The 50,340-nt window shown below is 70.9% G+C and carries 47 protein-coding genes and 6 pseudogenes; 20 read left to right on the forward strand and 33 right to left on the reverse strand.

Features of this window, described 5'->3' with window-relative positions:
• Positions 1-81: 81 nt before the first annotated feature.
• Positions 82-294: a hypothetical protein gene (locus tag AB0A61_RS24790; RefSeq protein WP_361296255.1), complete on the forward strand. Its 213-nt coding sequence runs from the start codon at positions 82-84 to the stop codon at positions 292-294.
• Positions 295-503: 209 nt separating this feature from the next.
• Here the strand turns inward: AB0A61_RS24790 and AB0A61_RS24795 are convergent, their stop codons facing one another.
• From AB0A61_RS24795 to AB0A61_RS24820, 6 genes are all read right to left on the reverse strand, one after another.
• A complete protein-coding gene (locus AB0A61_RS24795; RefSeq protein ID WP_361296108.1) occupies positions 504-977 on the reverse strand; it encodes a hydrogenase maturation protease in 474 nt (157 codons plus the stop codon).
• Positions 974-2,320, reverse strand: coding sequence for a nickel-dependent hydrogenase large subunit (locus tag AB0A61_RS24800; protein ID WP_361296111.1), 1,347 nt, complete (start codon positions 2,318-2,320; stop codon positions 974-976). The genes AB0A61_RS24795 and AB0A61_RS24800 overlap by 4 nt, the downstream gene beginning before the upstream one ends.
• The gene (locus AB0A61_RS24805; protein WP_361296113.1) at positions 2,317-3,195 is read right to left on the reverse strand and encodes an oxidoreductase; all 879 of its coding nucleotides are present in this window, start codon (positions 3,193-3,195) and stop codon (positions 2,317-2,319) included. The genes AB0A61_RS24800 and AB0A61_RS24805 overlap by 4 nt, the downstream gene beginning before the upstream one ends.
• Before the next feature lies 1 nt (position 3,196).
• A complete protein-coding gene (locus AB0A61_RS24810) occupies positions 3,197-4,015 on the reverse strand; it encodes an FAD/NAD(P)-binding protein (protein ID WP_361296116.1) in 819 nt (272 codons plus the stop codon).
• A complete protein-coding gene (locus tag AB0A61_RS24815) occupies positions 4,012-5,196 on the reverse strand; it encodes a 4Fe-4S dicluster domain-containing protein (RefSeq protein ID WP_361296119.1) in 1,185 nt (394 codons plus the stop codon). The genes AB0A61_RS24810 and AB0A61_RS24815 overlap by 4 nt, the downstream gene beginning before the upstream one ends.
• A 208-nt stretch (positions 5,197-5,404) precedes the next feature.
• A complete protein-coding gene (locus tag AB0A61_RS24820; protein WP_361296122.1) occupies positions 5,405-6,034 on the reverse strand; it encodes an MBL fold metallo-hydrolase in 630 nt (209 codons plus the stop codon).
• A gap of 157 nt (positions 6,035-6,191) precedes the next feature.
• On the opposite strand from AB0A61_RS24820, the gene acsA reads away from it, so the two are divergent.
• The 5 genes from acsA to AB0A61_RS24845 are packed head-to-tail and all read left to right on the forward strand — an operon-like array spanning position 6,192 to position 11,958.
• The gene (gene acsA / locus AB0A61_RS24825) at positions 6,192-8,036 is read left to right on the forward strand and encodes an acetate--CoA ligase (protein WP_361296125.1); all 1,845 of its coding nucleotides are present in this window, start codon (positions 6,192-6,194) and stop codon (positions 8,034-8,036) included.
• Positions 8,033-9,052 carry a pyruvate dehydrogenase (acetyl-transferring) E1 component subunit alpha gene (pdhA, locus tag AB0A61_RS24830; protein ID WP_361296127.1) on the forward strand — a complete coding sequence of 340 codons (1,020 nt, stop codon included), beginning with the start codon at positions 8,033-8,035 and terminating at the stop codon, positions 9,050-9,052. The genes acsA and pdhA overlap by 4 nt, the downstream gene beginning before the upstream one ends.
• Positions 9,049-10,128 carry a pyruvate dehydrogenase complex E1 component subunit beta gene (locus AB0A61_RS24835; protein WP_361296130.1) on the forward strand — a complete coding sequence of 360 codons (1,080 nt, stop codon included), beginning with the start codon at positions 9,049-9,051 and terminating at the stop codon, positions 10,126-10,128. The genes pdhA and AB0A61_RS24835 overlap by 4 nt, the downstream gene beginning before the upstream one ends.
• A 1-nt stretch (position 10,129) precedes the next feature.
• Positions 10,130-11,677, forward strand: a complete 1,548-nt coding sequence (locus tag AB0A61_RS24840) for a dihydrolipoamide acetyltransferase family protein (protein WP_361296133.1) — start codon at positions 10,130-10,132, stop codon at positions 11,675-11,677.
• 38 nt (positions 11,678-11,715) lie between these two features.
• Positions 11,716-11,958: an acyl carrier protein gene (locus AB0A61_RS24845; RefSeq protein WP_361296136.1), complete on the forward strand. Its 243-nt coding sequence runs from the start codon at positions 11,716-11,718 to the stop codon at positions 11,956-11,958.
• A 595-nt stretch (positions 11,959-12,553) separates the two neighbouring features.
• Here AB0A61_RS24845 and AB0A61_RS24850 read toward each other — a convergent pair.
• Complete coding sequence (locus AB0A61_RS24850) at positions 12,554-13,228, reverse strand: CBS domain-containing protein (protein ID WP_361296139.1); 675 nt, start codon at positions 13,226-13,228, stop codon at positions 12,554-12,556.
• Positions 13,229-13,512: 284 nt separating this feature from the next.
• On the opposite strand from AB0A61_RS24850, the pseudogene AB0A61_RS24855 reads away from it, so the two are divergent.
• Positions 13,513-13,854 (forward strand): annotated as a pseudogene (locus tag AB0A61_RS24855) (nitroreductase); the annotation flags it as partial.
• 124 nt (positions 13,855-13,978) lie between these two features.
• Here AB0A61_RS24855 and AB0A61_RS24860 read toward each other — a convergent pair.
• From AB0A61_RS24860 to AB0A61_RS24895, 8 genes and pseudogenes are all read right to left on the reverse strand, one after another.
• Positions 13,979-14,407, reverse strand: a complete 429-nt coding sequence (locus tag AB0A61_RS24860; RefSeq protein ID WP_361296142.1) for a cupredoxin domain-containing protein — start codon at positions 14,405-14,407, stop codon at positions 13,979-13,981.
• A complete protein-coding gene (locus AB0A61_RS24865) occupies positions 14,397-14,546 on the reverse strand; it encodes a hypothetical protein (RefSeq protein ID WP_361296145.1) in 150 nt (49 codons plus the stop codon). The genes AB0A61_RS24860 and AB0A61_RS24865 overlap by 11 nt, the downstream gene beginning before the upstream one ends.
• 2 nt (positions 14,547-14,548) lie before the next feature.
• Positions 14,549-14,869, reverse strand: coding sequence for a hypothetical protein (locus AB0A61_RS24870; protein WP_361296148.1), 321 nt, complete (start codon positions 14,867-14,869; stop codon positions 14,549-14,551).
• Positions 14,869-15,444 (reverse strand): cytochrome b N-terminal domain-containing protein, encoded by a 576-nt coding sequence (locus tag AB0A61_RS24875; protein ID WP_361296151.1) that lies wholly within the window; start codon positions 15,442-15,444, stop codon positions 14,869-14,871. The genes AB0A61_RS24870 and AB0A61_RS24875 overlap by 1 nt, the downstream gene beginning before the upstream one ends.
• Positions 15,445-15,987: 543 nt before the next feature.
• Positions 15,988-16,275, reverse strand: coding sequence for an SHOCT domain-containing protein (locus AB0A61_RS24880; RefSeq protein ID WP_361296154.1), 288 nt, complete (start codon positions 16,273-16,275; stop codon positions 15,988-15,990).
• 602 nt (positions 16,276-16,877) lie between these two features.
• Positions 16,878-17,531, reverse strand: coding sequence for a DUF305 domain-containing protein (locus AB0A61_RS24885; RefSeq protein WP_361296157.1), 654 nt, complete (start codon positions 17,529-17,531; stop codon positions 16,878-16,880).
• A 92-nt stretch (positions 17,532-17,623) separates the two neighbouring features.
• Positions 17,624-18,085 (reverse strand): DUF6153 family protein, encoded by a 462-nt coding sequence (locus AB0A61_RS24890; RefSeq protein ID WP_361296160.1) that lies wholly within the window; start codon positions 18,083-18,085, stop codon positions 17,624-17,626.
• A 67-nt stretch (positions 18,086-18,152) separates the two neighbouring features.
• Positions 18,153-18,458: pseudogene (locus AB0A61_RS24895) on the reverse strand (hypothetical protein); the annotation flags it as partial.
• A gap of 98 nt (positions 18,459-18,556) precedes the next feature.
• Between AB0A61_RS24895 and AB0A61_RS24900 the strand changes: the two are divergent.
• Positions 18,557-18,724: pseudogene (locus tag AB0A61_RS24900) on the forward strand (hypothetical protein); the annotation flags it as partial.
• 378 nt (positions 18,725-19,102) lie between these two features.
• Here the strand turns inward: AB0A61_RS24900 and AB0A61_RS24905 are convergent.
• The 3 genes and pseudogenes from AB0A61_RS24905 to AB0A61_RS24915 form a co-directional block, all read right to left on the reverse strand.
• Positions 19,103-19,762 (reverse strand): pyridoxamine 5'-phosphate oxidase family protein, encoded by a 660-nt coding sequence (locus AB0A61_RS24905; RefSeq protein ID WP_361296163.1) that lies wholly within the window; start codon positions 19,760-19,762, stop codon positions 19,103-19,105.
• A 298-nt stretch (positions 19,763-20,060) separates the two neighbouring features.
• Positions 20,061-20,265 (reverse strand): annotated as a pseudogene (locus tag AB0A61_RS24910) (universal stress protein); the annotation flags it as partial.
• 105 nt (positions 20,266-20,370) lie between these two features.
• Entirely contained in the window at positions 20,371-22,941 is a 2,571-nt protein-coding gene (locus AB0A61_RS24915) for an ATP-dependent Clp protease ATP-binding subunit (protein ID WP_361296166.1), read from the reverse strand.
• Positions 22,942-23,127: 186 nt separating this feature from the next.
• Here AB0A61_RS24915 and AB0A61_RS24920 point away from each other — a divergent pair, with 186 nt between their 5' ends.
• Complete coding sequence (locus AB0A61_RS24920; RefSeq protein WP_361296169.1) at positions 23,128-23,865, forward strand: maleylpyruvate isomerase family mycothiol-dependent enzyme; 738 nt, start codon at positions 23,128-23,130, stop codon at positions 23,863-23,865.
• Positions 23,866-23,922: 57 nt separating this feature from the next.
• Here AB0A61_RS24920 and AB0A61_RS24925 read toward each other — a convergent pair whose 3' ends face one another.
• The 3 genes from AB0A61_RS24925 to AB0A61_RS24935 form a co-directional block, all read right to left on the reverse strand.
• The gene (locus tag AB0A61_RS24925) at positions 23,923-24,588 is read right to left on the reverse strand and encodes a response regulator transcription factor (protein WP_361296172.1); all 666 of its coding nucleotides are present in this window, start codon (positions 24,586-24,588) and stop codon (positions 23,923-23,925) included.
• On the reverse strand, positions 24,585-25,826 hold the full coding sequence (locus AB0A61_RS24930) for a sensor histidine kinase (protein ID WP_361296175.1): 1,242 nt from the start codon (positions 25,824-25,826) through the stop codon (positions 24,585-24,587). Before AB0A61_RS24930 ends, AB0A61_RS24925 begins: the two co-directional genes overlap by 4 nt.
• 126 nt (positions 25,827-25,952) lie before the next feature.
• Positions 25,953-26,642: a TetR/AcrR family transcriptional regulator gene (locus tag AB0A61_RS24935; RefSeq protein ID WP_361296178.1), complete on the reverse strand. Its 690-nt coding sequence runs from the start codon at positions 26,640-26,642 to the stop codon at positions 25,953-25,955.
• A gap of 128 nt (positions 26,643-26,770) precedes the next feature.
• Here AB0A61_RS24935 and AB0A61_RS24940 point away from each other — a divergent pair, with 128 nt between their 5' ends.
• A complete protein-coding gene (locus AB0A61_RS24940; protein WP_361296181.1) occupies positions 26,771-27,235 on the forward strand; it encodes a nitroreductase family deazaflavin-dependent oxidoreductase in 465 nt (154 codons plus the stop codon).
• Here the strand turns inward: AB0A61_RS24940 and AB0A61_RS24945 are convergent.
• Positions 27,225-28,469 (reverse strand): geranylgeranyl reductase family protein, encoded by a 1,245-nt coding sequence (locus AB0A61_RS24945; RefSeq protein ID WP_361296184.1) that lies wholly within the window; start codon positions 28,467-28,469, stop codon positions 27,225-27,227. The genes AB0A61_RS24940 and AB0A61_RS24945 overlap by 11 nt on opposite strands.
• A gap of 213 nt (positions 28,470-28,682) precedes the next feature.
• Between AB0A61_RS24945 and AB0A61_RS24950 the strand changes: the two genes are divergently transcribed.
• Positions 28,683-30,038 carry a dipeptidase gene (locus AB0A61_RS24950; protein ID WP_361296187.1) on the forward strand — a complete coding sequence of 452 codons (1,356 nt, stop codon included), beginning with the start codon at positions 28,683-28,685 and terminating at the stop codon, positions 30,036-30,038.
• Between the two features lie 190 nt (positions 30,039-30,228).
• Here the strand turns inward: AB0A61_RS24950 and AB0A61_RS24955 are convergent, their stop codons facing one another.
• Positions 30,229-31,266 (reverse strand): NUDIX domain-containing protein, encoded by a 1,038-nt coding sequence (locus AB0A61_RS24955; RefSeq protein ID WP_361296190.1) that lies wholly within the window; start codon positions 31,264-31,266, stop codon positions 30,229-30,231.
• Positions 31,263-31,592 (reverse strand): hypothetical protein, encoded by a 330-nt coding sequence (locus AB0A61_RS24960; RefSeq protein WP_361296193.1) that lies wholly within the window; start codon positions 31,590-31,592, stop codon positions 31,263-31,265. Before AB0A61_RS24960 ends, AB0A61_RS24955 begins: the two co-directional genes overlap by 4 nt.
• Positions 31,593-32,582: 990 nt before the next feature.
• On the opposite strand from AB0A61_RS24960, the gene AB0A61_RS24965 reads away from it, so the two are divergent.
• The 3 genes from AB0A61_RS24965 (at position 32,583) to AB0A61_RS24975 (ending at position 37,791) form a co-directional block, all read left to right on the forward strand.
• Positions 32,583-36,572, forward strand: a complete 3,990-nt coding sequence (locus tag AB0A61_RS24965) for an SGNH/GDSL hydrolase family protein (protein WP_361296195.1) — start codon at positions 32,583-32,585, stop codon at positions 36,570-36,572.
• 77 nt (positions 36,573-36,649) lie between these two features.
• A complete protein-coding gene (locus tag AB0A61_RS24970) occupies positions 36,650-36,973 on the forward strand; it encodes a DUF6234 family protein (RefSeq protein WP_361296198.1) in 324 nt (107 codons plus the stop codon).
• 239 nt (positions 36,974-37,212) lie between these two features.
• Positions 37,213-37,791, forward strand: a complete 579-nt coding sequence (locus AB0A61_RS24975) for a hypothetical protein (protein WP_361296201.1) — start codon at positions 37,213-37,215, stop codon at positions 37,789-37,791.
• A 24-nt stretch (positions 37,792-37,815) separates the two neighbouring features.
• On the opposite strand, the gene AB0A61_RS24980 is transcribed toward AB0A61_RS24975, so the two are convergent.
• Entirely contained in the window at positions 37,816-38,655 is an 840-nt protein-coding gene (locus AB0A61_RS24980) for a hypothetical protein (protein WP_361296204.1), read from the reverse strand.
• A 168-nt stretch (positions 38,656-38,823) separates the two neighbouring features.
• Here AB0A61_RS24980 and AB0A61_RS24985 point away from each other — a divergent pair, with 168 nt between their 5' ends.
• The gene (locus AB0A61_RS24985; RefSeq protein ID WP_361296207.1) at positions 38,824-39,591 is read left to right on the forward strand and encodes a hypothetical protein; all 768 of its coding nucleotides are present in this window, start codon (positions 38,824-38,826) and stop codon (positions 39,589-39,591) included.
• Positions 39,592-39,613: 22 nt separating this feature from the next.
• Here the strand turns inward: AB0A61_RS24985 and AB0A61_RS24990 are convergent.
• Positions 39,614-39,727 (reverse strand): annotated as a pseudogene (locus tag AB0A61_RS24990) (carbohydrate ABC transporter permease); the annotation flags it as partial.
• On the opposite strand from AB0A61_RS24990, the pseudogene AB0A61_RS24995 reads away from it, so the two are divergent.
• A pseudogene (locus AB0A61_RS24995) lies at positions 39,725-40,086 on the forward strand (NPCBM/NEW2 domain-containing protein); the annotation flags it as partial. The pseudogenes AB0A61_RS24990 and AB0A61_RS24995 overlap by 3 nt on opposite strands.
• A gap of 165 nt (positions 40,087-40,251) precedes the next feature.
• Here the strand turns inward: AB0A61_RS24995 and AB0A61_RS25000 are convergent.
• Entirely contained in the window at positions 40,252-41,205 is a 954-nt protein-coding gene (locus AB0A61_RS25000; RefSeq protein ID WP_361296210.1) for an ROK family protein, read from the reverse strand.
• Positions 41,206-41,364: 159 nt separating this feature from the next.
• Here AB0A61_RS25000 and AB0A61_RS25005 point away from each other — a divergent pair, with 159 nt between their 5' ends.
• Both AB0A61_RS25005 and AB0A61_RS25010 read left to right on the forward strand, forming a co-directional pair.
• Positions 41,365-42,471: a LacI family DNA-binding transcriptional regulator gene (locus AB0A61_RS25005; protein WP_361296213.1), complete on the forward strand. Its 1,107-nt coding sequence runs from the start codon at positions 41,365-41,367 to the stop codon at positions 42,469-42,471.
• Positions 42,472-42,478: 7 nt separating this feature from the next.
• Positions 42,479-43,258 (forward strand): hypothetical protein, encoded by a 780-nt coding sequence (locus AB0A61_RS25010; protein WP_361296216.1) that lies wholly within the window; start codon positions 42,479-42,481, stop codon positions 43,256-43,258.
• Positions 43,259-43,435: 177 nt separating this feature from the next.
• Here AB0A61_RS25010 and AB0A61_RS25015 read toward each other — a convergent pair whose 3' ends face one another.
• From AB0A61_RS25015 to AB0A61_RS25035, 5 genes are all read right to left on the reverse strand, one after another.
• Complete coding sequence (locus AB0A61_RS25015; protein WP_361296219.1) at positions 43,436-44,740, reverse strand: aldolase/citrate lyase family protein; 1,305 nt, start codon at positions 44,738-44,740, stop codon at positions 43,436-43,438.
• Positions 44,741-44,968: 228 nt separating this feature from the next.
• Positions 44,969-45,931, reverse strand: a complete 963-nt coding sequence (locus AB0A61_RS25020; RefSeq protein WP_361296222.1) for an electron transfer flavoprotein subunit alpha/FixB family protein — start codon at positions 45,929-45,931, stop codon at positions 44,969-44,971.
• A 79-nt stretch (positions 45,932-46,010) separates the two neighbouring features.
• Positions 46,011-46,796 carry an electron transfer flavoprotein subunit beta/FixA family protein gene (locus tag AB0A61_RS25025; RefSeq protein WP_361296225.1) on the reverse strand — a complete coding sequence of 262 codons (786 nt, stop codon included), beginning with the start codon at positions 46,794-46,796 and terminating at the stop codon, positions 46,011-46,013.
• A 262-nt stretch (positions 46,797-47,058) separates the two neighbouring features.
• The gene (locus tag AB0A61_RS25030; RefSeq protein ID WP_361296228.1) at positions 47,059-47,568 is read right to left on the reverse strand and encodes a flavin reductase family protein; all 510 of its coding nucleotides are present in this window, start codon (positions 47,566-47,568) and stop codon (positions 47,059-47,061) included.
• 289 nt (positions 47,569-47,857) lie between these two features.
• The gene (locus AB0A61_RS25035) at positions 47,858-48,247 is read right to left on the reverse strand and encodes a thioredoxin family protein (RefSeq protein WP_361296231.1); all 390 of its coding nucleotides are present in this window, start codon (positions 48,245-48,247) and stop codon (positions 47,858-47,860) included.
• A gap of 74 nt (positions 48,248-48,321) precedes the next feature.
• Between AB0A61_RS25035 and AB0A61_RS25040 the strand changes: the two genes are divergently transcribed.
• Entirely contained in the window at positions 48,322-48,444 is a 123-nt protein-coding gene (locus tag AB0A61_RS25040) for a hypothetical protein (protein WP_361296234.1), read from the forward strand.
• 230 nt (positions 48,445-48,674) lie between these two features.
• Positions 48,675-49,397, forward strand: a complete 723-nt coding sequence (locus tag AB0A61_RS25045; RefSeq protein WP_361296237.1) for a lysophospholipid acyltransferase family protein — start codon at positions 48,675-48,677, stop codon at positions 49,395-49,397.
• 169 nt (positions 49,398-49,566) lie between these two features.
• On the opposite strand, the gene AB0A61_RS25050 is transcribed toward AB0A61_RS25045, so the two are convergent.
• A complete protein-coding gene (locus AB0A61_RS25050; protein WP_361296240.1) occupies positions 49,567-50,268 on the reverse strand; it encodes a phenylalanine--tRNA ligase beta subunit-related protein in 702 nt (233 codons plus the stop codon).
• Positions 50,269-50,340 lie beyond the last annotated feature (72 nt).

The following is a 50,340-nucleotide window of genomic DNA, read 5'->3' on the forward strand; positions in this document are numbered from 1 at the left end:
AGAACAGCCCCAACCCTTTGTGTGTCCCCGTGTTTGTCCGGGGCAGGGTACCGGGGCGACGGTCCCGTGGACGGAGGGGCGATGAGCAAGCGCACCCGAGTCGACCCGCGAGCCGAGCGCGCCTGCTGCGGCGCCAGGCTGCCGCCGCACGAGACCGCCCGGGTCCCGGCCGCGCAGCCGATGGCCGGCTCCGTCCGCCGGGGTGCCCGAGGCGCGGCGGGCGATTGGCTGCTGCTGCCCGGCGGCTCGTGGCGGCGCGTCGAAACGATCCGGGTGCGGAGTCTTTTCGGCTGAGAACTGAGACGAAAGCCGGCCCAGGTCTGTGAGCACGGTGCAGCACTGTGTGGCTCATCCGGCCGAGCCGGAGCCCGAAGTGGCCCTTCTACTCGTGCGTACGTGCCGGGCCCGCCCGGTTACTCCGGACCACGCCCCTGTCACCGGCGCGAAAGGCTTCGTTGCCCCTCGCGTGAGGGCGGCCACCGCGGGTCCTCCCGGAACCGTCGCTAGGGGTTCCTTTCGTATGCCTGCCGTACGGAGGCGGCGGCGCGGTCGATCAACGCGGGGAGCGCCGACCGCACCGCTTCGCTCAGGCCCGCGCCGAGTTCGATGTCGGCCACTTCCACGGCGTGCACCACGAGCCTGCGTGGCAGCTGACCGAGGGCTTCCGCCAGGGCGAGGCACTCCCCCAGGCCGAGCGCGTGCGTGCTCGCTGTACGCGCTGTGCGGCAGGCCGCTTCCGCCGCTGTCAGGGTGTGCAGCTCGCCCGGCCCGCCCGACCGTGCACGGAGGGCTTCCACCACGACCACCGTGTCCGCGCCACGCCACAGGTCGAGCATGCGCGCGGGTTCACCGTCACTGGCCACCAGGACGGTGTCGTCGGGAACACGGCCCCGCAAGGCCTCCACCGCAGCCGGGCCGACCCCGTCGTCACCGCGCAGCGGATTGCCCACACCGATCACCACGACCCGGCCGCTCATGGACGTTCCACGGTGACGTCGAGGAAGTGGGCGGCGCAGGAGATACAGGGATCGTGATTGCGGATGGCCCGTTCGCACAGATGGGTGAGCTCCTCGTCGTCAGCGGCGGGCCCGGCCGTGTCCAGGCGTGCCTGGACCGCCCTGCGCACGTCCTCCTCGATGGCCGTCTGGTTCTGGGCCGTGGGCGGGACGATGCGGGCCTCGGTGAGCGTGCCGTGCTCCGTGAGGACGTAGCGGTGGTACAGCAGCCCGCGGGGCGCCTCGGTGGCCCCGGCGCCGGCTCCCTGGCGCGGCGGGACGTCGACGGCCGGCTGGGGAGATCCTTCGTATCCGTCGATGACGCGCAGGGCTTCCTCGACGGCGTGTACCACTTCCACGGCGCGTACGACGATGCTCCGGAAGGGGTTGTCGCAGATGGCGCCGGTCACCGGGTCGCCCAGCCCGGCGTCCCGCGCCGCCTCGGCGGCCTCGGGGTGAAGCCACCGGCCGTTGATCGCATAGCGGGCCAGCGGGCCGGTCAGGTAGCGGCGGCCGTCGAGGGTGGCCGTCAGGGCGGTGGAGTGCGGTACCTGCCCTTCCTGGACGTGCTGTTCGAAGTCGGACAAGGGGTACTCGCGCAGCGCCGGGCCCTGGTCATGAGCGGCCATGACCGCCGGTGTTCCGGAGTCGATGGCGTAGCGGCCGGGGTCGCGCAGTGCGAACAGGTCGTGGTCCATCACGGCGTCGGGAAAGTCGAACCCGGCCACCCAGCGGACGGTCTCCAGCGCATCCTCGCGGGCCTGCCGCAGCCGTTCCGCCAGCGGACGGAGTTCGTCCGGTGCCGGCGTCCGGTAGAAACCGCCGACCCGGACGTTGACCGGGTGGATGGGGCGGCCGCCGAGCTGTTCGAGGATCGCGTTGCCGGTCTGCTTGATTCTCAGGCCGCGTTCTACGGCGGCTCGCTGGTCGCGGGCAAGTCCCACGACGTCCGCATGCCCGAGGAAGTCCGGGGCGTGCAGCAGGTAGATGTGCAGGGTGTGGCTCTCGATCCACTCGCCGCAGTACAGCAGGCGGCGCAGTTCCGCGAGCGAGCCGTGCACCGTGACACCGCAGGCGTTCTCGATCGCCTGGCAGGCGCTCATCTGGTAGGCGACCGGGCAGATGCCGCAGATACGAGCGGTGATGTCGGGGGGTTCGGTGTGGCCCCGGCCGGTCAGGAATGCCTCGAAGAAGCGTGGCGGTTCGTAGATGCGCAGCCGCGTCTCGGTGACCGTGCCCTCCTGGACCCGCAGGTGGAGGGCGGCTTCGCCCTCCACCCTGGCCAGCGCGTCCAGTCGCAGGACGCGGGTTCCGCGATGGTTCATGCGGGCCTTTCGGGGCGGGTTGTTGTCCGGGCCCGAGCGCTGTCCTGCTCCTCGGCCGCGAGCTCGGGTACGGGGGCATATTCCGGCGACGCGGCGTTGAAGGTGCGGAAGACACGCTGGATGTCCTGCTCGCTCATCCCGTCGTGGCGCAACTGGGCGACCATGGAGCGCAGGTTGGGCCCGCTCGTCGGTCCGAAGCAGCCGTAGCACCCGCGTCCGTAGGCGGGGCAGATGGCGCCGCACCCGGCGTGCGTGACCGGCCCCAGACAGGGGGTGCCGTGGGCCACGGTGATGCAGGTGGTACCGCGCCTCTTGCACTCGAAGCAGACACTGTGGCTGGAGATCTGGGGTTTGCGTCCGGCCAGGTGGGCGGTGATGACTTCGAGGAGCTGGCGCCGGTCGATGGGGCAGCCGCGCAGTTCGAAGTCGACCGGAACATGGGCCGAGATCGGTGTCGAGGTCTCCAGCGTGGCAATGTACTCCGGCTGGGCGTAGACCGCGGCGAGGAACTCGTCGATGTCGGCGAAGTTGCGCAGTGCCTGGATGCCGCCTGCGGTGGCGCAGGCTCCGATGGTCACCAGGTGCCGGGAGATACGACGGATGTGCTGGATCCGCTCGGCGTCCTCCGCGGTGGTGATCGATCCTTCGACCAGGGAGAGGTCGTACGGCCCCCGGCCGTCCGGCCGCGCACGCTCCCCGTCGGCGCCCTCGACCGGGGTCATCTCCACGAAGTGGTCGATGCGTACGCGCTCGGTGAGGCCGAGGAGTTCGTCCTCGCAGTCGAGCAGGGTCAGCTGGCAGCCGTCGCAGGAGGCGAACTTCCACACGGCGAGCGTCGGCCGCGGGTCGGTGGCCGACCCGGGATCGGTGACCATGTCACAACTCCCTTACGAGGAGCAGGTGTGCCACGCGGTCGTAGCCGACGACCGGCCCGTCGCGGCACAGCAGGAGCGGGCCGAGCTGGCAGTGGCCGCAATGGCCGGTGGCACAGTGCATGTTGCGTTCCAACGACACCTGAACGCGCTGTGGGATCAGGCCCCGGGCCAAGAGGGCGCGTGCGGTGTGACGCATCATCACCTCGGGTCCGCACAGGAGCGCGCAGGTCCGTTCGGGCAGCAGGTCGAGGCGGTCAAGGAGCGTGGTGACCACGCCCACCGCACCGTGCCAGCCCGGGCCAGGGCGGTCGACGGTCACCTCCACTCGGGCCGGGCCGCGCCAGCTCTCGATCTCGTCCCGGTAGACCAGGTCGGCCGGGGTACGGGCGCCCACCAGGATCGCGAGCCGACCGTACGCGGCCGGCCGGTCCAGGACTGCGTGCACGACCGGCCGCAATGGAGCGAGCCCGATGCCGCCGGCGATGATCAGCACGTCGTAGCCGGCCGCCGCCTCAAGGTCCCAGCCGGTGCCGTACGGTCCGCTGATCCCGACGCTGTCACCCGGGCGCATCCGGTACAGCGCGGTCGAGACCGCGCCCACCGCGCGCACGGTGTGCACGAGACCCCCGTGGCGGCCGCGCAGGGCGCTGGCAGAGACGGGCACCTCACCGACCCCGAACGCATAGATCATTGCGAACTGTCCCGGCGAGAAGGGCGCGAGCTCTTCTGCGGCCGGTACGAGCTCGATCGACCGGGTGTCGCCGGTCTCGGTCCGGGTGTCGGCGACACGGTACGGCAGCGGGGGTGTCACGGTGCTCATGGTGGCTCCGACGTGGATGTCGGCTCCCCGGACCGTGTCCAGTCGTACAGGGCGGCGGCTTCCTCGGTGATGTCGATGCCGACCGGGCACCACACGATGCAGCGTCCGCAGCCCACGCAGCCGGACGAGCCGAACTGGTCGTACCAGGTCCCGAGCTTGTGGGTCATCCACTGCCGGTAGCGGCTGCGCGAGGAGGCACGGACCGGGCCGCCGTGCAGGTGGGAGAAGTCCAGGTCGAAGCACGAGTCCCACAGCCGCCACCGCTCCGCGTGGTCGCCGGTGAGGTCCGTGACGTCCTCGGTGGTGGTGCAGAAGCACGTGGGGCACACCATGGTGCAGTTGCCGCAGGTCAGGCATCGTCCGGCGACATCGTCCCAGCGGGGCGCGTCGAGCGTTCCGGCCATCAGCTCCCGCAGATCGGCTTCGGGCATGGTCCGTCCCATGCGGTCCGCGGCGGCCGCGACGCCTGCGCGGGCCGTCTCCCGGGTTTCCGGGTCGGCCGGGCGAGCGGGCAGTTCGGCCAGGATCTCCGCGCCTTCCCGGCTGCCGCTGCGGACCCAGAAGCGGTGCCCGTCCTCATCGACCACCTCGGTCATCACCAGGTCGTAGCCGGGACCGGCGGCGGGTCCGGTGCCCATCGAGACACAGAAGCACGTGGCGCCGGGTTCCGTGCACTCGACCACGATCAGCAGTGCTCCGGAGCGGCGCCCCTCGTAGACGGGATCGCGGTACGCCCCACCGGTCAGTACCCGGTCCTGGATGGCGATGGCCCGCAGGTCGCAGGGGCGCACACCCAGGAAGGCGTACCTGGGAGGCGCGTCCCGGTCGGCCCTGAGGGCCAGCTCCCCGTCCACGCGGTCGGCGCTCCACTCCCGCACCCGCGAAGGATGGAGGAACGTCTTCCACGACTGGGGACCCGCCGCGTTCGCGAAAGCCGCGCCGTCCGAACGCTCACGCAACCGGTACCGCCCGGCCTCCAGCTCCACGCCCCATCCGTACGGCAACTCGTCGGCCGACCGCAGCTCCGCCGGCACGATCGCACCGTCCCGCACCGTGGGTCCGACCACGGTGAACCCGCGCCGGATCAGCACCTCCACGAGCGCGGCCATTCCGTCCTTGGCCATGACGAGCCCGTCGGACGCCGGGGCCGGGGAGGCACTCACATCGGCGTCGGCACTCATGACCGACCTCCTTCAGCACTGCAGGCGGCACATGGAGGCCTTGCCGTCCTTTCAGGCCTACGACCGCAGCATTTCCGGCCATGTCGGCGCGGCGATAGAGCCATACGGGTACGTACGCGGGCCTTTTGTCCCGTATATCCCCTACCGAGCGGACGACGGCCCATGGGTTGCAGCCGAGGAGAGCGCCTCGAGGACTGCTCCAGGACGATCAGCACGCCCGGCGGTCTGGGGAGAGGAAGTACGTGTGGCCCTCGCGGCCCCATTCCCCGTACTCGGGGGTCAGACCGGCGTCCATCGCCCGCAGGCCAGGGCGGCCGATGTGCGCGTAGACCAGGCGTCCGATCCGGTACCGGGCTGCTTCCGCGCCGACTTCCCTCACGGGAGCGTGCCCGCCCACTCCACCGCGGAAGCGGATGGGGCGGTCCCAGCCCGAGGCTTCCGCGAACATCAGGTCCGCGTCCGCCGCCCAGGCCGGGAAAGTCCGGAACTCCGGTGCCCACACCGCCACCCCCGACTCTCCCTCGATGCGGTAACCGCAGGTCGGATGCGAGGTGTGCACGACCGGCAGCGCTCGGACGCGCAGCTCGCCGAGGTCCGCGTCCGCCATGCCCGGCGCCAGCCCGCGCTCCGCGGCGAGACGTCGCAGGGCGGAGCGGAGTTCGGCGTGCTCGTCGGTGACGAGCCAGGCGTCCAGCCGGCCCTCGGGCGGCGCCGCCCCGGAGCCGCCGTCGAACGCAACACGACGGCGGCCGCAGACGACCAGCAGGCCGGCCGGTGCGAAACGCGGGGACGCCATGGCGCCCATGCCGAGCAGCGTGAGCCGGAGCCGAGGCGCCATACCGTCACCTCCCGGGAACGTGACCGGGTCATCGTCTCAGTCAAGCGGTAAGCGTGGACCTGAGTCGTCCGGCCGCGTACGGGGGCCGTTCGACCCAGTGCGGAGGGGGCGGGCCGGACGGATGGTCGAAGAAGGCCCGACGGAAGGAGGGGCCGGCATGCGGTGGGAGACCATCCGGAAGGACACCCTGCCTCGGATTGCCCCCAATCTGGGCGACTACGACAAGGAGTGTGCGGGCTTCTCGTGGTCGCAGGCGCGGGCCGGGCTGCAGGGCCTGCCCGGCGGGCGGGGGCTGAACATCGCGCACGAGGCCGTGGACCGGCACGCGGCATCGGCCCATGGGAACGCGGTCGCACTGCGCTGTGTCGGGCGGGACGACTCCGTGACCTGCGTGAGCTACGGGGACCTGGCCCGTGCCACGGCACGGTTCGCCAACGTGCTCCGCACACTCGGGATCGGTCGAGGCGACCGGGTGGTCACGCTGCTGGGGCGGTGCCCCGAGCTGTACACCGTGGTCCTCGGCACACTCAAGAACACCAGTGTCCTGTGCCCGCTGTTCTCCGCCTTCGGACCCGACCCGGTCGCCCAGCGACTGCGTCTGAGCGATGCCCGGGTGCTGGTCACGACGGCGGAGCTGTACCGCAGGAAGGTCGCCGGACAGCGTGACGGGCTGCCCGGTCTGCGTCATGTGCTGATCGTGGGCGAGGGCGCGGACGAGTCGGCGGGCGTGCTTGCCTTCGACGCGCTCATGGCCGAGGCGGACGACACCTTCGCCATCCCGCCCACGGCGCCGGACGACATGGCCCTGCTGCACTTCACCAGCGGCACCACGGGGACCCCCAAGGGCGCGGTCCATGTGCATGAGGCCGCTGTCGCCCACTACATGACCGCGCTGTACGCCCTCGACCTCCACCAGGACGACGTGTTCTGGTGCACCGCGGACCCGGGCTGGGTCACCGGCATGTCCTACGGGATCGTCGCACCACTCATGCACGGTGTGACGGTCGTGGTGGACGAGGGTGACTACGACGCCCGCCGCTGGTACCGGATCCTCGCCGAGCAGCGGGTGAGCGTCTGGTACACGGCACCTACGGCCCTGCGCATGCTGATGCGGACGACACCGAGGACCGGGCCGTACGACCTGCCCCGCTCGTTCGACCTGAGCGCGCTGCGGTTCGTCGCGTCGGTCGGCGAGCCGCTCAATCCGGAGGCCGTGGTGTGGGGACGGGACGTGCTCGGACTGCCGGTGCACGACAACTGGTGGCAGACCGAGACCGGCGCCATCATGATCGCCAACTTCGCCGCCTGCGACATCCGCCCTGGCTCGATGGGGCGTCCGCTGCCCGGTGTGGAGGCGGCGGTGCTGCGGCGCGGCGAGGACGGCCGGGCCGAGGTCGCCGGCGGGCACGTCACCGCGCTGAAGGAGCCCGGCGTGGAGGGCGAACTGGCGCTCCGGCCCGGCTGGCCATCCATGTTCCGCGGCTATCTGCACGACGAGCAACGCACTGCGGCGGCCTTCGCGGACGGCTGGTATCTCACCGGCGACCTGGTACGACGCGACGCGGACGGCTGGTACTGGTTCGTCGGGCGCGCCGACGACGTCATCAAGTCGGCGGGACACCTCATCGGGCCGTTCGAGGTCGAGAGCGCCCTGATGGAGCATCCGGCGGTCGCCGAGGCAGGCGTCATCGGCCGGCCCGATCCCGTGGCCGGGAACATCGTCAAGGCGTTCGTCGCACTGCGGCCGGGCTTCGACGCGACCACCACGATGCGGCAGGAACTGCTGGCCTTCGCCAGGCGCCGGCTCGGCCCTGCCGTGGCGCCCCGCGAGATCGCCTTCGACCAGCACCTGCCGCACACCCGCAGCGGGAAGGTCATGCGCCGCCTGCTGCGGGCACGCGAACTCGGCCTCCCCGAGGGCGACACCTCCACACTGGAGAAGGACACCTCCGCCCCGGAGAAGGACGACTCCTCCCTGGAGAGGACGGAGCAGTCCGCATGAGCAGCACCCGCACACCCCGGCCCGCCACCCGGCCAAACCGTCAAGCTGCCGCGCACCGTCTGGCCCTGCTGGAGTCGATGCTGCGCGTCCGCCGGTTCGAGGAACGCTGCGTGGAGCTGTACAGCGCGGCGCGCATCCGGGGCTTCATGCACCTCTACATCGGCGAGGAGGCCGTGGCCGTCGGCGTCAACGAGGCGCTCACGGACGACGACGCGGTCGTGTCGACGTACCGCGAACACGGGCACGCACTCGCCCGCGGGGTTCCGGCCGAGGCGATCATGGCCGAGATGTTCGGCAAGGTGACCGGCTGCAGCCGCGGCCGTGGCGGCTCGATGCACCTCTTCGACGCCGACCGCCGCTTCTACGGCGGCAACGCGATCGTCGGCGGCGGACTCCCCCTCGCGGCCGGCCTCGCCCTCGCCGACCGTATGACCGGCCGCAACCGCGTCACCTGCTGTTTCTTCGGCGACGGGGCCTTCGCCGAGGGCGAGTTCCACGAGACCGCGAACCTCGCCGCGCTCTGGCAACTGCCCCTGCTGCTGGTCTGCGAGAACAATCTGTACGCCATGGGCACGGCCCTGGCCCGCCACCAGGCCCAGACCGACCTCGCGCTGCGCGCGGCCGGGTACGGCATGGTCTCCTGGGCCGTCGACGGCATGGACGTCTTCGCCGTCGAGGACGCCGCCCGGCGGGCTGCCGAAGGGGTGCGTGCCGGCGGCGGACCGCACTTCCTGGAGATGCGCACGTACCGCTTCCGCGCCCACTCCATGTACGACTCGGACCGCTACCGCGACAAGGCCGAGATCGAGCGCTGGAAGGAACGCGACCCGGTCGAGGGGCTCGCCCGGCGGCTGCGGGAGGCGAAGGAACTGACCGACAAGGCCCGTACGGCCCTGGAGAACCGTCTGGCAGCCGAGATCGACGCGGCCGTGGAGGCGGCGGGGCAGGCTTCGGAGGAGCCCGTCGAGGATCTGCTGAAGTACGTCACCAGCCCGGTGGAGGCGACCCGGCCATGACCACGACCCACCCCCGTACCGCTGAAACCGCCGCGCCCTCCGACCGGAGGACGACCTATCGGGAGGCCATGCGCGAGGCCCTGCGCGAAGCGCTGCGCACCGACCAGCGGGTGTTTTTGATGGGTGAGGACGTGGGCCGGTACGGCGGCTGCTTCGGCGTCAGCCTCGGCCTGCTGGAGGAGTTCGGGCCTGAACGGATCCGCGACGCCCCGCTGTCCGAGTCGGCGTTCGTCGGCGCCGGCATCGGTGCGGCCCTGGCGGGCATGCGGCCGATCGTCGAGATCATGACGGTCAACTTCAGCCTGCTGGCCCTGGACCAGATCCTCAACAACGCGGCGACCCTGCTGCACATGTCGGGCGGCCAGTTGCCGGTACCCATCGTGATCCGGATGACCACGGGTGCGGGTCGGCAACTCGCGGCCCAGCACTCGCACAGCCTGGAGGGCTGGTATGCGCACATCCCCGGCCTGCGGGTCCTGGCCCCGGCAACCCTCACCGATGCCCGGTACATGCTGGCGCCCGCGCTCGCCGATCCCGACCCCGTGCTGATCTTCGAGCACGGCAGCCTGTACAACGTCTCGGGCGAACTGCCCGCCGACGCGGGGTCGGTCGACATCGATCGAGCGGCCGTCCGCCTGCCCGGCACAGACCTCTCCCTGATCACCTACGGCGGCTCGCTGCCCAAGGCACTGGCCGCCGCCGACGACCTCGCGAGCGGCGGCATCAGCGCGGAGGTCGTCGACCTGCGCACCCTGCGCCCGCTCGACGACGCCACCATCGGCGACTCGGTCGCCCGCACGCACCGTGCCGTCGTCGTCGACGAGGGCTGGCGCACCGGCAGTCTCGCCGCGGAGATCTCCGCGCGCCTCGCCGAACAGCACTTCTACGACCTCGACGCCCCCGTCGAGCGGGTGTGCAGCGCCGAAGTGCCCGTGCCGTACGCGCGCAGGCTGGAGGAGGCCGCGCTGCCCCAGGTGGGCGGAATCGTCGCTGCCGCGCAGCGCACCGTCGGCGAGCCCGTGCCGACCGGATCCGACGGGGTGGAACGTCGGCCGGTCACCGGGAGGTCGGGCTGAGATGACGGCGTTCACCATGCCCTCGCTCGGCGCCGACATGGACGAGGGAGTGCTGCAGGAGTGGCTCGTGAGTCCTGGGGACCGGGTGCACAAGGGCGACGTGGTGGCGGTCGTGGAGACGGACAAGGCGGCCATCGAGGTCGAGTGCTTCGAGTCCGGGACGGTGGGACAGCTGCTCGTCGAGCCGGGGGCCCGAGTGCCGGTGGGAGCACCGCTCGCGGTGATCGAGGGGGAGGCTGCGCCCGCCGTGCGGCCGGGCGCCCCCATGGAGCCGGTGACGGCCGGGGCGAAGGCGGTCTCACCCAGGGTCGCCGAGCCGGTTGGGGAGGCTGTCCCGCACAAGACGCCCATGAGCGCGGAGGACGACCGGGGACTGTCTACGCGGCACGAGCGGCCGAAACCTCGGCCGAAGGCAGCCCGCAAGCGCGAACCCGCCCGGGGGGAGCCGGTGCACACCGAATCCCGGGCACAGCCGACCGTGCGGCAGGCACCAGCGCCTCCAAAGCCGTCCGGCGAAGCCACGTCGGTCATCGGCGCCGGACCGCTCGTACGGCACCTCGCCGCGCTGCGAGGTGTCGACTTGACGACACTGCACGGCACCGGACACGGCGGACGGATCACGCGTGCCGACGTCGAGCACGCCTGTCGCCCCGCGCCCAGGGTGCGGGCCACCCCGTACGCACGGCGCCTCGCCCACGACCTCGGTGTCGACCTGACGGCGGTACGGGGCACCGGGGACGGTGGAGCCGTGCGGGCGGCGGACGTGCACACGGCCATGCGCACACGTGCCGGAGGAAACGAACCCGAGCGGCCCGAGCGGCGCCCGCAGAACGGCGAGCAGCGCCCGGACGCGGCGGTACCGATCGACAGCCGCCCCCAGGACCGTACGGACGCCATGCGCCGTGCCATCGCGGACCTCATGAGCCGCTCCAAGCGGGAGATCCCGCATTACTACCTGTCCACCACCATCGACCTCACGGCGACCGAGGACTGGCTCCGCCGGATCAACCGCGGTCGTCCGCCCGCCGACCGCCTCGTGCCCGCGGCCCTGCTCCTGAAAGCCGCCGCCGTGGCGGCACGCGAGGTGCCGGCTCTCAACGGCTACTGGCGGAACGACGCTTTCGCGCCCGCTTCCGAGGTCAATCTGGGCGTCGCGGTGTCGCTCCGGCAGGGCGGACTGCTCGCGCCGGTGATCCACCGCGCCGACGCACTCCCGCCCGACGCCCTCATGACCCGTCTCAGGGACCTGGTCCAGCGCGCCCGCCGGGGAAGGCTGCGTGGGAGCGAGATGGCCGGCGCCACCCTGACCGTCACCAGCCTGGGCGACCAGGGCGTGGAAACGGTGTTCGGGGTCATCCACCCGCCCCAAGTGGCCCTGGTCGGCTTCGGAGCGGTCGTCGAGCGGCCCTGGGCCTCGGGCGGCATGCTCGGCGTACGTCCGGTGGTGACCGCGACCCTGGCCGCCGACCACCGGGCCACGGACGGCGCCGTGGGCGCGCGCTACCTCACGGCGGTCGACCGAATGCTGCAGAAACCCGAGGAGCTGTGAGTCAGATGAAGCCCCTGAACAACGCTGAGGCTCTGTCAGTGATCAAGGAATCGATCACACGGATCATCCCCGACGCCGACTTCACTCTGGTCGAACCGGACGACAAGTTCCGTGACGTGCTCGAACTGGATTCGCTCGATTTCCTCAGCCTGGTCGAGCTGCTGTCCGAGCGCACGGGAGTCCGTATCGACGAGGAGGACTACCCGGAACTGACCACGCTGTCGGATGCCACGCGGTTCCTGGTCCACAGGTCGAAGGCCGGGACCAGCCCAGCGCCGTGAGCTCGGCGTTCACGCTCCGCTCGCTGCTCGGACCTCACTCGCGCCGGCCGATCGGCCGGGCTCCGGAGAGTGTGGACTCCCCGCTGCCCGGCAGTCCGCCGACGAGGGTGAGGCCGACCGAACTGCACACCACCGACGGCCACCCGGCCACCGAGGTCCTCGTCAATCCCGCCGACGGAGCCGTTCAGATCGAGTACGGGCCGGCGATGATGCGGAACACCGACTACGGCATGCACTACGGCAGCCGAAGCACGGCCCGCATCTCGGCCGCACAGGCCCATCGCCCAGCAGTGGCTCCACAAGCACGACAGCACACAGACCACGGGCGATCCGGAGTCCTACCCCGGCTACTGCACCCTGCACACCCTGCACACCCTGCAGTCCAGGAAGATCACCGGCATGCTGGCGGTCAACTCCTCCACCGGACAGGTCTGGTATCACTCCTGGCACGGCACCCACATCGCCACCAGCCAGCGGTAGCCACGGCCGACACTTGCGTCAACGACCAACCGCCCGCTGCGTCAGCCCTGACCGCTGACGCAGCGGCACAGTGACATCGATTCTCGTCGACATCGATCACGCCGACCGCCCCTGCTCAAGTGCCGGCGGTTGCATCCCGGGCGTCGTCCGTCCGGTAGGCAAGATTCCCCGAGACCGAGACCACGCCGTCGACGCCCCGGCACAACTGCTCGATGACGGGAATCAGACTCCTGTACTCCACGGTGCCTGAAAGAGTGACCCGCCCATCACGCACCTCCGCGGTCACGTCCCGGGTATCGAGCCCCAACGTGCGCCGTAGAAGATCTCCGGTGATCTCCTCGCGGATGGCCTCGTCACGGCGAAGGAAGACCCGCAGCAGATCACCACGGCTGACGATGCCCAGGAGCCGATCGGCTTCGTCGACCACAGGCAGCCGTTTGACATGCTGGGTCTCCATGAGACGTGCGGCCTCGACCACGGTCCACTCCGGCCGCGCGCACACCGCGGGAGCGGACATCAGTTCCTCAGCCCGCGACCCCTCAGCCTTGGCACGCTCCCAGGCCTCCAGATGCGGGACGGAGATCCTTCCTGACGGGTCGGCCTGGTCGGCGCTCTTGCGCAGCAGATCGGCCTCGGACACCACACCCATCGGACGGTCGAGCTCGTCCACCACAGGCACGGCGGTGACGTCGTTCTCCTCCAGCAGCCTGACGAGCTCCTTGAACGGCGTGTCAGGCCGTGCCCGGACGACGCCCCGGGTCATGAGCTCATCGACTGTTCGGTGGTGCATGTCGCCTCCCGGGTGCGGGACACCCACCTCGCGGGTAGGGGGCCGCCGTCCCGTGTGGCGGTGTGGCCCGCGTGGCAGGTTGGATACACCACCATTCTGAGGAGAGAGCGGCGATCATGCGAGCTCACCTCGGCGACGACCTCGTCATCGAGAGTCGGCGACCGGCGCCGCCGGGCGCGACGGCGAAATCGTCGGACTCCACCACGAGGACGGACCCCGTACGCGTGCACTGTCGGACTCGGACGACTCTTGACCGTGCACCATCCGGCGGGCGCCGACCACGCAAGGCGCCCTTGCGGGACTTCGCCGGCCGCAGGCCGATGACCGACCGAGGGACCACCGCCTTCAAGCACGTCCCTCAGCTGGCGCTGCTGAGCACCCGCGGGGAGGAGCCGGCCGACTGGCTTCGGGCGGGCCAGGCCCTGGAGCGGGTACTGCTCGACGCGACCCTGGCCGACCTGGCCACCTCCTTGACCTCTCACGCCCTGGAAAGCCGTGACCCGCGCAGCCTCACGCGGGGCCCCGTTTCCGGCACGGGGCAGGTGCAATCTCTCCGCCTGGGATACGGCCCTCAGGGCCCTGCCACACTTCGCCGCCCTGTGGCTGACGTCCTCACAGTCACATGACCCGCGGATCGGTCGAGTGTCGGGATGCCTTCGGCCCCGGCAAACCACCGGGCATCGACCAGGCGCTCCTGGCCCAGGACGACCAGGGCCGGGGGGAACCGATTCCCCCGGTGGGACAAGATTCTCAACGCACGATCAGTGTCCCTTTCATATTCGAGTGGTAGGTACACACAAAGGGGTAGCTTCCGCTCTTGGATGGGGCGGTGAAGGTTCCGGACTTTCCGCCGTCGATGTTCCCGGTGTCGAATTCCTTGCCTTGCGTCGCCGTCACGGTGTGTGCGACGGAGTCCTCGTTGACCACGACGACCTTCTGGCCCGCCTTCACTGCCACGGTGGCCGGATCGAAGGCGAAGTTCTTCATCGCGATCCGCGCTGCGGGCGAGGGGGCAGTGGGGGCCGTGGACGTTGCTGAGGAGGGGTTGCCGTTTCCGCCGGAGCAGGCGGTCACCGGCAGCAGGGTCGCGGCTGCCGCGAGCACCAGGCAGACGGCGCGTCGGCGGTGAAGAGAAGAGGACATGGCAGCAGGTTCCTTTGCCGTGGAATCAGGCGGCATGCCGGGCGGGTTCCCCGGTGCCGAGGTCGGCCGGTTGAGGCAGGGGCGGCGCGAGGCGCAGGGCCAACGCAGCGGTGGTGCGCTCCTTGGGCCGGTGCCCGCGGCCAGCACACACCCGGTGCGCTGCGTCGTTGGGCACGGTCACTCCTCCTTCGGTGGGCTGGCTGCTGAGGTGTGAACTGCGGTCGTACGACGCCCGGGCGGGCGCAGCCTCAGGTGCCGGGGCAGTCGAGGGGGCCCCGCGAGCACGGTCAGGATGCGGGCCGCCTGGACGGCTGAAGCGGCCAGGACCAGTGCACTGGCCAGGACGAGAACTCCGGTGCCGGGCCCGGGCGCCGAACGCAGCCCCTGGTAGAGCGCGCCCATGGCGAGTACGGCGACGACGGTCAGGGCCCGGAACCAGCGCTGTGCGCGGCGGACGTCGAGGCCGTCTGGGCGGCGAGGCGGGCTGGAGGCATTCATCAGTGCCCCTTCGGGTTGTTCACCCACACCTCGACCGTGACAGCGATGAGGCCAACCGGCAACACCGCTGCAGCCGCCATGGCGACCTTGCGCTCGCGCCACAGCCGATGCGGACTGCGGTCGAGGAACGGCACCAGGAAGATCAGCCCGAAGACAGCCACGATCACGTAGGCGATCGACCCGACGCCGAACCACTCCTCCATGGGGAAGAACCACCAGAACATCCACAGCGGCCGGGTGATCTCGATGCCCTCCACGGGGGTCGGTCCGAGCACCGGCGGCACCAGCACCGCCAGCAGCGTCAGGACGCCCAGGAGGACCAGACCGAAGGCGCCCACCCGCTTCAGGTGGGCGGTGAACGGCTCGGCCACCTCCTCCTTCGGGTCCGGGATGGCAGGGTGTGGTGAGATCTTGTGCCGTTTGACGAGCAGCGCGTGCCAGACGAACAGCAGGAGGATCAGACCGGGGACGATGACGGCATGCGCGACGTACAGGCGCAGCACGATCGGCACCCGGTCGGTGAGCTCGGGCGTGAACCAGACTCCGAGGCCGCCCAGGAGTTTGGCGACTTCCACGTTGTGCGCCAGTGCAGAGCCACAGGCCGCCGCCGAGGGCCGCGGCTCCGAGGCCCACGAGCACGGCGTCCCCACCGTCGGAGATACCGCGGGGCGGGCGGAACTCGTCAAGCACGACAGTCGTGCCGGTCTCATCACCAGTCGCGGGACGCCCCGCTTCGGGAGCGGAGGGCAGCTTGCCACCGAGCGAGGCCAGCAACAGCACCTTCACCTGGCGGCTGGTGGCCTCGCTGTAACCGGGGCGCTCTACCAGTGCCTGCGCCTCGCGCACCTTGGACAGGGTGACGCCCTCTTTGTGCGGGGCCATCAGGGCGTCCTCGATGCGTTCGGCGGCCTGGTCTTCGGTGGCTCCGTTGGCGATCAGTGCGACGGCCTGCTCGGTGAGCACCGCCGACTCGTCGCTCTCCTCCCCATGGCCCGCCCAGGCGGACCCGGGCGTGACAACGGGGATCAGGAGGGCAGCCAAGAAGGCAGCTGCCGAAGCCCAGGCTCCGGGCCTCTTCCTGAGGGCCGGAAGTCTGGGCATGGCGGCCCCCTGATGTGCTAGTGCTTGGTGAGGTCGGCGCCGTGGGAACGCAGCACGCGCAGGCACCGCTGGTACTCCTCTGCGTCGATCTCCCCGCGGGCGAACCGCTCGGCGAGCAACTGCTCCGGGGAGGTCTGCGCCGACGGCGTCCAGGTCCCGGCCGAGACGGAGTCGGACCTGTCGGACCGGGTGAACGCGCGGTACAGGAGCACAGCGACGGTGATGATCAGTCCCCAGAACACGATCATTCCGAGGGAGGCTCCGAACCAGCCCCAGCCGCTCATTCCATGGTCGTACCAGAACATGATGACGACCCCTTCCCGAATCGAAGGACTGGACTCGGGTATCTGCCGCTGCCGGCCGCTCACCGAGTGCCTACGGCCAGACTCCACCTTCCCATGAGGTTCGTGGCAGGGGCCGGGTGGCCCATCCGACAGGGCGGTGGGCCCCTGCTTCGGTCGTCGTCCACCAGCACGGCTCCAGGGCCAGTACGTCGGCACAGGACGATCATCAGCTGGTCAGCCTTCGCACCCAGGTCGCCCAGTTCCGCCACCGCGCGCCCGGTACCGCATCCGACATCCACGACAGATGCACCAGGCTCCATCCGCAAAGCTGGTTAGGAGTACTGACGAAGCTCCCATGGCTCCGGGTGGCCCACGAACTACGAGCTGCCAGCTGTGCTCGATGAACTTGTTGTAGCGGCCCTTGAAGACACGGTTCATCAGCCCGCGGTCGGAGAGGAGCTGCCGTCTCTCGCCCACGTTCGGAGCCCGTCCGATTGCGGATGGGGTGGCCTGCTGGGCGACGGCCGCCGCGGACAACGGATGCGGTCGGCGCGGCGCGGCGCACGGCCGCCCGGGCGGGGCGGCGAGAGCCTCCCTGCCCGGGCGGTGAGCGGTGATGCGGCTCAGAGCCGGTCGAGGATGCCCTGCAGCTGCTTGACCTCTGCGGACTGGCTCGTGACGATGCCGCCGGCCATCTTCGTGGCGTCGGCGTTCTTGCCCTTCTTCTGCTCGTCCTTGGCCATGGTGATCGCGCCCTCATGGTGCTGGATCATCATCTGCGCGAACATCTTGTCGAACTCGGTGCCCTTCATGGACTTGAGTTCCTTCATGTCCTTGTCGGACATCATGCCGCCGCCCATGTTCATTCCGGACATGTCGCCCATGATGGTCGGCTTGCCCCAGGACTGCAGCCAGCTCGTCATCGTGTTGATCTCGGGGTCCTGAGCCTTCTTGATCTTCGCTGCGATGCCCTTCAGGCCCGGGTCGGAAGCGCGGCCGTCCGCCAGCTCGGCCATCTCCACCGCCTGCTTGTGATGAGGGATCATCATCTGCGAGAAGCTGACGTCGGCGTCGTTGTAGTCCGCGGCGGCAGCGGTGTTGCCGGCCTGGGCGGCCGCTGTTGCCGAGCTGGAGCCACTGCCGTGGTCCATGCCGCTCATGCCGTCGTCTTTGTTGTCGCCGCAGGCGGAAAGCAGCAGGGCTCCCACCGTGACGATGCCGGCCGCCGCGATACGGCGGGCGGACATCCGGCGCAGCGTGCGCGTGAAGGCGGTCATGCCTGATCTCACCTCGTGGTTCGGTTTTCGGTCTGTTCTGGGCACGTCGGGCGGGCGGACCCGCGCAGGGCGAATCCGCGGGGCGCGGCGCCCTACAGACGGAGAACCGACAGCTGAGTGAGATCAGGAGTGCGGGGCGGAGGGTTGGGGAGCACCGCCACTGGTCCGCGGAGGAGCGAGGCCGACGTCCAGTGGGCGCGGCGGGCCAGCGCGGAGCGCACCAGCGCAGTGAGCACCCGGGCGCTGAGCAGCACAGCCGCGCACAGCGACAGGATGTCCGTCGGCATGAGGGGCGCGTGCGGTGTCGTCCCCCGTCCGGGCTTGTCCCAAGAGACCCACCCGATGGAGGCGGAGGCCTCGGCATGGGTGTCTGCGTCCGCCCGGGGAGCCGTGTCCATCGCCATGGGCGACGCGTGCGACGACAAGCTGGTTGCCGATGCCGGAGAGCAGCAGTCCGAATGGCCCAGCGTGTGCATGAGGAAGACACCGAGCGCGAGCACCACGACGAGCAGCAGGTGCCCGAAGGCGCCTCCTGTCCGTTCGTGCCGACTCATGGTCACCATGGGGCCCCCGCCCAGGAATCGCTGTCCTGCGACTGTACGGAAGCGGCATCGACCATGTTCAAGACGGTGGCCGCGGACTTTCATCGCCCCGAGCACCGGCGGGGCGCCCGGCCGGTGACCGGGCGCCCCGGATCGGATGTCGCCGCATGGGCTGTCTGAAGCGACGCAGTCGCAGGCTGCTGGTGACGACGAAGACCGAGGAGAAGGCCATCGCGGCGCCTGCGATCATCGGGTTGAGCATGCCGAAGGCGGCCAGGGGCAGGGCGACGACGTTGTAGCCGAAGGCCCAGAAGAGGTTGCCCTTGATCGTGGCGAGCGTCTTGCGGGAGAGCCGGATCGCGTCGGCGGCCACGCTCAGGTCACCCGGCCCGCATCGTCCCGCCAGTCCGCAGTCCCGGTTCGAGGACCTCCAGGGCCAGGGCGGTCCGCCCTGACCCTGGGCGAGGCTTGGGCTACGAACACGCGATGTACCCGTGGCAATGCGGCAGCAACGGCCATGAGGAGTCCCAGGAGTGGCATCTCAACCCCGCCTCGGGCCGCTGGCTGCCAGACCATTCCCACCTCCGGCACCACCTGGGCCCGGCGATCGCGTACAACACCTGGCAGTACTGCCAGGCCACCGGTGACACGCTGCAGATCTCCCGCTTGCAGTACGTCCATGAAGCCCTGGAGGCGGACATCGCCGACATCCAGGGCGGCTCCACCGGCGAGGGCATCCACCTCGGAGCCATAACGCCACCCGGGCGAGCAGTTCGAAATCAGCGTGCCGGACTCGGAGCAGTCCCCGATTCGCGTGATGCCGGCGAACCGTGCGGTGACCACCGCACCCGGGGAGACGTGCACGCTCGTGCTGCCGGAGAACTGACACAACGACCCGTTTGCCGACACGTACTACCGGATTGCGGTCGGTGAATCCGAGTTCAGCTTGGTCTCGGGATTGATGGGGTCCACCACTGATCGAACGGCTCTGTCAGCGAGGTGCCGGCCACGTGCCGCCCCGGTGGAAGATCAGAGGTCGTGGATCCTGCGGCCACTGATCTCTGCCGGGACGACGCGGATCCACAAATTTCGGAGACCGCCGGCCCACGGCTCGCTGAAAGACTGCTCAGTGAGGCGCTGGACGGTTTCAGGATCGGCGACATGCTCCGCGGTACCGGCGATCAGGACGCTCCAGCCGACGCGCCGGCACTCGTCGACGTGATCGACCTGGAAGGAGACCTCGCCGCCGGGCTCGGCCACCGCGGCACCTTGAGGATCCGTGCGGTAGAGGACCGTCGTGCCGTCGACGATGTAGTTGACCGGGAACACACTGGGCCCCGGATGCGCGGGCAACGCCACACGCCCGATCCCGTGGGTGCCGAGCCGCTCCCAGCATTCCTTGGCGGTGAGCTTCACGAGCACAGGGTGCTGTGCCGCTCCGCCCCGGCCTGCGGGCGCATCGCTTCGGCCTTCGAGCAACTCCTGGTAGGTCATCCCGAGGACGGCGGCGATCCGCAGAAACCCGCCGGGGTCGAAGTCGGCTCCGGACTCGATCAGGTGCCGGAAATAGCGCGGTGACATGCTTGCCTCAGCGGCCAACTCCGACTCTGTGAGACCGAGTTGCTTGAGTCGCACCTCGATGCGGTGTTCCAGCTCACGGTCAGCCGGACCTGCGGTGTTCTCGTTCACGATCTCCTCCCCGGGCCGACGGGGCGGTACATCTCGCGGTCATTGCTTCAGGCGGTGGGTGACGCCTCGTGGCGGCTGTCCTGATATTCGAGGATATCTTCCACCGGGCATCGGAGCGTCGCTGCGCCGGGCAGGGTGGCCGCGCGGCGGTGAGAGCTGTGGCGCGGACAGTGGCCGATCATCGCGGCGGTTGCCGTCGGTGGTGCGATCAGCCGGCTCCCGTGTCCGCCCTGCTACGGCGCGGTACCGCTGCGGCTCACCGCGCCAGGCACCTTCCCCATCAGGCGGTCGTGGGCGCTCACTGCCGTTGTGGGACGATTGCCACCGGGCACTGAGCGTGATGCAGCAGCGTGTGGCCCACCCGGCCAAGCTGGAGGCCGAAGTGGCCTGTCCTTCGGCGCGCACCAATGATCACGAGATCCGCAGCCGCCGACCGGTTCAAGGATCTCGCTCGCCGTCCCCTCAGGCACCGAACGGTCCGCCCGGACGTGCGGATACTTGGCGGGTTCGAGCGGTCCGCGGTCGGGGGGCGCGCCGGCGCCAAACCGCCGTACGCACAGCCGCACAGTCCGCGATCGGGGCCGCGCAACCGCAGTGACCGCGAGCGGTTACGCGGTCGGGGCCGCGCCGCCGCCCGTGCCCGGCTCAGCCGCCTTGGCCGCCGTGGCGGAGCCGGACGCCCGGGAGGCCGCCGGGCGTTCCACACGGCAGACGAACGCGTCGTTCACGACGTCGGCCACGATGGTGTCGCCGGGATCCGCCGATTCGCTCAGCAGCAGGGACGCGATGCGGTTGTCCAGCTCCGCCTGGACGGTGCGGCGCAGCGGGCGGGCGCCGAACTCGGGCTGCGTACCGTGGGCGAGGAGCAGCCTCTTGGCCGCGTCGGTCACCTTCAGCTCCAGGCCCTGGGCGCGAACCCGGCGGCGGCTTTCGTCGAGCAGCATCTCCAGGATCCGCCCGAGGTCGTCGTCGGTCAGGCCGTGGAAGATGACGACGTCGTCGATACGGTTGAGGAACTCGGGCAGGAACCGGCCCCGCAGGTCCTCCATCAACTCGTCCTTGATGGCGCTGACGTCGCCCCGGCGGGCGAGGATCCGCTGGGCGCCGATGTTGGAGGTCATGATGACCACGGTGTGCCGGAAGTCCACGGTGCGCCCCTGGGCGTCGGTGAGCCGACCGTCGTCGAGGACCTGCAGCAGGGTGTTGAAGACGTCCGGATGGGCCTTCTCCACCTCGTCGAACAGCAGCACGCTGTACGGCTGACGGCGGACCTTCTCGGTGAGCTGGCCGGCCTCCTCGTGCCCGACGTACCCGGGCGGGGCCCCGACCAGCCGGGAGACGGTGTGCTTCTCCATGAACTCGCTCATGTCGAAGCGGACCATGCGGTTCTCGTCACCGAAGAGCAACGCCGCAAGCGCCTTGGCCAGTTCCGTCTTGCCGACCCCGGTGGGACCGAGGAAGAGGAAGGAACCGACGGGCCGGTTGGGGTCGCCCATGCCCGCGCGGTTGCGGCGCACCGCCTGAGCGATGGCGGTGACGGCCTCCACCTGGCCGACGACGCGGGAGTGCAGCGCCTCCTCCAGCTTCAGCAACCGCTCCTTCTCGCTCTCCGTCAACTGGGAGACGGGGATCCCGGTGTGCCGGGACAGGACGTCGGCGATGTCGTCGGCGGTCACCTCCAGTACGCCTTCGCGCCGCTCGGCCACACCGGCCAGTTCGGCCTCCACCTCGGCGATCCGGTCCTTCAGCTCGGAGGCCCGCTCGAAGTCCTCGGCCGCGACGGCCTCGTCCTTCTCGCGGCGCAGCTTGGCCAGCCGGTCCTCGTGCTCGACGACCTCGGCGGACCTGCCCAGGGAGCGCAGCCGCACCCGCGCCCCGGCCTGGTCGAGCAGGTCGATGGCCTTGTCGGGCAGGAAGCGGTCGGTGACGTAGCGGTCCGACAGCTCCGCCGCGGCGATCAGCGCCTCGTCGGTGTAGCGCACCTGGTGGTGGGCCTCGTAGGCGTCACGCAGGCCCTCCAGAATCTGCACCGTCTCCTCCACGGTCGGCTCGGGCACCATCACGGGCTGGAAGCGGCGCTCCAGTGCGGCGTCCTTCTCGACGTACCTGCGGTACTCGTCGAGCGTGGTGGCTCCGACGACGTGCAACTCGCCGCGGGCGAGCGCCGGTTTGAGGATGTTGCCCGCGTCCATCGAGCCCTCGCCGCCGGCGCCGGCGCCGACGACGGTGTGCAGTTCGTCGAGGAAGAGGACCGTCGAGTCGGAGGCCGCCTTGACCTCGTCGATGACGTTCTTCAGCCGTTCCTCGAACTGGCCCCGGTACTGGGCCCCGGCCACCAGGCCGGTCAGGTCCAGGGCGACCACCCGCTTGTTCTCCAGCGTCTTGGGCACGTCCTCGGCGACGATCCGCTGGGCGAGACCTTCCACGATCGCCGTCTTGCCCACGCCCGGCTCCCCGATCAGCACCGGGTTGTTCTTGGCGCGCCGGGAGAGGATCTCGACGGTCTGCTCGATCTCCGCGGCCCGCCCCACCACCGGATCGAGTTTTCCGGAGCGCGCCTCCTCGGTGAGGTCGCGTCCGTACTGGTCCAGGGTCGGCGTGTCGCTCGCGGCCTCGCCACCGGGCTGCGGCGCCTCGGTCCGGGCTGCCGTCTCGGCACCGCGGCGCGACTGGTCGGGTTCGATGCCATGGGCGACCAGGACGCGGGCCGCCGCCGCACCAGGCGTGTCCAGCAGGGCCCCGAGGATGTGTTCGGGGCCGATGTACGACACTCCGGCCGCCCGGGACCGTTCGTAGGCACGCAACAGCACCCGCTTGGCCGCCGGGGTCAGGCCCGGCTGGGCCGACGGGGTGCCGCTCTCGCCGGGCAGCGCCCGGGCGAGGTCGGCGCCGAGCCGGTCCGGGTCGGCGCCGGTCTGCGCCAGCAGCGAGCGGGCCGGCTCCACCTGCGTGCTCGCCCACAGCAGGTGCTCGGTGTCCAGGTCGGAAGTGCCGTCCTCGGCCGCCCGCCGGGTGGCGTGGTTGATCAGGTCGCGGGCGGACTCGGTGAGCAGCCGCCCGATGGGCACCCGCTGCACCTGCGGGGGCGAGGCGGCGGGCGTCATGCCGAAGAAGCGGTTGAGGATCTCGGAAAACGGATCCGGACCGCCGAAGGGGGATTCGAGGGGGGGCATCGTCATGATCGCCGTCCGCAGCTGGGAGATGGTTCCCCACCAGCCCAACCCGCCGAATGGACTATCGCAACGCGGCCTACGCCGACCCGGTACCGTGCCGCCGCGTGGGCTGTGCGTTCCGGGCGGGGCGCCCGGCTCCGGGGAGGCGCCGCTCCTCCCCACGAGGGTGCCCGATGGGGCACACTCACCCGCATGGAGACTGCCGAGTTCCTTGACGCACTGGACCGGGAAGGGCGGCTGCTGGCCGCGGCGGCCGAGCAGGCCGGGACGGACGCCAAAGTACCGACCTGCCCTCAGTGGCAGGTGCGGGACCTGCTCCGGCACACCGGTGTGGTCCACCTGTGGGCGGCCGGCTTCGTCGCCGACGGGCACCCGTCGGCGCGTCCGATGGGCAATCCGCCCGATCTCGACGGTCCCGCGCTCGTGGCCTGGTACCGCGACAGCCACCGCCACGTCGTCGAAACGCTGACTGCGGCGCCCCCCGACCTGGCCTGCTGGACCTTCCACCCCGCGCCCGTGTCGTCGCCGCTCGCGTTCTGGGCCCGGCGGCAGGCGCACGAGACCGCGATCCACCGCCACGACGCCGAGACGGCGCGTGGCGCTGCTCGGACGGCGGTGGCGACGGAGTTCGCGGTCGACGGCATCGACGAGTTGCTGCGCGGCTTCCATGCCCGGTCCAGGAGTCGCGTCCGCACGAGGCAGCCCCGGGTGCTGCGGGTACGCGCCACGGACGCCGACGCCGTGTGGACCGTGCGGTTGTCGAGCGAGGCCCCGGTCACCGTCCGGGGCGCGGTCGGCGAGGCCGATACCGAACTGGCGGGACCCGCGGACCAGCTGTACCTGGCGATGTGGAACCGGCTGCCCGTGCCGAGCGTGACCGGCGACCGCGAGCCGGCGGTGCTGTGGCGGGAGACGTCGCCGATCGTCTGAGTCCGGCGGGGGGGCCGTGCCGGTCGGCTGCTTGACCCGCCGTCCCCGGGGGAGGGTTCAGCCCAGCCAGCCCGGACGTACCAGGCCCGACTCGTAGGCCAGGACGACCAGTTGGGCTCGGTCGCGGGCGCCGAGTTTCACCATCGTGCGGCTCACGTGGGTCTTGGCGGTGAGCGGGCTGACGACCAGGCGACGGGCGATCTCCTCGTTGGACAGCCCGATGCCGACGAGGGCCATCACCTCGCGTTCCCGCTCGGTGAGCCGGGCCAGGGTGCCGGCGGCCGCTGGTTCCTTGGAGCGGGCCGCGAACTCGGCGATCAGACGGCGGGTCACACCGGGCGACAGCAGCGCGTCGCCGCCGACCACCGCCCTCACGGCGCGCAGGAGTTCGTCGGGTTCGGTGTCCTTCACCAGGAAGCCGGAGGCGCCGGAGCGGATGGCCTCGAAGACGTACTCGTCGAGTTCGAAGGTGGTGAGCATGACCACCTTCACGTCCTCGAGGACGCCGTCCTGCGTGATGCGGCGGGTCGTGGCCAGGCCGTCCAGCAGGGGCATGCGGATGTCCATCAGGACGACGTCGGGTCGCAGTTCGCGCACCTTGCGCAGCGCTTCCTCGCCGTCGGCGGCCTCCCCGGCGACCTCGATGTCCGGCTGCGCGTCGAGCAGCGCCCTGAACCCGGCCCGCACCAGCGACTGGTCGTCGGCGAGCAGTACGCGGATCACCGGTTGTCCTCCTTGAGGTTCAGGGGCAGTACGGCGTGCACCCGCCAGCCGCCGTCGGGGCGCGGGCCCGCGTCGATGGTGCCACCGAGTGCGGCGGCCCGCTCCCGCATCCCGGCCAGACCGTGTCCGGTGCCGCCCGCCTCGGCGCAGGTCGCGGGCCCGTCGTCGTCGATGCGCAGCCGCAGCGCGTCGCCGCCGTGCTCCAGGTGCACGCGCGCGTGCCGCGAGCCCGAGTGCCGGACGACGTTGGTGAGGGCCTCCTGGACTATCCGGAAGGCGGCGAGGTCCGTGCCGGGCGGCAGGCTGGGCGAGTCGCCCTCGACGTCGACGGTGAGGCCGGCGCTCGCCGCCTGCTGCACCAGCTCGGGCAGCCGGTCCAGGCCGGGGGCGGGGGCGCGCGGGGCGTCGCCGGGCGTGCGCAGGGTGGCCAGCACCTGGCGCACCTCACCCAGTGCCTCCTTGCTGGCGGCCTTGATGGTGGTGAGCGCCGTGCGGGCCTGCTCGGGGTCGGTGTCCAGGAGGGCGAGGCCGACGCCCGCCTGGACATTGATGACGGAGATGCTGTGCGCGAGCACGTCGTGCAGTTCGCGGGCGATGCGCAGACGTTCCTCGTCGGCGCGCCGCCGGGCCGCCTGCGCGCGCTCGGCCCGTTCCCGGGCCCACTGCTCGCGCCGGGTGCGGGCCAGTTCGGACAGCGCGACGACGGCCACCACCCAGGTGGCGACGACGACCTCCTGGCCAGGGCTCCCGCCGCTGTCGCCGGGCGGCGGCAGCCAGCGGTAGAGCCACAGCGCGATGAGCGCGTGTCCGGCCCACAGCAGTCCGACGGCCGCCCAGGCGGCGCGGCGGTGCCCCGTGACGACGGCGCTGAAGCAGCCGACGGCGACGGCCAGGAAGACCGGTCCGTACGGGTATCCGGCGGCGGCGTAGACCAGGGTCACGGCCGCCGTGCCGAACGCCACGAACACCGGGTACCGCTTGCGCCACAGCAGCAGCCCCGGCGCCACCACGAGCAGGAGGCCGGCGTACGCGTCCAGCGGCTCGCGATGCCCCTGCTGGCCCCGCGCCGAGAAGTGGGTGCCCATGACCACGAACACGGTGAACAGCACTGTGGACAGCCAGGGCCAGGCGGTGCCCCGGGCGTCCTCGTCGCCGGGGCGGTTCCACCACGGCGGTCCGTGGCGCCACCACTGCGGTGGTCCGCTCCCGCGTACGCGCTGCTGTGCCATGACCGCCACGCTAGACGGGCCGCACCGCAGGCGGCGTCAGCCCGGCGAGGTGATCACCCGTACTCCCGGGGAAGTACGCCCGCCTTGGACACCACATGGCGGAAGAGGAGGCTTCACCGGTCCGCCCCCGCAGGGTCAGCGGTCCAGCCCCACCCCGTGGGCGAGACGGGTCACCGCGTGCCGGAAGAACGGCTCACGGTCCTCGACCACCCGGTTGAACTGCCCGAACAGCTCGAAGCCGACCAGGCCGTACAGCTGCGCCCAGGCCGCGACGAGCGCCGCCACCACCTCGGGCGGCAGGGCGGGCGCGAGGTCGACGGCCATCCGCTCGGCCTCGCCCCGCAACTCGGCGGGCAGCGCAGGCCCGGTCAGTCCGTCCTTCTCGTGGGCGTCGCGCACGATGCCGACGAGGAGAAGGCCGACGCGGGACGCGGCGGGGATCGTCGCCTCGGGCGCGGTGTAGCCGGGCACGGGCGAACCGTAGATGAGGGCGTACTCGTGCGGGTGTGCGAGCGCCCAGCCGCGCACCGCCTCGCACACGGCGGTCCAGCGCCGGAGGGGTCCCGCGTCGGCGACCGCGTCGTGCGCCGCTTCCGCGGTCTCGCCCAGGGAGTCGTAGGCGTCGATGATGAGCGCGGTCAGCAGGTCGTCACGGCTGGGGAAGTACCGGTACAACGCGGACGAGACCATGCCGAGTTCACGGGCCACGGCGCGCAGCGACAGCTTCGCGGCGCCCTCCCCGGCGAGCTGTCTGCGTGCCTCGTCCTTGATCGCGGCGGTGATCTCCATCCGGGCCCGGGCGCGGGCGCCTTGTGCGGTGCTCATGGACAGAGTGTTCCACGTTTTCAGATCGGTGCTCACAAAAGAGAGCACTGCTCTTGCATTGGGTCGCCGCCCTGCCCCACACTGTTCATCAAGCGAGAGCACTGCTCTCCCAAACCGTGGGGGTCACCATGTCGTCGTCCTCGTCAGCGTCGCCGTACTACCTCAAGGGCAGCCCGATGACCATCCGCTTCAACAGCGTCATCGGCTGGCTGGCCCGGCGCGGGCTCAGCGTCGCCGGAACGGCGGAGTTGTCCGTGCGCGGCCGCAAGAGCGGCACACTGCAGCGCATCCCGGTCAACCCCCACACGCATGACGGCGTGCAGTACCTCGTCTCGGCCCGCGGTCACTCCCAGTGGGTGCGCAACATGCGCGTCGCAGGCGGTGGGGAACTGCGCGTAGGACGGAAGGTCCGGGCCTTCACCGCGGTGGAGCTCGCGGACGCGGAGAAGCTCGCCGTCCTGCGGGCCTACCTGGAGAAGTGGGGCTGGGAGGTCAACCAGTACTTCCAGGGCGTCACCGCGAAGTCCTCCGACGAGGAGATCATCGCGGCCGCCCCCGACCACCCGGTCTTCCGCATCACGGTCACGAACTGACGGCGTCCCCGGCGGCCTCCGCGGCCGGCCGCCGGTCCAGTGCGGTCAGGGCACGCTGGGCCATCGGGTGGGCGCGGACCATCTCACCCAGGGACGTGGATCCCCGCGTGATGTCCTTGAAGGCCTTCCAGGCGGGACGGAATCCGGTCAGCACCGCGTGGAAGAGGCCGGGACGGCGCTCGAACACCGCCAGCATCCGCTTGCCGACGGCCATTTCGACGCCGAGCCCAGCCTTGATCGCGAACGCGTAGTTCAGAGCCTGGCGGCGGGTGTCCACCGCGTCGTGCGCCTCGGCGATCCGCACCGCCCACTCCCCCGCGAGCCGCCCGGAGCGGAGCGCGAACGAGATGCCCTCGCGCGTCCACGGCTCGAGCAGCCCGGCGGCGTCCCCGCACACCAGCACCCGTCCCCGCGACAGCGGCGAGTCGTCGGCGCGGCAGCGGGTCAGGTGCCCGGAGGAGATGCCCGGCTCGAAGCCGGCGAGTCCGAGCCGGGCGACGAAGTCCTCCAAGTACCGCTTGGTGGCGGCGCCTTCGCCCCGGGCCGAGATCACTCCGACCGTCAGGGTGTCTCCCTTGGGGAAGACCCAGCCGTAACTCCCGGGCATGGGGCCCCAGTCGATGAGGACCCGTCCCCGCCAGTCCTCGGCGACGGTCTCCGGCACCGGAATCTCCGCCTCCAGGCCGAGGTCGACCTGGTCGAGCTTCACCCCGACGTGCGCCCCTATGCGGCTGGCGCTGCCGTCGGCCCCTACGACCGCCCGCGCGAGCACCGTCTCGCCACCCTGGAGCAGCACGGCGACCGTGCGCCGGTCCGGCACCGCCGAGCCGTGCTGCTCGACCCGGGACACGGTGACGCCGGTGCGCAGCTCGGCACCCGCCTTCTGTGCGTGCTCGACGAGCTGCTGGTCGAACTCGGGCCGGTTGACCAGCCCGAACAGCATCCGCCTGGAGCGGCGGGTCCGGCTGAAGCGTCCGTTGTGGGAGAACGTCACCGCGTGCACCCGGTCCTTGAACGGCAGCTCGAAGCCGGGCGGCAGCGCGTCGCGCGAGGGGCCGATGATCCCTCCGCCGCAGGTCTTGTAGCGCGGCAGCTCCGCCTTCTCCAGCAACAGCACGCGTCGCCCCGTGACCGCCGCCGCGTAGGCCGCCGAGGCCCCCGCGGGTCCCGCGCCCACCACGACGACGTCCCACACCTGCTGCACGTCGTCCGCCGAAGAGTTCTCGCTGCTCACGATGGTCCACTGCCTCCGATCAAGCCGCCTGCCGCTGCTGTATCCCGCATCCTACGGCGGCGATCGCCGCAGCCCGCTGTGGGAGGATCGGCGGCGTATGCGCCCGACACACCGGGCGCGCCTACGCCGACCGATCATCCGGAACACAGGAGTGCTCGGAAGTACCACTCCGGTACTCACCAGTACAACGTCGCACCCACAAGGAGCGTGCCCATGTCGTCGAATCCTGTCGCCGAGACCGTCGCCTCACTGATGCCCAGGGCGAAGGCGGAGCTCGCCGAGCTGGTGGCCTTCCGGTCGGTGGCGGACTTCGACCAGTACCCGAAGGGCGAGAGCGAGGGCGCGGCCCGCTGGGTCGCCGACGCACTGCGCGCCGAGGGATTCGAGGACGTGGCCCTGCTCGACACCCCGGACGGCACGCAGTCGGTGTACGGCTACCTGCCCGGACCGGCGGACGCGAAGACGGTCCTGCTGTACGCCCACTACGACGTGCAGCCCCCGCTGGACGAGGCCGGCTGGACGACCCCGCCCTTCGAGCTGACCGAGCGCGACGGGCGCTGGTACGGGCGCGGGGCCGCCGACTGCAAGGGCGGCGTGCTCCTGCATCTGCTCGCGCTGCGCGCCCTCAAGGCCAACGGCGGCATACCGGTGAACGTCAAGGTGATCGTCGAGGGCTCGGAGGAGCAGGGCACGGGGGGCCTGGAGCGGTACGCCGAGGAGCACCCTGAGCTGCTGGCGGCCGACACCGTCGTGATCGGCGACGCGGGCAACTTCCGCGTCGGCCTGCCGACCGTCACCACCACCCTGCGCGGCATGACCCTGGTCCGCGTGCAGGTCGACACGCTCGAAGGAAACCTGCACTCCGGCCAGTTCGGCGGCGCGGCACCCGACGCCCTGGCCGCGCTCATCCGCGTCCTGGACTCGCTGCGCGCCGAGGACGGCTCGACGACCGTCGACGGCCTGACCGGCGAGTCCGCATGGGAGGGCCTGCAGTACGAGGAGGAGCAGTTCCGCAAGGACGCCAAGGTGCGCGACGGTGTGAGGCTGATCGGCTCCGGCACGGTCGCCGACCGCATCTGGGCCCGGCCGGCCGTCACCGTCATCGGCATCGACTGTCCGCCGGTCGTCGGCGCCACCCCGTCGGTACAGGCGGGCGCCCGCGCCCTGATCAGCCTCCGTGTGCCGCCGGGTGTGGACGCGGCCGAGGCGACCAAGCTGCTCCAGGCGCATCTGGAGGTCCACACGCCCTGGGGCGCGCGGGTGCACACCGAGCAGATCGGCCAGGGCCAGGCCTTCCGCGCCGACACCACCAGCCCGGCCTACCAGGCCATGGCCGACGCCATGGCGGTCGCCTACCCGGGCCAGGAGATGCAGTACGCCGGTCAGGGCGGCTCCATCCCGCTGTGCAACACCCTCGCCGCGCTCTACCCGCGCGCGGAGATCCTCCTCATCGGCCTGAGCGAGCCGGAGGCGCAGATCCACGCCCTGAACGAGAGCGTCTCGCCCGAGGAGCTGGAGCGCCTCTCGGTGGCGGAAGCCCTGTTCCTGCGGAACTACGCCGCGAGCTGACCCGGCGCACCGCCGACGGGAAGGGGCCCGGCCGCCGGCCGGGCCCCTTCCCGCGGTCGTTCCGGGGACGTCGTCGAGCTTCTCCCCGCGCCCGCACCTCCCGCGCTTCCCGGTCGGCCAGGCCGGCCGGGGCGGTACCGCGCAGATCGGCGGTCAGGCACCGGCCGGCCGAGAGCGCGGACTCGGGGCGTCAGCCGACCGGTACGCCCGCCTCCAGGTACAGGGGCGCGCCACGCTCGCGCGCCCGCAGGGCCCATCTCAGCCGCTCGTAGCGGACGGGCGGCAGCAGGTCGGCGGCCTCCCGCTCGGTGACGAAGCGGCAATCGCGCAGCTCGGGTCCGGGCAGCAGCAGGTGTCCCGCGTCCTCGGCGTCGAGCCGGCCGCCGTCGAAGAGGAGGCGCAGGCCGCCGAAACCGGGGGGCGCGGGCTGCTCCCAGTCGACGACCAGCAGCCGGGGGACCTGGTCCAGCCGTATCCCGGTCTCCTCGGCGACCTCGCGCATCCCGCCCCGGGCCGGGGCCTCACCCGGCTCGACGACTCCTCCGGGAAACTCCCAGCCGGCCTTGTAGGTGGGATCGACGAGGAGCACCCGGTCCTGCTCGTCGAACAGGAGCACCCCGGAGGCGACGGTCTCGGCGGTCGGCTCCGGCGTCTGCACGATGTCGCAGGCGGGCACGGCACCACTGCCGACCGCCTCCACGATGCGCACGGCCGTCTCGTACGGGGTGAGGGCGCCGGTGTCGACGGGGTGGGCGTCGGCGGTGAGCCAGGAGGCGAGGGCGGCGCGGTAGGGCTCGATGTGGTCGTAGGCCCACTGCCGTGTCCGGATCTCGCCGTCGGGGAGGTCGGCTGCCTCACGGCCGGCTATCCGCTCCCGCAGGATCGTTTCGGCCGGGGCGAGAAGGACGTGCCGGACACCGATACGGCGAGCGGCGAGGCCGCCGAAGATCTCGTCGCGGTACTCCTGGCGGAGCAGGGTCATCGGGACCACGAGGGTGCCGCCCAGCTCCGCGAGCATCGCGGCCGCGGTGTCGATCACGAGCCGTCGCCAGATCGGAAGGTCCTGGAAGTCGCCGACCTCCGCGAGGTGTTTGGGCGGCAGCAGGTGCGTGAGCGCCCCGCCGATGACCTCGGGATCGAAGAGCGTGCTGTTCGGGATCAGTTCGATCAGTTCCCGTGCGGTGGTGGTCTTCCCCGCACCGAACGCACCGTTGATCCAGACGATCATTCATACTCCAGGACGGGAAGGCCGCTGAACAGCGACGGGCCATCGGACAAGAGATCATCTGGGAGAGGTGTGGGAAAAGGCGCCGCCCACAATCCAGCCCCCACTACTTCCTTCTCCCACACACCCTGCAGATACTCCACGATCCGCTCCTCCATGGCGACCGTGACCTCGCCATGGACCCGCTCCACACACGCCGGCTCATGCTCCATCCGACCCTCGATCGCCACCCGCGCCACATCGGCTCCCCGCTCGTCCAGCAGAGCCTTATGCCAGTGCCTCAACCGGTACAGATCCTCACCGGCCATCTCCTCCAGGGCCGGCAGCACCGGGCGCGCCCACCGCGCGTACCGGAACCGCCCCTGGCCCGGAGGAGTCTGGTTGGGTGAGGCGGCGTTGTTGGCGTCGTAGCAGCGAGCCCTGCTCGTGGTACGGGCCGGTGGTTCCCGGTAGTTGCCGACGAACCGGTAGGGGCTGGCCAACGGGACCGCAGGGCTCAGCCGGCCGGCGGACGCCGCGGGGCCCCTGGGTGTCAAGAACAGGCCATGTTGATCATACGGCTCGGCAGTCGCGCAACTGCCACCGTTTCACGCCAACTCCACGTCCGCGAAGGTGTGTTGCGTCTGCTGGAGAGGCGTCTCGGCCCTTGGCCGCTGGGACAGCTTCCGGCCATACACGATGGGGATCTTGCGTGACGTGACCATGCCTGGCTTAAAGTAGCGAGGCAGTCGACGGAGCGGACTAGACCAATCCTTCAGTCCGTTGTTGCGGGGGGCGTGACTATCAGTGGAGGCGGTTTCGCGCGGAGTGTGCCGCGCTGCCCTCGTCTGCGCGGCGACCACATGGGAGCTCTGGACCTGCACACCGGCGGTGCGATCGTCAACGCCGGCCCCTTGACCGGCAGGACCATCCTTCACCCATCAGGAAACGCTACCTACTCATGCTGAAATCTTTGGCAGGCCTGCGTAGTACGGCGCGAGCCATTCTCACTTCGCCGTGGGTGGCCCTGCAGGGGCACACCACCGCCGCCCGCACCTCAACTGGCTGACCAGGCCCTGCTCGGGACCGTCTTCCTTCGGCTGGTCGACGGCTGAGGACACACACCGGTTGCTCTCGCCTCGAGCCCGACAGCAGGGGCCTGTGCCAGGCCGTGCCTGCGGGCCGGCCGCTTTGCCGTCTCCCGCCAAGCTCCCGTCCGTCCTTTGGAGTCTCTGCTGGGCGGATGGGCCACGCCGTGCTCCGACCAGGCACGGGAAACTACTCATCGAAAACGGGGAATCGCTGCTTTGCGACTCAGAAGACGAACGCGCGCGCCGCTGGTGGCCGTTGTGGCCTGCGCCGCGTTGACCGGTGGCCTGCTGCAGGCCGCACCCGCCATGGCCGCACCGAACCCGAAGTCCTCCCCGGGCTCCTCCACACCACCGGTGCCCCCCGGTCAGGTGCAGGAACCTGGCAAGAAGCTCGGCAAGGGCTGGAAGGACAGTCCCGACCGTGCCGTGACCGCTGCTGCTGACGCGGAGGGCCTGCGCATCCTCGTTGCCGACAGCAGCAAGGCATACGCGTGGAAGACCGCCGCTGTTCTGTCGGAGCCGGGCATGCCGGCGGATTCGTGGATCGGCAACCAGTGCCTGATGGACCACGCGCACGCGGCGGTCGTCTACGCGCCGCGCACGTTCACGAACAAGCCTGACCTGATGCAGGGCGGCGCGTTCACCGCCATCGTCGATCTGACGACCGGGCAGGTGAAGAAGCTGCCGTTCACCGCGTCGTTGGCCTACTTCGACCCGTCCTGCAACACGGCGACGCACAAAGCCGCGTTCACCGCCTTCCGGGACATGAACGACCCCGCGAGCACACGCACGCGCGTGGTCACTGTGGACGTCTTTGGCAGGACGACGGGTTCGGCCGCGGCGAAGGGTGAGATCACCAGCGCGGTTCCGGTGAAGGACGGCACGGTCGCCGCGCTCGGCAGCCGCCTGGTCCACCTCGGCCCCTCGGGCACGGTGAAGAACCTCGTGGACGCGGACGGCGCCCCGTTCGACATCCGGCCGGCCGCCGACGGCAAGGTCGCCTTCCTCGACCACAAGGGCAACTCCACTGCCCACGCCAGGCTGTTCACCGGCAGCGGCAGGCCGAAGACCATCGCCTCGGGCGAACTCGGCGATCTCGACCTCATGCAGGGCGATGCGGGCAGGGTCTTCCTCACCGGTCATCCCAAGGGCAGCCCCGCCACCGCGGGAACCGGCGTCACCCGCCTCGACGCCCCGGCCGGCACCGATGTGTCCTCCCACGGCCGGCTTGCGATCGACCCGGTCCTCACCCCCGGCGTCCACGCCGGCCTGACGCACATCAAGAACGGGGGCAAGGGCTTCACGAAGTCCGGGGAACCCGCCTCGCAGACGGCCACGCCCGCCAACGACGGCAACGAGCCGGTGACGGTCACCAGCACCGCCACCACCACCGGGACCAAGCTCACGCAGAGCGTGCAGCAGGCGATCGGCAACGGCTCGGGGCACGATCCCTCCCCGGCCCTCGCCACGGCCACCGGCACGCACAAGCGCACCTCCCTGAAGTCGGGCCTGACCCCGAGTTCCCCGACCGACGACGACCGCTGGTGCGCCGTGTCCCGCAACGACGTCAAGGTCCAGGCGCTGCAGCCGACCTCGAACCAGGTCGAGTGGGCTGTCGACATGGCGGTGCGCGGTGATCTGAGCGCGAGCTACATCCGGCAGGGCGGATACCGGGACCAGGCCGGTGTGGGCACCGTGGACCCGCAGTCCCTGTTCCCTCTGCCGAAACTGACGGGTGGCGGCAGGATCCCGGCCAACGTCCTCCTCGGCATCATGGCTCAGGAGTCGAACCTGTGGCAGGCCGAGGGCGGGTCGATTCCCGGCCAGATGGGCAACCCGCTGGCTGCCGTGGACGGTTACTACGGCCACAAGGCCGAGAAGAGCGACCCGTCCGCCTACTGGCAGATCAACTGGGACAAGTCCGACTGCGGTTACGGCGTCGGCCAGGTGACCGACGGCATGCGGCTGGCCGGTCACGAGAAGGACCACGAGACGAGCCTGTCCCCGGCCCTGCAGAAACTGGTCGCGGTCGACTACGCGTCGAACGTCGCCGCCTCCCTGAAGATCCTCGCCGACAAGTGGAACGAGGTCCACAAGGACGGCCAGAAGATCACCGTCAACAACGATGATCCGTCCAAGGTGGAGAACTGGTTCACCGCCGTGTGGAACTACAACCTCGGCTTCAACCCGCCCTCGGAGGCGGGCCAGCACGCCGGGCACTGGGGCCTGGGCTGGTACAACAACCCGGCCAACCCGATCTACGCCAAGGGCTGGGGCCACCCGTTCATGAACACGGACGTGGACGGACCGGAGGCCAACAAGGACGCGGCCCATCCGCAGGACTGGCCGTATGAGGAGAAGGTGATGGGGTGGGCCGCCTGGTCCATCGACACCGGCTTCTCCTACGCCACCTCCGGCCGCCAGGACTGGCCCGGCGAGTCCGGCTTCTCCTCGGCCGGCTTCCGGCCCGCCTACTGGAACGGGACGCCCATGACCGTCCAGACCCCAGGCAGCGCGAAATACAACCGGGCACAAGTCGTGCCGTCGCTGGACGCGTTCTGCAACTCCAAGAACAACTGCGACCCCAACACGCCGCCGAAGTGCCCGGACGCCGAGTGCTACGCGCAGTACTGGTGGAACCAGCCCAACGTGACCTGGAAGTCCGACTGCGCCACCACCTGCGGCTTCGAAAACATCAAGTACCAGTCCCTGGTGCAGGAACCGGGGCGCGGCTACCGTCTCCAGACCGGTACGCCGGTGTGCTCCGGCGCCCCGGCCGGATCCAAGGTCGTCGCCTCGGTCCCCAACGGAACGCCGACCTGGAGCGACCAGCGCGACTGCGCGACGATCTCCTCCGCGGGAAGTTTCCAGTTCTCCTTCAATCCCGGCGCGGAAGGCCGTTACGAGGCGAAGGCCGACCTGCACTCGGTGGGCGGCGGCTACGGCGGCCACTACTGGTACACCCACACCCGTGACGCCGATCACTTCGGTGGCGACAGCGGCGACATGACCATCAACGGCACCTGGACCCTCGGCCAGAGCCTCAACTGGGCGCGCGTCCTGGTCCACCTTCCCGACACCGGTGCCCAGACCCGGCAGGCCAGGTACAACGTGCTGGGCACGGACAGCACCCAACACCAGCGCGTCGTGCTCCAGCGCGCGGGCGGATGGGTCAGCCTGGGCACGTTCCACTTCACCGGCACCCCGCGGGTCGAGCTGTCCAACACGACCAAGGACGGAACCGCGGACGAGGACGTCGCCTGGGGCGCGATCGCATTCCAGCCTCTTCCCGGCAAGCCGGCCAACTTCATCGTCGCGATGGGCGACTCCTACTCCTCGGGTGAGGGCGCCAGCGCTCCCGGCGGTGGGGACTTCTATCCGGAGACCGACCACTACGAGAAGAACAACGACAAGGCATGGGACAGCTGCCACCGCTCCCAGCTGGCCTGGTCGAGGCAGGCCGTTCTTCCGGGGGAATCGGTGTCCGTCGGGGCCATGGACACCGCCCTCGACCCGAAGCTGGACTACCACTTCGTGGCCTGCTCCGGAGCACGCACCTACGACATGCTCCGCGACGGCCAGAACAGCGAGGTGGCGCAGATCGACGCGGGCTACCTGGACAACAACACCACCCTGGTCACTCTGTCGGTCGGCGGCAACGACGCCCGGTTCACGGACGTGTTCAACCAGTGTGTGTGGAAGTCCGGGCTGGACCTGTGCCAGGACTCCTCGATCGGGAACAAGGATCCGGACACGGGCAAGGACGCTGCCGGAGACACCGGTCCGCTCAAGGACTGGGCGCCGAAGTGGCTGCATGACCAGGTCCGTCCGCGCATCGTGAACGTCCTCAACGAGATCCACAAGCTCGCCAAGAACGCACGGATCATCCTCATGGGCTACCCGAGGCTGCTGTCCGCGGGCGGGCAGTGCATCCCCGGCATCGGCACGGAGGAAGCTCCCTGGCTGAACTCGGTCGCGGACACCCTCGACGAAGAGATGAAGGGTGCCGCCGCGGACGCGGGGACCCAGTCGGGCGCGAACGTGGTCTTCACCGACCCGCGCAGCGAGTTCGAGGGCAAGGCCGTGTGCGGTGACCCGGAGGATGTGAACGGCATCGTCAAGACCGGTCTGTCCAAGGCGGACAACACCGGTGTGCTCGAGGTCGGTATGGCGTCCTTCCACCCGAAGATCGACGGTGCGCGGCTGTACGCGAACGTGCTGGAGCGCGCCCTCAGGTAAGGAACAGCTGATCGACGGTGGGGCCTGAGTACGCGTACTCAGGCCCCACCCCGTTGTGCAGGGAGAAACTTGCCGCCATGAACGACCATTCACCTTCACGCCGCGGTACGGGCGAGGACGTGCTCTTCGCCGTCCTGCTGTGGTTTCTGGACGCGATCGTCGGGCTCATTGTCCTGCTGACCGGCCTGGGGACGACCGACTTCAACATGTTCGAGCCTGATCCCCATGCGTCCCTGACATCGGTTTTCGCCTACGTGGCGGGATTCGCGGGAGTGGTACTGCTCTCGGCGATCGGGTTGTACCGGCTGGGATACCGGGTGAGTGTGGCGGCCCAGACCGCGGCCGGCATCGCGGCACTGGCCTTCTGCGCCGCCGGCATCAGCGGGCACCTCACCCTGTGATCGCGCTTCGCACTCCTGGGAGGTCCGGCACAACCCAGCGGGCGCCACAGAAGTCCCGTCCGGGCCGGCGACTGGAAACACAAGGGCGACGAGGCGTTGCAGCGACGCAGTCGCCCGTGTGACAGCACACAGCCCGCCGTCCTGTACCCCAGGTCCGGCGGGCCTGCGTGCACCCCAAGGCGGGTGCCCCTTCGCGGGGGCCCTGACGCTACGCCCAGACAGGCCCGACCGGTAGATGTATGCACTCCTTGCTTCACCAGCCGCCGGGCCACCCCGAACCCTCACCCGACGGAGGAAAACCCCAGTCGTGCACCAAAGCCCCGCTCGAGGCGGGCAGTGCCGGGCCGCAGCCCTCTGCCGTCGCGCTGTCCGCCGACGGCGGTGAGGCCACCACGGTGGCCAACGGCGTCATCCACGTGTCGGCGATCGGCCCGGCCGGCGCGAACCTTGCTCCGACGACGGAGTTGCGCGGCAACACCCAGGTCAGTCAGGACACCGTGGCCTTTCTCGACGCCGGCAACCGGCTGGTCTCCGGAGCGGGATCCCGTGTCGCCGAATGGGACCTGCGCCAAGTCGGCAGCATCGGTTCACGACGGGACGTCCGGGTGCCCATGACCTGCAACGCCTGCATGGAGAACCCGGTGGCCGTCAGTCCGGACGGCGCCGGGGCGGCCCTGGTGAGCAGCAGGGGCACCGGAATCCGGCTGTATCCCCTGGCCGCGCGTACTGGGTCGGGCACGGACGCCACCGGGAGCGAGGTGGTACCAGGCACGACGATCTGCGCTGCACACGCACCTGACGGCTGCACAAGTACCTGACGACGGGTCGGCACCCAGACGGTGCTACGAGGCCGCTCTCGCCAGACCGAGCGTCACGAGGGCGGCGATCTCCGAGGGATCGACGGAAACGGCCAGACGGCGGTTCTCCTCCGGTGAGAGTCCGTTGGTGAGGGCGGACCCGCCGAGTTCGCGCACCCGTACACGAAGTCGGTCCAGGCCCTCGGCCAGCCGGGGATCGGCGGCGCCGTGTTCGTGGGGGAGCCATGAAGAGTCGTCGATTCGGAGGGCTCGCGCCACGTCCGCGGCGACCCCTCCGAAACCGGCCGCCGAGTACAGGGGCTGCGGTGAGCCCTCCAGGCTGAGCATGGCTTCTTCCAGGACGCCGGGCAGGGAGCCGGAGAAGCCGGACCGCCGGCCGCCGACGAGGACGCGCCCGTCACAGCGGTCGCGCACATGGCGCCGCATGGCGTGCAGGGCCGTGGCCGTCGTGTGCGGATCGACCTCTTCAGGCGCGGCACCGCGCCCGGCGGCGGGATCGACCTCCCGGCCGGCCACGTCCAGCCAGACGACCCGGACCGCCGGCCCCGCATCGAGAGCCGTCCGCAGCTCGGCCAGGCTCATTCTGCGGTGTTCGCTCCAGGGCACGGTCACGACCAGCGGCTGGTCCTCGCGGCCCGACCACCCGGCCTCCTCCACCAGGAGGGGCGTGAAGCCGCCGGGCGCCAGGTTTCCGCCATAGGCGAGATGGCCACCTGCCGCCAGGACGGCCCGCGCGATGTGTCTGAGCGTCAGTCGCACACCGTCCTCGTCGCCGCACACGGACCGGGACGCGTCAGGGCTCTGTGACGCCGAAATGGCCAACCGCCGGCCCGCGAGCGCGTCGGGACGCAGGGAAAACGACATGCCTCATCCTCTCACCATGCCCCCGAGTCGCTGCGGGACATGTCTCTCGATGCCGCTCAGCCGCGCAGGGCACCGCCTTCCCGCGGCTCCGCAGCCGCGTCCCTGTATTCGGCGCATTCGACGGCAACGCCCGTGTGTCGTTGCGCAGTTGACGGCTAGACTCACCGAGTGATCACCCAGCTCGCCGTGAAACGCGTGGTTCGTGCGTTGCCCGCCGCCGTCCTGGGCGGCTGTGGCGGCCTGGCGGTGTACCTGCTGAACCGGGCGGGAGGGGCCTATCTGTTCACGCTCGTCGGTGCGGCGCTCGGCGCGGCGGCGGCCCTGACGGCCGACTTCTACCGGAGAACGGCCAGGCTCACGGAAATGACCATCACCGTGCCGCAGCTGAGCGGGTTCACCTTCATGGTGAACGACGACACCAAGCAGGTGTCCTGGCAGCTGTTCGTGGAGACCGTGACCCGGACCTCGACCCAGCGGCTCGGTGACGACGAAGGGCTCATCCGTGAGGCCCTCACCTCGCTGTACGGCCTGTTCGCCACCACCCGGACCATTCTCTCCGCCGCCCGGCCCACGCCGCACGGGTCGGGCATCACCGTGGAGTACCTGGCGGTGAACCTGCTCAACCGCGAACTCCGCCCGTTCCTGTCGAAGTGGCATCCGCGACTCACCGCCTTCGAGAACGCCCACCCCGAACTCCCCGAGTCCGCGTGGCCCGACGCCGCCGAGTGCCGCGGGGAACTGGCCCGGATACAGGCGAACACCCGGGTGTACGCGCTCGGCTTCGCCGAACTGGCCGGAGTCCGGGACCCCGAGCTGATGCTCGGCGACCTGCGCGGCGCCGGGTCGGTCCCCGGCCCTTCGTCCGCCGACCCGTCCAGCCCTTCCAGTCCTCCTGACCCTCCTGACGCTTCCAGCCCTTCGTCGACCCCAGCGTGAGCCCCGCGACGAAGTGCCGCTGCAGCAGCACCTGTTGCGGGAGCAGGTTGCCCGCGGTGAAGAACATCAGCAGCACGATGCCGCCGCGCAGCTTCAGTCGCGACACCGCGAAGGCCACGAAGGCCGCCAGGGGGAGGCCGGGAGGCCGGCCACGCCGACCACCACGGTCACGGATCTGGACCGCACGCCTGCCATCCGTGTCTCGGTGGCGCTGACCGGCCCGGAAGGCCGGACGGTGCGCCCGCAGTCGCCGACCCGTACACCTGTCGTGCCGACGGACCGGACCCTGCACACCGCATGGACGGTCACCGCGCCGCCCGGTGCTTCGAGGTCCGGGCGGACGGCACCAAGGTCTTCTCGGCCGGCACCCTCACCACCACCCTGCCCGCCCAGCCGGTCACTGCCGACGTGACCGTCGCCCACGTGGTCCGGCTGGTCGTGACCGACGGCGGCAACGGCATCGACTCGGACCGGGCGGACGCGCGACTGGGCTGCGGAGCGAGCCGTCGATTCCCGGCCGCGCCCCGAAGGGGTCGCCGTGCGCCGGGTCGTTCGCGAGCAGGCCCGTCATCGAACCCCGAGTCGTGCCCGGGGCGGCCCCGCACCGGCCCGATGGAGAGCACCGTTCCGGCGGGGGGACCGGTCCGGCGGGGGACAACGTCAGACCCCGGCCGCCGCCGCGTTCGTCCGTCCGGCGAGCGCGGCCGCGGCCGCGCCCACCAGACCCGCATCCGTGCCCATCTGGGCGGGAGTGACCTTCAGGCGCTGCACGAAGGACAGCGTGGCGTAGGAGCTCAGCGCCTTGCGCAGCGGGGTGAACAGCACGTCCCCGGCCTTGCCCACTCCCCCGCCGATCACCGCGACGTCGATCTCGACCAGTGTGGCGGTGGCAGCGATGCCGGCGGCCAGCGCCTGAGCGGCACGTTCGAAGGAGGCCAGAGCCACCGCGTCCCCGGCGCGGGCGGCGGCGGCCACCGCGGCCGCGGAGGTGTCACCGTCCGCGCCCGGCCGCCAGCCGTTGTCCAGCGCGCGGCGGGCGATGTTCGGGCCGCTCGCGAGGCGTTCCACACAGCCGCGCGAGCCGCAGGGGCACAGGTCACCGTCGAGATCGACACTGATGTGACCGATGTGGCCGGCGTTGCCGGTCGGACCGGGGTGCAGTTGGCCATTGAGGACCAGTCCGCCGCCCACACCGGTGGAGACGACCATGCACAGGGCGTTGTCGTGGCCGCGGGCCGCGCCCTGCCAGTGCTCTGCCGCCGTGATGGCCACGCCGTCGCCGATCAGCTCGACGGGCAGCCCGCCCGACGCGGCCCGGGCCCGCGCGACGAGCGGGTATCCGCGCCAGCCGGGTACGTTCACGGGGCTCACCGTCCCGGCCGAGGCGTCCACGGGGCCGGCGCTGCCGATGCCCAGGGCCGAGGCCCGTCCCCACAGCGGCGACGCGCCGAGGTCGCCGAGCACCTCCTCGACGGCCCGCATCACGGTGTCGCCGTGCTCCCGCGCGGGCGTCGCGCGCTGCGCGCGCACCAGGATGCTGCCGTGGCCGTCCACCAGCGCTCCGGCGATCTTGGTGCCGCCGATGTCGAGCGCGGCCACGAGGTCGGTGTCCATCAGAGTCAGATCTCCCCGTCAACCATCGGAAAACCAAAGAGGTGGGCGCAGGCCGGTCTGGCGGTGGGGACGCAGGCCGGAAATGCGGTGGACAGTCTCTCGCGGTTATGACAACGTTGTCCAGGCTCTATGCTCGACGCCACATCCTCATACAAACCCATGGACCGACGCATCCCCGTGGACGACAGGACAGGACACCGCATCGTGCCCGAGACCGCCCGCCGAGCAGACCGCCCCGCAGACCGCCTCGCCGGGGCTCGCTACGGCACCCGTCCCACCATGAAGGACGTGGCGGCGCGCGCGGGCGTGGGACTGAAGACCGTTTCCCGGGTGGTCAACGGCGAGCCGGGAGTCACCCCGGACACGGAACGGCGCGTGCAGGAGGCCATCGAGGCGCTCGGCTTCCGGCGCAACGACAGCGCCCGCGTACTGCGCAAGGGCCGTACGGCGAGCATCGGCCTGGTCCTCGAGGACCTCGCGGACCCGTTCTACGGGCCGCTCAGCCGGGCGGTCGAGGAAGTGGCCCGGGCCCACGGCGCCCTGCTCATCAACGGCTCCAGCGCCGAGGACCCGGACCGCGAGCAGGAACTGGCGCTGGCCCTGTGCGCACGGCGGGTGGACGGGCTGGTGGTGATCCCGGCCGGTGACGACCACCGGTACCTGGAGCCGGAGATCAAGGCGGGGGTGGCCACGGTGTTCGTGGACCGCCCGGCCGGGAAGATCGACGCCGACGTCGTCCTGTCGGACAACTACGGCGGTGCCCGTGACGGCGTGGCCCACCTCATCGACCACGGTCACCGCCGGATCGGGTTCATCGGCGACATGCCGCGCATCCACACGGCCGCCGAGCGTCTGCGCGGCTACCGGGCCGCGATGGAGGACGCGGGGATACCGGTGGCCGAGTCGTGGATGTCGCTGGGCGTCACCGACCCCGAGCGGGTACGCCGGGCCGCCGAGGACATGCTGTCCGGGCCCGATCCGGTCACCGCGATCTTCGCGGGCAACAACCGTGTGACGGTCACAGTGATCCGCGTCCTGGCGGAACAGACCCGTCGGGTCGCCCTGGTGGGCTTCGACGACATCGAACTCGCCGATCTGCTGCAGCCCGGCGTCACCGTGGTCGCGCAGGACGCGGCAGCGCTCGGCCGTACCGCCGCCGATCGCCTCTTCCGCCAGCTGGACGGCTCGCTCGTCACCCCGGAGCGCATCGAGCTGCCGACCCGGCTGATCACCCGCGGCTCGGGCGAGCTGCCGCCGAAGGACTGAGCGGCCCGTGGCGGGCCGGGCGAGCGGGCGTGCCGGGCAGGGCGGGACGGACCGCACCCTGCGGGCGCTGGGGCTGGCCGAGGCGCCGCGCGATCATCCGCTGCTGTATCCGGGTGCCTGGCCGGAGGAGTCCGGACTCCTCGACGGCGACCGGCTGTTGCCCCTCGACGGCTTCCCGTACACCGACCGGACCCCCGTCCTCGCCATCGGCTCCAACGCCTGCCCCGGTCAGCTGCGGCACAAGATGGCGGAGGCCGGGATCAACTCGCCCCTGCCCATGGTCAAGGCGCGGGTCACCGGCGTCGACGTGGGCGTGTCGGCCCATGTGAGCCGCATGGGGTACGTCTCCGCGTCGCCGTTCAGGGCGCCGGGAACGGTGCGGGAGTTGTTCGTCATCTGGCTCGACGAGCGGCAGCTCGCCGTCATCGACGCGAGCGAGGGCGTACCGGTGCCCACGGGCAACTACCACCGGGCCTGGCTGCCCGCGCCCGACGTGCGGATCGAACCGGACGGCAGCGAACGGCTTCGGGGCGCGTACGTCTACGTCAACCGGCACGGGGTCCTGCGTGACGGCAGCGACACGCCACGGCGGCACCCTGGTGAACGGGCGCTGCTCACCGAACTGCTGGTGGAGTCGTCCCGGCTGCGGGAGCTGTTCGGTGACACCCCCGAGCAGTTCTGCGCGCGGGCGCGTTCGGACCTGCGGCTGTGCGCGCGGGGCACGCGGCTGTTCGTGGACGAGGGGCGGGTGACGACGTCCGGGCTGGAGGGCTACGCAGGGGCGTGACCGCGGCGAGCGGGCCCGCGGCCCGCCCGGCGGCCCACCCGCGCCAGGCGTGCGGCCCGGCCGTGCGGCGCGCCCCGCGGTCGGCACTCCGTCCCGCCCACCTGGCGGAAGGTCAGGCCTACTTGGTGGAGGGTCCGGCCTTCCTGGCGGAAGGTCCGCCCTACTTGACGGAGGGGCCTACTTGGCGGAGGCCGTGAGATCGCCGCGGCGCGGCGCCGCCAAGCCCTCCAGGTCGGCCCGGGTCAGGCCGGTGAGCCGTGCGACCTCTGCGGTGTCGAGGGCGCCGCAGTCCAGGCCGCGCAGCAGGTAGCCGCTGAGGGCCTTGGCGGTGGCGGGCTCGTCCATCACGTCGCCGCCGGTCCGGTTGACGTAGCGGGCGAGACGGGCCGCGGCCGCCTCGAGGCCCTCGCGGTAGAAGGCGAACACGGCCGCGTACCGGGTGGGGAGGTGGCCGGGGTGCATGTCCCAGCCCTGGTAGTAGGCGCGGGCCAGGGCTCGGCGGGTCAGGCCGTAGTGGAGCCGCCAGGCGGAGTGCACCTGCTCGGTCGGGCCGACCGGCAGGACGTTGGTGGAGCCGTCGCAGACGCGGACGCCGGTGCCCGCGGCGGCGACCTGCATGACCGCCTTGGCGTGGTCGGCGGCCGGGTGGTCGCTCGCCTGGTAGGCGGCGGAGACGCCCAGGCAGGCGCTGTAGTCGAACGTGCCGTAGTGCAGTCCGGTGGCGCGGCCCTCCGCGGCCCGGATCATGCGGGCGACGGTGGCCGTGCCGTCGGCGGCGAGGATGGCCTGACTGGTCTCGATCTGGATCTCGAAGCCGAGGTGTCCGGGCCGCAGACCGTGGGCCTTCTCGAAGGCCTCCAGGAGCCGCACCATCGCGGTGACCTGCTCGGTGCAGGTCACCTTGGGCAGCGTCAGGACCAGTCCGTCGGGCAGGCCGCCGGCCTGCATCAGGCCGGTGAGGAAGATGTCGAGGGTGCGGATGCCCCGGTCACGGACCGGCGCCTCCATGCACTTCATGCGGATGCCCATGTACGGGGCGGCGCTGCCGCCCGCGTATGCCTCGGCGATCAGCCGGGCCGCGCGCGCGGCCGTCCGGTCCTCCTCGGCGTCGGGGCGGGGACCGTAGCCGTCCTCGAAGTCGACGCGGAGGTCCTCCACGGGTTCCCGCTGCAGCTTGGCGCGGACCCGCTCGTAGACGGGTCCGGCGAGTTCGTCGCTCAGGCCGAGGACGGCGGCGAAGGAGGCGGCGTCGCAGGCGTGTTCGTCGAGGGTGGCGAGGGCCTGGTCTCCCCAGGAGCGGATCGTGTCGGCGGTGAAGGCGTCGCCGGGGACGTAGACCGTGTGGACGGGCTGGCGGGTGCCGGGATCGCCGGGGTAGTTGCGCTCCAGTTCGGCGTCGACCGGCGCGAGGCGGGCGCTGATCTCCTCGCTGACGGCGCCCGCGAGGCTCGTCGCCACCTGCTCCTGCCGGCCCTGGCCCATCCCGCACCCTCCAATTTTCCGCTTTACGGAATCAACAATCCGTTGAATGACGGTATCCGGGGACCTTCCGGCGGGTCAACAGCGGTTTCGAGGGAGTCCGAGCGCGGGGCCGGGCGGGCCCTGCCCGGCCGCCGTCCCCACAGCTGGACGCCCCGGCCCGAAATGAGCCGAGGCCCCCATGACCGACGTGGTCACGGGGGCCTCGTAAGCCCCGGGGGAACGGGATCCTCAGCCCTTGCGGGCCTTGATCTCCTCGGTCAGCTGCGGGACCACGTCGAACAGGTCGCCGACCACGCCGTAGTCGACCAGGTCGAAGATCGGGGCCTCCGAGTCCTTGTTGACGGCCACGATCGTCTTCGAGGTCTGCATACCGGCCCGGTGCTGGATCGCGCCGGAGATGCCGTTGGCGATGTACAGCTGCGGCGAGACCGACTTACCGGTCTGGCCGACCTGGTTGGTGTGCGGGTACCAGCCGGCGTCCACGGCGGCGCGCGAGGCACCGACGGCCGCGCCGAGGGAGTCGGCGAGCGCCTCGATGATCGCGAAGTTCTCCGCACCGTTGACACCACGGCCACCGGAGACCACGATCGCGGCCTCGGTCAGCTCGGGACGGCCCGTCGACTCGCGCGGCGTACGGGCGGTGACCTTCGTGCCGGTGGCCTGCTGGGAGAAGGAGACCGACAGGGCCTCGACCGCACCGGCGGCCGGAGCGGCCTCGACCGCGGCCGAATTCGGCTTGACGGTGATGACCGGGGTGCCCTTGGAGACACGGGACTTGGTGGTGAAGGACGCGGCGAACACCGACTGCGTGGCCACCGGGCCCTCGTCGCCGGCCTCCAGGTCGACGGCGTCGGTGATGATGCCCGAGCCGATGCGCAGCGCCAGACGGGCGGCGATCTCCTTGCCCTCCGCGGAGGAAGGAACGAGGACGGCGGCCGGGGAGACCTGCTCGTGCGCGGCCTGCAGGGCGTCCACCTTGGGCACGACGAGGTAGTCGGCGTACTCGGCGGCGTCGTGGGTGAGGACCTTCACCGCGCCGTGCTCGGCGAGCGTGGCGGCGGTGTCGGCGGCGCCGTTGCCCAGCGCGACGGCGACCGGCTCGCCGATGCGGCGGGCCAGGGTCAGCAGCTCCAGGGTGGGCTTGCGGACGGCACCGTCCACGTGGTCGACGTAGACGAGAACTTCTGCCATGGGAATGGTTCTCCTAGCGGAATTGCGAAGTCTTCAGGGGCGGTTGGGGGTGATGAGCCTCGAAGCGGGCCGGTGCCCCTCAGATGAACTTCTGGCTCGCGAGGAACTCAGCGAGCTGCTTGCCGCCCTCGCCCTCGTCCTTGACGATCGTGCCCGCGGTGCGGGCGGGACGCTCGGCCGCGGCGTCGACCGCGGTCCAGGCGCCGTCGAGACCGACCTCGTCGGCGTCGATCTCCAGGTCGGACAGGTCCCAGGACTCCACCGGCTTCTTCTTGGCCGCCATGATGCCCTTGAAGGACGGGTAACGGGCCTCACCCGACTGGTCGGTCACCGACACGACCGCCGGCAGGGACGCCTCCAGCTGCTCGGAGGCGGCGTCACCGTCGCGGCGGCCCTTCACCGTGCCGTCCTCGACCGAGACCTCCGACAGCAGGGTCACCTGCGGCACGCCCAGGCGCTCGGCCAGCAGCGCCGGTACGACGCCCATGGTGCCGTCGGTGGAGGCCATGCCGGAGATCACCAGGTCGTAGCCGGCCTTCTCGATCGCCTTGGCCAGCACCAGGGAGGTGCCGATGGCGTCGGTGCCGTGCAGGTCGTCGTCCTCGACGTGGATCGCCTTGTCGGCGCCCATCGACAGGGCCTTGCGCAGCGCGTCCTTGGCGTCCTCCGGGCCCACCGTCAGCACGGTGACCTCGGCGTCGTCGGCGTTCTCCGCGATCTGCAGGGCCTGCTCGACGGCGTACTCGTCCAGCTCGGAGAGCAGACCGTCCACGTCGTCGCGGTCGACGGTCAGGTCATCGGCGAAGTGCCGGTCGCCAGTGGCGTCGGGCACGTACTTCACAGTGACAACGATCCTCAAGCTCACGCCGGCTCTCCTACTGCATCGTCATTTCAGGACTGCCTTCTTGCAGGCAGCATAGGCGCCTCAAGCGGCCGATCCCGGTCGGGGCGACCCCGCGCTCCGAACGAAATATTACTCGTCAGTACACCCAGTTCATTCCCGCTAAGCAAGCGCTTTGAACTGTGACCTTCGCAACGCAGCGTAACCGGAACTCGACGGCTTCGCAGGAGAGAAGCTGGGCCGAGCGGCCGAGCGGCCGAGCGGATGGAACGGTGGCGAAGGGTGGTCAGTCGCGCAGACCGTTGAAACGGCCCTGGTGGTACAGCAGGGGCCGTCCGTCGCCGGTGGGATCGCCGAGGACGACCTCGGCCAGCACGATCCGATGATCACCCACGGGAATACGCGCGACGACCCGGCACACCAGCCAGGCGAGGACGCCGCCGAGCACGGGCACGCCCTCGGGCCCCTCGCGCCAGGCGGTCGGCGCGCCGAAGCGATCCGCTCCGGAGCGGGCGAAGGTGGCGGCCAGCTCCTGCTGGTGCTCGCCGAGTATGTGGACGCCGATGTGGTCGCTGCCCGAGATGGCCGCCCAGCTGGAGGCGCCGGCGCCGACACCGAAGGAGAGCATCGGGGGCTCCGCGGAGACGGAGGTGAGGGAGGTGGCGGTGAAACCGACCGGCCCCGAGTCGCCGCGGGCGGTGATCACCGCGACACCCGCGGCGTGCCGCCGGAAGACGGAGCGCAACAGGTCGGGAGAGGCGGGCCGGGCGGTGCCGAGATCGGGCGCGGCCGTCATGGAGCTGTCCTTCTGCTGGTGGGAGCGAGCGGAAGCGGGGCCGTTCACCGGCCCGGACAGCGCGTGCCCAGGAGGCGGGCGAGGGGTCCCGTTCGACGGCGTCCACGCCCGAGCCCGAGGAGGAGATCAGAAGGCATACGGTCAGGCTGACGATAGCTGGCGGGCACAGTCAAGTGCGTCCCGTCATATGGGAGATGCCTCACCGTCACGGATACGTGCGCCCACGGCGGTACGGACGCGCATGCCGCAATTCGGGGCAGGCGCGGCGAAACCATGGGCGGCACGGGCGTCAAACCGCCTCCCCCAGCGCCGCGATGACGTCCGCCTTGCGCGGCCGGCCGGTGGCTCGCCGCACGATGCGGCCGTCCGCGTCGAGGACCAGCACGGTCGGGGTCTTGAGGACGGCGAGCTCGCGCACGAGGTCCAGATGCGCCTCGGCGTCGATTTCGAGGTGTGCCACCCCGGGGACCATGCCGGCCACCTCGCCCAGGACCCGGCGCGTGGCCCGGCAGGGGGCGCAGAAGGCGCTGGAGAACTGCACGAGCGTGGCGCGCTCACCGAGCTTCCCGCCCAACTCGGCGGCCCCGAGCCGCCTGCCCTCGTCCCGCCCGTGCACCCGCACTCTCCCGTTCCGCCGCCGATGCAGCACTCCGTGGGCGCTCGCCGCGAGCGCCGCCACACACCTTCAGCGTTCACGAGACTGCAGAGATTCCCGGCTCCGCCATGAAGTGTCTCCTGCAGAATGCTTGATTCATGGACCCGGTCCGGCTCGGTCCCGCGGCGACCGCCGCCGCGCTCGGCGCCGCCTTCCTCAATGCCGCCTTCCTCAACACCGCCTTCCTCAACACCGCCTTCTTCAAAGCCGCCTTCGGATAGTGCCTGTGGTGAGAGTCGTATCTGCTGGTACGGCGGGTGAGGGTGCGTGCGGACTGAGGCGACGGGGTGAATCACGGGCCGACGTGACGAGGATCTCGCCGCGTACGGGCACGTGGGCTGGCTCCCCGGCCGTTCTTGGGGCACGATCTGCGAGATGCCGTAAACCTACGGCTGCGTAACTTTCGCCAGGAGCCCTTCCCCTGGCACAGAGAGAAGGGACCGCCCCGTCCATGGCAGAGCTTGTGTACCGTCCCGTCATCGGTCTCGCCAAGACGATGTTCAAGGCATGGGACCTGAAGATCGATTGCAAGGGATCGGAGAACATCCCGCGCTCGGGCGGTGCCGTGCTGGTGAGCAACCACATCAGCTATCTGGACTTCGTCTTCAACGGACTGGCGGCGCTTCCGCAGAAGCGTCTGGTGCGCTTCATGGCGAAGGAGTCCGTCTTCCGGCACAGGATCTCCGGGCCGCTGATGCGCGGCATGAAGCACATCCCGGTGGACCGCGCGCAGGGCGAGGCGGCCTACGCGCACGCGCTGGACTCGCTGAAGTCCGGCGAGGTCGTCGGGGTCTTCCCGGAGGCCACGATCTCCCAGTCGTTCACCTTGAAGAGCTTCAAGTCGGGCGCCGCACGGCTGGCCCAGGAGGCGGGCGTCCCGCTCGTCCCGATGGCGGTCTGGGGTACGCAGCGACTGTGGACCAAGGGCCATCCGCGCAACTTCAAGCGCAGCCACATCCCCATCACGATCCGGGTGGGCGAGCCGATGGAGGCCCCCCGCGACCAGTACGCGGGCGCCATCACCCGCCGTCTGCGCGAGCGCGTCCAGGAATTGCTGGAGGCCGCCCAGCGCGCCTACCCCGTCCGCCCCAAGGGCCAGGACGACACCTGGTGGATGCCCGCCCACCTGGGCGGCACGGCTCCGACGCCGGAGCAGCTGCGCGTGGCGCACTGACGTCCGAGCCACGGCTCGACGGGGAGGAGGCGCCGCGACGAGGACGACCTGTGGATCCACTGTGGATCCGCAGCTCGCGACGCGCTGAATTCCCTTGCCGCAGAGCGGCGTCCACACCCCGCAACGGTGATGGATTCGCCTCCACGTCCGGCTTCGGGGGGCGCGGCGCTCAGCCGGCGGACTGCGGCGCGTGCACGGTGATCCGCGCGCCCGGACTGAACTTGGCCAGCAGCTCGGCCAGTTCGGCAGCCGCCCCCTCGACCTCGGCGACCGGCATCGGGGCCAGGCTCTCCAGCAGGAAGATGCCTGAGGTGGTCCGCTCGGTGAGACGGGTGCGCGGGCCCTGGCGCCAGTTCCAGCGGCGGCAGGTGACGCCCGCGTCGTCGCGCCACACCACCTCGCCGGCGTCGGGATGTTCGACGACCTCCTCGCCGCCGGCGACGGTCACGAAGTCCTCGTCGCCACTCGCGCGCAGCAGACGCATGTCCCCTTGGATGCGGTCGAGGTCCTCGCCGCCGACGGGGATCAGATGGGCGACGCTGATCGCGTTGTAGAGGTCGACCAGCATGTTGATGCGTGGCAGCCCGGCGTCCGACAGGGCGCGCCTGGCCAGCGCCTCGGCCGAGTTGCGGGTGCGGGACGGCTTGGAGCCGAACTCCGTGTAGACCTCGCGCCAGGCCGCCATGTGCGGGTCCTCGTGCGGGGCGCGCCCGTCCAGGCGCGCCGCGAGGCGGCGGGCCGCGTCGTCGAGAAGGGCGCTACCGGCCTCCGTGCTGGGACCGTTGACCAGGCCGTGCGCCTCGACGGCCAGGTGCGTGAAGCCGGGCGCGAGCGCGCGCACCTCGTCGGACACGGTGAGCGTGAGAGTCATCGGCCTCGCCTCGGAGTCGGAGGGCCGTGCTGAGCGTTGTCAGGGGCGCGCCCGGTCGGGCGCGCCCCTGAC

This window comes from Streptomyces sp. NPDC046197, from assembly GCF_040646295.1.
Taxonomy (GTDB): Bacteria; Actinomycetota; Actinomycetes; order Streptomycetales; family Streptomycetaceae; genus Streptomyces.

Coding starts and splice junctions, on each gene's coding strand:
- AB0A61_RS24790 (WP_361296255.1), top strand. CDS start 82: ATGAGCAAGCGCACCCGAGTCGACCCGCGAGCCGAGCGCGCCTGCTGC.
- AB0A61_RS24795 (WP_361296108.1), bottom strand. CDS start 977: ATGAGCGGCCGGGTCGTGGTGATCGGTGTGGGCAATCCGCTGCGCGGT.
- AB0A61_RS24800 (WP_361296111.1), bottom strand. CDS start 2,320: ATGAACCATCGCGGAACCCGCGTCCTGCGACTGGACGCGCTGGCCAGG.
- AB0A61_RS24805 (WP_361296113.1), bottom strand. CDS start 3,195: ATGGTCACCGATCCCGGGTCGGCCACCGACCCGCGGCCGACGCTCGCC.
- AB0A61_RS24810 (WP_361296116.1), bottom strand. CDS start 4,015: ATGAGCACCGTGACACCCCCGCTGCCGTACCGTGTCGCCGACACCCGG.
- AB0A61_RS24815 (WP_361296119.1), bottom strand. CDS start 5,196: ATGAGTGCCGACGCCGATGTGAGTGCCTCCCCGGCCCCGGCGTCCGAC.
- AB0A61_RS24820 (WP_361296122.1), bottom strand. CDS start 6,034: ATGGCGCCTCGGCTCCGGCTCACGCTGCTCGGCATGGGCGCCATGGCG.
- acsA (WP_361296125.1), top strand. CDS start 6,192: ATGCGGTGGGAGACCATCCGGAAGGACACCCTGCCTCGGATTGCCCCC.
- pdhA (WP_361296127.1), top strand. CDS start 8,033: ATGAGCAGCACCCGCACACCCCGGCCCGCCACCCGGCCAAACCGTCAA.
- AB0A61_RS24835 (WP_361296130.1), top strand. CDS start 9,049: ATGACCACGACCCACCCCCGTACCGCTGAAACCGCCGCGCCCTCCGAC.
- AB0A61_RS24840 (WP_361296133.1), top strand. CDS start 10,130: ATGACGGCGTTCACCATGCCCTCGCTCGGCGCCGACATGGACGAGGGA.
- AB0A61_RS24850 (WP_361296139.1), bottom strand. CDS start 13,228: ATGCACCACCGAACAGTCGATGAGCTCATGACCCGGGGCGTCGTCCGG.
- AB0A61_RS24860 (WP_361296142.1), bottom strand. CDS start 14,407: ATGCCGCCTGATTCCACGGCAAAGGAACCTGCTGCCATGTCCTCTTCT.
- AB0A61_RS24870 (WP_361296148.1), bottom strand. CDS start 14,869: ATGAATGCCTCCAGCCCGCCTCGCCGCCCAGACGGCCTCGACGTCCGC.
- AB0A61_RS24880 (WP_361296154.1), bottom strand. CDS start 16,275: ATGTTCTGGTACGACCATGGAATGAGCGGCTGGGGCTGGTTCGGAGCC.
- AB0A61_RS24885 (WP_361296157.1), bottom strand. CDS start 17,531: ATGACCGCCTTCACGCGCACGCTGCGCCGGATGTCCGCCCGCCGTATC.
- AB0A61_RS24890 (WP_361296160.1), bottom strand. CDS start 18,085: ATGAGTCGGCACGAACGGACAGGAGGCGCCTTCGGGCACCTGCTGCTC.
- AB0A61_RS24915 (WP_361296166.1), bottom strand. CDS start 22,941: ATGACGATGCCCCCCCTCGAATCCCCCTTCGGCGGTCCGGATCCGTTT.
- AB0A61_RS24920 (WP_361296169.1), top strand. CDS start 23,128: ATGGAGACTGCCGAGTTCCTTGACGCACTGGACCGGGAAGGGCGGCTG.
- AB0A61_RS24935 (WP_361296178.1), bottom strand. CDS start 26,642: ATGAGCACCGCACAAGGCGCCCGCGCCCGGGCCCGGATGGAGATCACC.
- AB0A61_RS24940 (WP_361296181.1), top strand. CDS start 26,771: ATGTCGTCGTCCTCGTCAGCGTCGCCGTACTACCTCAAGGGCAGCCCG.
- AB0A61_RS24950 (WP_361296187.1), top strand. CDS start 28,683: ATGTCGTCGAATCCTGTCGCCGAGACCGTCGCCTCACTGATGCCCAGG.
- AB0A61_RS24955 (WP_361296190.1), bottom strand. CDS start 31,266: ATGATCGTCTGGATCAACGGTGCGTTCGGTGCGGGGAAGACCACCACC.
- AB0A61_RS24970 (WP_361296198.1), top strand. CDS start 36,650: ATGAACGACCATTCACCTTCACGCCGCGGTACGGGCGAGGACGTGCTC.
- AB0A61_RS24975 (WP_361296201.1), top strand. CDS start 37,213: ATGCACTCCTTGCTTCACCAGCCGCCGGGCCACCCCGAACCCTCACCC.
- AB0A61_RS24980 (WP_361296204.1), bottom strand. CDS start 38,655: ATGTCGTTTTCCCTGCGTCCCGACGCGCTCGCGGGCCGGCGGTTGGCC.
- AB0A61_RS25000 (WP_361296210.1), bottom strand. CDS start 41,205: ATGGACACCGACCTCGTGGCCGCGCTCGACATCGGCGGCACCAAGATC.
- AB0A61_RS25005 (WP_361296213.1), top strand. CDS start 41,365: ATGGACCGACGCATCCCCGTGGACGACAGGACAGGACACCGCATCGTG.
- AB0A61_RS25015 (WP_361296219.1), bottom strand. CDS start 44,740: ATGGGCCAGGGCCGGCAGGAGCAGGTGGCGACGAGCCTCGCGGGCGCC.
- AB0A61_RS25020 (WP_361296222.1), bottom strand. CDS start 45,931: ATGGCAGAAGTTCTCGTCTACGTCGACCACGTGGACGGTGCCGTCCGC.
- AB0A61_RS25030 (WP_361296228.1), bottom strand. CDS start 47,568: ATGACGGCCGCGCCCGATCTCGGCACCGCCCGGCCCGCCTCTCCCGAC.
- AB0A61_RS25040 (WP_361296234.1), top strand. CDS start 48,322: ATGGACCCGGTCCGGCTCGGTCCCGCGGCGACCGCCGCCGCGCTCGGC.
- AB0A61_RS25045 (WP_361296237.1), top strand. CDS start 48,675: ATGGCAGAGCTTGTGTACCGTCCCGTCATCGGTCTCGCCAAGACGATG.
- AB0A61_RS25050 (WP_361296240.1), bottom strand. CDS start 50,268: ATGACTCTCACGCTCACCGTGTCCGACGAGGTGCGCGCGCTCGCGCCC.